This is a genomic window from Streptomyces filipinensis (assembly GCF_014649495.1).
In the GTDB taxonomy this organism is placed as follows: domain Bacteria; phylum Actinomycetota; class Actinomycetes; order Streptomycetales; family Streptomycetaceae; genus Streptomyces; species Streptomyces filipinensis.
In genome coordinates this window covers 457,632-515,302 of the sequence record NZ_BMTD01000003.1, presented here as the reverse complement: position 1 = coordinate 515,302, position 57,671 = coordinate 457,632, and the positions used below count along the sequence as shown (strand labels likewise).

At 72.5% G+C, this 57,671-nt stretch carries 42 protein-coding genes and 1 pseudogene (2 of these 43 cut by a window edge); 26 read left to right on the top strand and 17 right to left on the bottom strand.

Translation table 11 applies throughout. From position 1 onward, the window contains the following. Positions 1-55 carry the end of a nucleotide pyrophosphohydrolase gene (locus IE244_RS10700; protein WP_191872815.1) on the top strand. It extends 314 nt beyond the left edge of the window, so the window shows 55 of its 369 coding nt (coding positions 315-369); the start codon falls outside the window, past its left edge; it ends in the stop codon at positions 53-55. Positions 56-220: 165 nt separating this feature from the next. Next, positions 221-709, top strand: coding sequence for a DUF6099 family protein (locus IE244_RS10695; protein WP_031169086.1), 489 nt, complete (start codon positions 221-223; stop codon positions 707-709). Positions 710-771: 62 nt separating this feature from the next. Here IE244_RS10695 and IE244_RS10690 read toward each other — a convergent pair whose 3' ends face one another. Further along, complete coding sequence (locus tag IE244_RS10690) at positions 772-942, bottom strand: hypothetical protein (protein ID WP_191872813.1); 171 nt, start codon at positions 940-942, stop codon at positions 772-774. Positions 943-1,177: 235 nt separating this feature from the next. Between IE244_RS10690 and IE244_RS10685 the strand changes: the two genes are divergently transcribed. Then, positions 1,178-2,101: an LLM class F420-dependent oxidoreductase gene (locus IE244_RS10685; RefSeq protein WP_191872811.1), complete on the top strand. Its 924-nt coding sequence runs from the start codon at positions 1,178-1,180 to the stop codon at positions 2,099-2,101. 92 nt (positions 2,102-2,193) lie between these two features. Here the strand turns inward: IE244_RS10685 and IE244_RS10680 are convergent, their stop codons facing one another. Continuing rightward, a complete protein-coding gene (locus IE244_RS10680) occupies positions 2,194-3,111 on the bottom strand; it encodes a D-alanyl-D-alanine carboxypeptidase family protein (RefSeq protein WP_191872809.1) in 918 nt (305 codons plus the stop codon). A gap of 173 nt (positions 3,112-3,284) precedes the next feature. On the opposite strand from IE244_RS10680, the gene IE244_RS10675 reads away from it, so the two are divergent. From IE244_RS10675 to IE244_RS10660, 5 genes are all read left to right on the top strand, one after another. Further along, positions 3,285-4,226 carry a hypothetical protein gene (locus tag IE244_RS10675; RefSeq protein WP_191872807.1) on the top strand — a complete coding sequence of 314 codons (942 nt, stop codon included), beginning with the start codon at positions 3,285-3,287 and terminating at the stop codon, positions 4,224-4,226. A gap of 57 nt (positions 4,227-4,283) precedes the next feature. Then, positions 4,284-5,747, top strand: a complete 1,464-nt coding sequence (locus IE244_RS10670; RefSeq protein WP_191872805.1) for a 3' terminal RNA ribose 2'-O-methyltransferase Hen1 — start codon at positions 4,284-4,286, stop codon at positions 5,745-5,747. Further along, a complete protein-coding gene (locus IE244_RS10665; protein ID WP_191872803.1) occupies positions 5,744-8,290 on the top strand; it encodes a polynucleotide kinase-phosphatase in 2,547 nt (848 codons plus the stop codon). The genes IE244_RS10670 and IE244_RS10665 overlap by 4 nt, the downstream gene beginning before the upstream one ends. 373 nt (positions 8,291-8,663) lie before the next feature. Next, positions 8,664-8,807, top strand: coding sequence for a hypothetical protein (locus tag IE244_RS41850; RefSeq protein ID WP_229854040.1), 144 nt, complete (start codon positions 8,664-8,666; stop codon positions 8,805-8,807). After that, on the top strand, positions 8,783-9,064 hold the full coding sequence (locus tag IE244_RS10660) for a hypothetical protein (RefSeq protein WP_229854039.1): 282 nt from the start codon (positions 8,783-8,785) through the stop codon (positions 9,062-9,064). The genes IE244_RS41850 and IE244_RS10660 overlap by 25 nt, the downstream gene beginning before the upstream one ends. On the opposite strand, the gene IE244_RS10655 is transcribed toward IE244_RS10660, so the two are convergent. Beyond that, positions 9,061-9,951: an NAD(+)/NADH kinase gene (locus tag IE244_RS10655; RefSeq protein ID WP_191872801.1), complete on the bottom strand. Its 891-nt coding sequence runs from the start codon at positions 9,949-9,951 to the stop codon at positions 9,061-9,063. The genes IE244_RS10660 and IE244_RS10655 overlap by 4 nt on opposite strands. Further along, on the bottom strand, positions 9,948-11,126 hold the full coding sequence (locus IE244_RS10650; RefSeq protein WP_191872799.1) for an SPFH domain-containing protein: 1,179 nt from the start codon (positions 11,124-11,126) through the stop codon (positions 9,948-9,950). The genes IE244_RS10655 and IE244_RS10650 overlap by 4 nt, the downstream gene beginning before the upstream one ends. A 145-nt stretch (positions 11,127-11,271) precedes the next feature. Here IE244_RS10650 and IE244_RS10645 point away from each other — a divergent pair, with 145 nt between their 5' ends. The 3 genes from IE244_RS10645 (at position 11,272) to IE244_RS10635 (ending at position 15,155) form a co-directional block, all read left to right on the top strand. Then, a complete protein-coding gene (locus IE244_RS10645; RefSeq protein ID WP_191872797.1) occupies positions 11,272-12,495 on the top strand; it encodes an arginine deiminase in 1,224 nt (407 codons plus the stop codon). A gap of 62 nt (positions 12,496-12,557) precedes the next feature. Continuing rightward, positions 12,558-13,568: an ornithine carbamoyltransferase gene (gene argF, locus IE244_RS10640; protein ID WP_191872795.1), complete on the top strand. Its 1,011-nt coding sequence runs from the start codon at positions 12,558-12,560 to the stop codon at positions 13,566-13,568. 120 nt (positions 13,569-13,688) lie between these two features. After that, positions 13,689-15,155 (top strand): amino acid permease, encoded by a 1,467-nt coding sequence (locus IE244_RS10635; protein ID WP_191872793.1) that lies wholly within the window; start codon positions 13,689-13,691, stop codon positions 15,153-15,155. Here IE244_RS10635 and IE244_RS10630 read toward each other — a convergent pair. Then, positions 15,112-15,567 carry an ATP-binding protein gene (locus IE244_RS10630; RefSeq protein WP_031169109.1) on the bottom strand — a complete coding sequence of 152 codons (456 nt, stop codon included), beginning with the start codon at positions 15,565-15,567 and terminating at the stop codon, positions 15,112-15,114. The genes IE244_RS10635 and IE244_RS10630 overlap by 44 nt on opposite strands. A gap of 296 nt (positions 15,568-15,863) precedes the next feature. On the opposite strand from IE244_RS10630, the gene IE244_RS10625 reads away from it, so the two are divergent. After that, positions 15,864-16,691: an enoyl-CoA hydratase family protein gene (locus tag IE244_RS10625; protein ID WP_191872791.1), complete on the top strand. Its 828-nt coding sequence runs from the start codon at positions 15,864-15,866 to the stop codon at positions 16,689-16,691. 6 nt (positions 16,692-16,697) lie between these two features. Further along, positions 16,698-18,965: a bifunctional salicylyl-CoA 5-hydroxylase/oxidoreductase gene (locus IE244_RS10620; RefSeq protein WP_191872789.1), complete on the top strand. Its 2,268-nt coding sequence runs from the start codon at positions 16,698-16,700 to the stop codon at positions 18,963-18,965. Between the two features lie 145 nt (positions 18,966-19,110). On the opposite strand, the gene IE244_RS10615 is transcribed toward IE244_RS10620, so the two are convergent. Continuing rightward, positions 19,111-19,923 (bottom strand): PaaX family transcriptional regulator, encoded by an 813-nt coding sequence (locus IE244_RS10615; RefSeq protein WP_191872787.1) that lies wholly within the window; start codon positions 19,921-19,923, stop codon positions 19,111-19,113. Positions 19,924-19,938: 15 nt separating this feature from the next. Further along, positions 19,939-21,531: an AMP-binding protein gene (locus IE244_RS10610; protein WP_191872784.1), complete on the bottom strand. Its 1,593-nt coding sequence runs from the start codon at positions 21,529-21,531 to the stop codon at positions 19,939-19,941. A 335-nt stretch (positions 21,532-21,866) separates the two neighbouring features. On the opposite strand from IE244_RS10610, the gene IE244_RS10605 reads away from it, so the two are divergent. Then, positions 21,867-23,003 carry an acyl-CoA dehydrogenase family protein gene (locus IE244_RS10605; RefSeq protein WP_191872782.1) on the top strand — a complete coding sequence of 379 codons (1,137 nt, stop codon included), beginning with the start codon at positions 21,867-21,869 and terminating at the stop codon, positions 23,001-23,003. Beyond that, positions 23,000-23,398 carry a RidA family protein gene (locus tag IE244_RS10600; RefSeq protein ID WP_191872780.1) on the top strand — a complete coding sequence of 133 codons (399 nt, stop codon included), beginning with the start codon at positions 23,000-23,002 and terminating at the stop codon, positions 23,396-23,398. Before IE244_RS10605 ends, IE244_RS10600 begins: the two co-directional genes overlap by 4 nt. A gap of 10 nt (positions 23,399-23,408) precedes the next feature. On the opposite strand, the gene IE244_RS10595 is transcribed toward IE244_RS10600, so the two are convergent. Continuing rightward, positions 23,409-23,612 (bottom strand): DUF5999 family protein, encoded by a 204-nt coding sequence (locus IE244_RS10595; protein WP_191872778.1) that lies wholly within the window; start codon positions 23,610-23,612, stop codon positions 23,409-23,411. A 233-nt stretch (positions 23,613-23,845) separates the two neighbouring features. Between IE244_RS10595 and IE244_RS10590 the strand changes: the two genes are divergently transcribed. Beyond that, positions 23,846-24,277 carry a DUF6299 family protein gene (locus IE244_RS10590; protein WP_191872776.1) on the top strand — a complete coding sequence of 144 codons (432 nt, stop codon included), beginning with the start codon at positions 23,846-23,848 and terminating at the stop codon, positions 24,275-24,277. Positions 24,278-24,337: 60 nt separating this feature from the next. Here the strand turns inward: IE244_RS10590 and IE244_RS10585 are convergent, their stop codons facing one another. Then, positions 24,338-25,156 (bottom strand): GntR family transcriptional regulator, encoded by an 819-nt coding sequence (locus IE244_RS10585; protein WP_191872774.1) that lies wholly within the window; start codon positions 25,154-25,156, stop codon positions 24,338-24,340. 324 nt (positions 25,157-25,480) lie between these two features. Between IE244_RS10585 and IE244_RS10580 the strand changes: the two genes are divergently transcribed. The 9 genes and pseudogenes from IE244_RS10580 to IE244_RS10540 form a co-directional block, all read left to right on the top strand. Further along, the gene (locus tag IE244_RS10580; protein WP_191872771.1) at positions 25,481-26,761 is read left to right on the top strand and encodes an extracellular solute-binding protein; all 1,281 of its coding nucleotides are present in this window, start codon (positions 25,481-25,483) and stop codon (positions 26,759-26,761) included. A gap of 98 nt (positions 26,762-26,859) precedes the next feature. After that, on the top strand, positions 26,860-27,858 hold the full coding sequence (locus IE244_RS10575) for a carbohydrate ABC transporter permease (protein ID WP_191872770.1): 999 nt from the start codon (positions 26,860-26,862) through the stop codon (positions 27,856-27,858). Further along, the gene (locus IE244_RS10570) at positions 27,855-28,685 is read left to right on the top strand and encodes a carbohydrate ABC transporter permease (protein WP_191872769.1); all 831 of its coding nucleotides are present in this window, start codon (positions 27,855-27,857) and stop codon (positions 28,683-28,685) included. The genes IE244_RS10575 and IE244_RS10570 overlap by 4 nt, the downstream gene beginning before the upstream one ends. 8 nt (positions 28,686-28,693) lie before the next feature. Next, a complete protein-coding gene (locus IE244_RS10565) occupies positions 28,694-30,205 on the top strand; it encodes a glycoside hydrolase family 3 protein (protein WP_191872768.1) in 1,512 nt (503 codons plus the stop codon). A gap of 98 nt (positions 30,206-30,303) precedes the next feature. Continuing rightward, complete coding sequence (locus IE244_RS10560; protein ID WP_191872767.1) at positions 30,304-31,338, top strand: phytanoyl-CoA dioxygenase family protein; 1,035 nt, start codon at positions 30,304-30,306, stop codon at positions 31,336-31,338. Continuing rightward, positions 31,335-32,627, top strand: a complete 1,293-nt coding sequence (locus IE244_RS10555) for a DUF6271 family protein (protein ID WP_191872766.1) — start codon at positions 31,335-31,337, stop codon at positions 32,625-32,627. The genes IE244_RS10560 and IE244_RS10555 overlap by 4 nt, the downstream gene beginning before the upstream one ends. A 107-nt stretch (positions 32,628-32,734) precedes the next feature. Next, positions 32,735-33,925 (top strand): type III PLP-dependent enzyme, encoded by a 1,191-nt coding sequence (locus IE244_RS10550; protein WP_191872765.1) that lies wholly within the window; start codon positions 32,735-32,737, stop codon positions 33,923-33,925. Next, the gene (locus tag IE244_RS10545) at positions 33,922-34,434 is read left to right on the top strand and encodes a GNAT family N-acetyltransferase (protein WP_191872764.1); all 513 of its coding nucleotides are present in this window, start codon (positions 33,922-33,924) and stop codon (positions 34,432-34,434) included. The genes IE244_RS10550 and IE244_RS10545 overlap by 4 nt, the downstream gene beginning before the upstream one ends. Next, positions 34,392-35,621, top strand: a pseudogene (locus tag IE244_RS10540) (MFS transporter); the annotation flags it as partial. The gene IE244_RS10545 and the pseudogene IE244_RS10540, both read left to right, overlap by 43 nt. On the opposite strand, the gene sbnA reads toward IE244_RS10540, so the two are convergent. From sbnA to IE244_RS10515, 5 genes are read right to left on the bottom strand one after another with little or no spacing between them, the layout of a single operon-like run. Then, positions 35,589-36,623, bottom strand: coding sequence for a 2,3-diaminopropionate biosynthesis protein SbnA (gene sbnA / locus IE244_RS10535; protein ID WP_191872762.1), 1,035 nt, complete (start codon positions 36,621-36,623; stop codon positions 35,589-35,591). The pseudogene IE244_RS10540 and the gene sbnA overlap by 33 nt on opposite strands. 36 nt (positions 36,624-36,659) lie before the next feature. Further along, the gene (gene sbnB, locus IE244_RS10530; protein WP_191872760.1) at positions 36,660-37,730 is read right to left on the bottom strand and encodes a 2,3-diaminopropionate biosynthesis protein SbnB; all 1,071 of its coding nucleotides are present in this window, start codon (positions 37,728-37,730) and stop codon (positions 36,660-36,662) included. Next, positions 37,727-38,731 (bottom strand): TauD/TfdA family dioxygenase, encoded by a 1,005-nt coding sequence (locus IE244_RS10525; protein WP_191872758.1) that lies wholly within the window; start codon positions 38,729-38,731, stop codon positions 37,727-37,729. The genes sbnB and IE244_RS10525 overlap by 4 nt, the downstream gene beginning before the upstream one ends. 42 nt (positions 38,732-38,773) lie before the next feature. After that, a complete protein-coding gene (locus IE244_RS10520) occupies positions 38,774-42,037 on the bottom strand; it encodes a non-ribosomal peptide synthetase (RefSeq protein ID WP_191872756.1) in 3,264 nt (1,087 codons plus the stop codon). Between the two features lie 13 nt (positions 42,038-42,050). Beyond that, positions 42,051-44,627, bottom strand: coding sequence for a Pls/PosA family non-ribosomal peptide synthetase (locus IE244_RS10515; protein ID WP_191872754.1), 2,577 nt, complete (start codon positions 44,625-44,627; stop codon positions 42,051-42,053). 337 nt (positions 44,628-44,964) lie between these two features. On the opposite strand from IE244_RS10515, the gene IE244_RS10510 reads away from it, so the two are divergent. Beyond that, a complete protein-coding gene (locus IE244_RS10510) occupies positions 44,965-46,620 on the top strand; it encodes an N-6 DNA methylase (RefSeq protein WP_191872752.1) in 1,656 nt (551 codons plus the stop codon). Positions 46,621-46,762: 142 nt separating this feature from the next. On the opposite strand, the gene IE244_RS10505 is transcribed toward IE244_RS10510, so the two are convergent. The 3 genes in view from IE244_RS10505 to IE244_RS10495 are tightly spaced (at most 49 nt apart) and all read right to left on the bottom strand, a layout consistent with a single transcriptional unit that may run on beyond the window. Continuing rightward, on the bottom strand, positions 46,763-50,935 hold the full coding sequence (locus IE244_RS10505; protein WP_191872750.1) for an Eco57I restriction-modification methylase domain-containing protein: 4,173 nt from the start codon (positions 50,933-50,935) through the stop codon (positions 46,763-46,765). Continuing rightward, positions 50,935-53,898, bottom strand: a complete 2,964-nt coding sequence (locus IE244_RS10500; RefSeq protein WP_191872748.1) for a DUF8741 domain-containing protein — start codon at positions 53,896-53,898, stop codon at positions 50,935-50,937. Before IE244_RS10500 ends, IE244_RS10505 begins: the two co-directional genes overlap by 1 nt. Before the next feature lie 49 nt (positions 53,899-53,947). After that, positions 53,948-57,671, bottom strand: partial view of a protein kinase domain-containing protein gene (locus tag IE244_RS10495; RefSeq protein WP_191872746.1) — the 3' portion only. 2,624 nt of this gene lie beyond the right edge of the window; the window shows 3,724 of its 6,348 coding nt (coding positions 2,625-6,348); its start codon lies off the right edge, out of view; the stop codon is at positions 53,948-53,950.

Genomic DNA, 57,671 nt, shown 5'->3' with positions numbered 1-57,671 from the left:
CCCGGCACCCGGGGCGCAGGGCGGACCCGAGGAACGTCAACGACCGGAAGACTGAACTCCGTTATTACGCTCCGGAGTCAAATTGCCGGTCGAATCCGAATTGTTGTCCAGAGATTTCCGTTTACCTCTGGCTTTTCGCCCCCGACACCTTCACTCTGGGTAGTGGACAGGGGAGTTCAAGCGGCGTGCGAGGAAGCACGCGGAAGGACGGGGGCGACCCATGGATGCGGTACGGCTCATCCTCACGAGCCGGCGCGCCCTGGCGGGCGGCGCCGACACGGGCGAGATCCTGGCGGAGGTGTGGCAGGCACAGGCCCTGGCGCAGGCGATCGGCAGTCGGCTCGCGGTCTCCGGCCCGCCCGAGCTGCGCGGCGAGGCGCTCGGCCTGACGGAGCTGGCGGGCCGCGGCTGCGGCGTCCTGGACCCGCCCGAACTGGACCTGGGCGACCTGCGCGCCGCGCAGCTCACCGAGCTGGCCGACGCCCGCGAGACGCTGCTCTGCCTCAGCGGTCTGCTCGGCGAGGTCGGCATAGCCCTGGTCGGCGTGGCCAGCGCCGCGGCCGACGAGGCGACCTACTGGCAGTGCATGGAGGCCATCGACGCGGCCGACGAGTCCCGCGACCGCGTCCTGGAGATGCTGCGCAAGCTGGCGGCGCGGGAGGAGGCCTTACAGGAGAACGACAACCGCAACAGCCCGTCCGGCGTGTGAGGGCGAGGGGCCGCAAGGCCCGGCGGCGCGGATCTGGGGGCGGCGGCCGCCCGGACGGCACATCAGCCCCGCCCGGCCTCTCCCACGGAGTCGCGCTCCCCACCCTGCAGATCCGCCAGCTCCGACAGATCCGCGTTCAGTGCCGCCATCAGCTCTTCCATCTGCTCCAGCAGCCCCTTCGGCTGACCGGTGCAGCCGACCCGCTGACCGGCGGAGCCACTCTCTTCGGACATGACGGTCTCCTCACCCCCCGGCCCGGCAGGGCCGACCGTGACGTGCGACGGCGGACACCGTCCGCCGCGGGTGCCGGGCGGTCCGGCTCCGACGGCCCAACGATCACCAGGGGGGCCGGTCACTGGCCCCCAGGGTGCCCGGTGCGCCGGATGGGTGATTTTCACCCGACCGGGGAGGGCCGCGCCCGGTGGTACCGGCCAGGTTGACGCGGTGTGCGGCGTGCAGGATAGATGTATGGACCTTCGAATCTTCACCGAGCCCCAGCAGGGGGCCACCTACGACACGTTGCTCACCGTGGCGAGGGCCGCCGAGGACCTGGGCTTCGACGCCTTCTTCCGTTCCGACCACTATCTCCGCATGGGCGCTGCCGACGGCCTGCCCGGTCCCACGGACGCCTGGATCACGCTGGCCGGCCTGGCCCGCGAGACCAAGCGCATCCGCCTCGGCACGCTGATGACGGCCGGCACCTTCCGGCTGCCCGGCGTGCTCGCCATCCAGGTCGCCCAGGTGGACCAGATGTCCGGCGGCCGGGTGGAGCTGGGCCTCGGCGCGGGCTGGTTCGAGGAGGAGCACCGGGCGTACGGCATCCCGTTCCCGAAGGAGAAGTTCGCGCGGCTGGAGGAGCAGCTGGCGATCGTCACCGGGCTGTGGGGGACCGAGGCCGGCAAGACCTTCGACTTCCACGGCACCTACTACGACCTGACCGACTCGCCCGCGCTGCCCAAGCCGGCCCAGAAGAAGGTCCCCGTGCTCATCGGCGGCCACGGCGCGACCCGTACGCCGCGGCTGGCCGCCCAGTACGCCGACGAGTTCAACATCCCGTTCGCCTCCGTCGAGGACACCGAGCGGCAGTTCGGCCGGGTGCGCGCCGCCGCGGAGGAGGCGGGCCGCGGCGCGGACGCCCTGACGTACTCCAACGCGCTCGTGGTCTGCGTCGGCCGGGACGACCAGGAGGTCGCCCGGCGTGCCGCCGCGATCGGCCGGGAGGTGGACGAACTGAAGGCCAACGGCCTGGCCGGCTCACCGGCGGAGGTCGTCGACAAGATCGGCCGGTACGCCGCGATCGGCTCCCGGCGGATCTATCTGCAGGTGCTGGACCTCGGCGACCTGGACCACCTGGAACTGATCTCGGCGCAGGTCCAGTCCCAGCTGTCGTAACACCACCCGGGCCGCCCCCGCGCCGCTCGTGCCGCCGCACGAGGGGGCGGGGGCCGCCGTCGCCGTCCATCGCGGCGGCGGCCCCGGCCGCCTCAGCCGCGCTGCGCGAAGCCGTAGTCGAGGATCTTCGCCGCGTCCTTGAAACGCTGGTCGGGCGACGTGTCGGCGAGCAGCGTGCCCACGACCGTACGGCCCCCGCGGGTCGCCGCGAACACCAGGCAGAACTTCGCCTCCGGCCCGGAGCCGGTCTTCACGCCGATCGCGCCCCGGTAGGTACCGAGCAGCGTGTTGCTGTTGGTCCACGCCTCCATCGCGTGCGTTCCGCCGCCCGGACGGTAGGACTTCATGTCCTTGTACACCGGGGTGCCGACGACCTTCTTGAACGTCTTGTTCCCCAGGGCGGTCGCGGCCAGCTTGGTCAGGTCGCGCGGCGAGGCGAAGTTGTTGCCGTTGGACACCCCGTCGAAGCCGTCGAAGTGGGTGTTGGCCAGGCCCAGCTCCCGTGCCTTGGCGTTCATCTTGGCGACGAAGGACTTGGTCCGCTGGGCCGTCGTCGATCCCGAGCCGTAGGTGTCCGCGAGCGCGTAGGCCGCGTCGCAGCCCGAGGGCAGCAACAGCCCGTACAGCAGGTCCCCGACGCTCATCGAGTCGCCGAGGATCAGGCGCGCGCTCGAATAGCGCTGGTTCTTGGTGGTGGGGTCGATGACGTAGTCGGTGTACTCCTTCTTGATCAGCACCTTGCGGCCGAGGTCCAGGTGCGGCTGCGACAGCACCACCAGCGCCGTCATGATCTTCGTCGTGGACCCGGTCCGCAGCCGTGCGTCCGGCGCCTTGCCGAACAGCGTCTTGCCCGTGGCCGGGTTCAGCGCGAACGCGCCCTCGGCCGGCACCTGCGGTGCCGGGGCGGCCTGGGCCGGAGCGGCCGCGAGGACCCCCGTGCTCAGGACCGCACCCGCCAGTGCCGCGACGACGGTTCTCCTGCGGGTGCGGACTCCATGGCCGTGGGACATGGTTTCCCCCTTCGGTCAGTGGTCAGTTGACGGGGGCTCACTTCACCAGGTTCGCGCCGCCGGGGCCATGGTGGAGATCACAGGAGTCCTCTGCGAAGTCCCTGTGGACTCCCTGTGCCGGAACTGTGGGCTCCATCATGGCGTCCATGATCCAGATTTGATCGGATGGCCGGGTGCGCAGAGTTCTTCCTCACGCCCTCGTCGGTCTCCTCGCCCTGTCGGCCTGCGGGTTCGCCGACCAGGACGACCCCGCCGACGAGGCCCGCGGCCTCAACAGCATGGCCGCGTTGCCGTTGCACGCCTACCTCCCGGACCCGGCGTCGGACGGCGCGAAGGCCGTCAGCCGGGCGCGGTGGACCCTCGGGAAGAAGTGCATGGTCGAGCTGGGATTCGCCGGCTTCGCCGCGCTCGACACCAGGTCCCTCGACTCGACCTACCCGGTCCGGCAGGGAACGCTCACGGGAGACGACGACATGCCCGGCGACAACACGCCGTACGGCATCACCGACCCCGCCCTGGCCGCCGAGCACGGCTACCACAACCGCGAGCCCGACACCTCCGCCCAGCCCCAGGAATGGCCCGCCGACCAGTACACCGCCCTCACCGGCGGCTTCGAGCCCGGCGACAGCCACCGCACGCACGGCCACCGCATCCCCGAGGGCGGCTGCCTGGGCCGGGCCACCCGGAAGATCTACGGCCCCGCACCCAAGGCGGTGAAGGTCGACGGCGTGCAGCTGTCCGGCTCCTACTCGCTCGCCCTGGAACTGTGGCACGACTCCCGCGACCGGGCGAGCAAGGACCCGGCCTGGAAGAAGGCCGACCGCGCGTGGGCGGCCTGCATGAAGAAGAAGGGGTTCTCCTACTCCGACCCGGACAAGGCCTCCCTCGACACCGACTGGTTCGGACACAAGGAGCCGACGGACAAGGAGAAGAAGACGGCGGCCGCCGACGCCCGCTGCAAGCTCGACACCGGCTACGTCCCCGCCGTGCACGCCCTCGAAGCGCGCGCGCAGGAATCCCTCATCCGCGGGCACAAGCGCGACCTGGAGGCGCAGCGCGCGGCGGAGCGGCGCGCGATACGCAACGCCCGGACGATCAACAGCCAGGCGAAATAACGGACACTACGAGAAAACCGGTGGTCAGCGGGCCTTGCGACCGGAAGACTCGGTCATGTGTTCCTGACGATCTCCACGCGCGGCGACGCCGCCCACCCGGCCACCGACCTCGGGTACCTGCTGCACAAGCACCCCGGCAAGGCACAGAAGTTCTCCACGTCGTACGGCACGGCGCACGTCTTCTACCCCGAGGCCGACGAACTGCGCTGCACGGCAGCGCTGCTGCTGGAGACCGACACGCTCGCGCTGGTCCGGCGGAGCAAGGGGAAGGGCCGTGGCGGCGCGCCCGACGCGGCGCTCGCGCAGTACGTCAACGACCGCCCGTACGCGGCTTCTTCGCTGCTCGCGGTCGCGCTGAGCGGTGTCTTCTCCAGCGCCCTGCGCGGGGTGTGCGCCGCCCGCCCCGAGCGGGCCGCCACGCCGCTGCCGCTCCGGATCGAGGTCCCGGCCCTGCCCGCCCGCGGCGGTCCCGAGCTCGTACGACGCCTGTTCGAACCGCTCGGCTGGAGCGTGAGCGCCGAACCCGTCCCGCTCGACACCGAGTTCCCCGCGTGGGGCGACTCGCGCTATGTCCGCCTCGTCCTGGAGTCGGAGCGGCTGACCCTCGCCGAGGCGCTGCGCCACCTGTACGTCCTCCTCCCCGTCCTCGACGACGCCAAGCACTACTGGGTCTCCTCCGACGAGGTCGACAAGCTGCTGCGGGCCGGTGCGGGCTGGCTGCCCGGTCACCCGGAGCAGAAGCTGATCACCAGCCGGTACCTGTCCCGCCGCTGGTCGCTGACGCGGCAGGCGATGGAGCGGCTGGAGCTCGTACGCCTCGCCGAGGCCGACGACAGCGAGGTCGAGGCGATCGACAACGCGGTCGCCGAGGAGACGGAGACCGAGGAGAAACCGGCCCCGCTGGCCGTCCAGCGCCGGGAGGCGGTCCTCGCCGCCCTGCACTCCCACGGCGCCGCTCGCGTCCTCGACCTCGGCTGCGGCCAGGGCGAACTGGTGCGGGAGCTGCTGAAGGACGTGCGGTTCACCGAGATCGTCGGTCTCGACGTGTCCGTGCGGGCGCTCACCATCGCCTCCCGGCGGCTGAAACTGGACCGCATGGGGGAGCGGCAGGCGTCCCGCGTCCAGCTCGTCCAGGGCTCGCTCGCCTACACCGACAACCGGCTCAAGGGCTACGACGCCGCCGTGCTGAGCGAGGTCGTCGAGCACCTCGACCTGCCCCGGCTGCCCGCCCTGGAGTACGCCGTGTTCGGGCATGCCCGCCCCCGCACGGTCCTCGTGACCACCCCGAACGTCGAGTACAACGTCCGCTGGGAGACCCTCCCCGCCGGACACGTCCGGCACGGCGACCACCGCTTCGAGTGGACCCGCGAGGAGTTCCGCACCTGGGCGGCGACGGTCGGCTCACGGCACGGCTACGACGTGGAGTTCCGGCCCGTCGGCCCCGAGGACCCCGAGGTGGGTCCCCCCACCCAGATGGCAGTGTTCACGCTCACGACCGAGAAGGAGGCGAAGGCGGCATGACCGAGGCACGGAAGAACCACGGACGGGTCCTCCCCGTCACCGACCTCTCCCTCGTGGTCCTGGTCGGCGCCTCCGGCTCCGGCAAGTCCACCTTCGCCCGGCGGCACTTCAAGCCCACCGAGGTGATCTCCTCCGACTTCTGCCGCGGTCTCGTCAGCGACGACGAGAACGACCAGAGCGCGAGCCGGGACGCCTTCGACGTCCTGCACTACATCGCCGGCAAGCGGCTGGCCGCCGGCCGCCGCACCGTCGTGGACGCCACCAGCGTGCAGCAGGACGCCCGGCGCCAGCTGATCGAGCTGGCCAAGAAGTACGACGTGCTGCCCATCGCCATCGTGCTGGACGTGCCCGAGGAGGTGTGCGCCGAGCGCAACGCGGCCCGCACCGACCGCGCCGACATGCCCCGCCGGGTGATCCAGCGGCACATCCGCGAACTGCGCCGCTCCCTGCGCGGGCTGGAGCGCGAGGGCTTCCGCAAGGTGCACGTCCTGCGTGGTGCCGAGGAGGCCGAGCAGGCCACCGTCGTCACCGAGAAGCGCTTCAACGACCTGACCCACCTCACCGGCCCCTTCGACATCATCGGCGACATCCACGGCTGCTCCGCCGAACTGGAGGCCCTGCTCGCCAAACTGGGCTACGTCGACGGCGTGCACCCCGAGGGCCGTACCGCCGTCTTCGTCGGCGACCTGGTCGACCGCGGCCCCGACACCCCGGGCGTGCTGCGCCGCGTGATGGCGATGGTGAAGTCGGGCGACGCGCTGTGCGTGCCCGGCAACCACGAGAACAAGTACGGCCGTTACCTCAAGGGCCGCAACGTCCAGCACACCCACGGGCTCGCCGAGACCATCGCGCAGATGGAGGGCGAGAGCGAGGAGTTCAAGGCCGAGGTCCGGCAGTTCCTGGCGGGACTGGTCAGCCACTACGTCCTGGACGGCGGCAGGCTGGTCGTCTGCCACGCCGGGCTGCCCGAGAAGTACCACGGCCGCACCTCCGGCCGGGTCCGCAGCCACGCCCTGTACGGCGACACCACCGGCGAGACCGACGAGTTCGGCCTGCCGGTGCGCTACCCCTGGGCGGAGGACTACCGCGGCCGCGCGGCCGTGGTCTACGGCCACACCCCGGTCCCGGAGGCGACCTGGCTCAACAACACCATCTGCCTGGACACCGGTGCCGTCTTCGGCGGCAAGCTGACCGCGCTGCGCTGGCCGGAGCGCCGGCTGGTCGACGTGCCGGCCGAGCGGGTCTGGTACGAGCCGACCCGCCCGCTGCGCTCCGAGGCGCCCGGCGGACAGGACGGACGTCCGCTGGACCTGGCGGACGTGTACGGCCGCCGGGCCGTGGAGACCCGGCACGCGGGCAGGGTGGCGGTCCGCGAGGAGAACGCGGCGGCGGCCCTGGAGGTCATGAGCCGGTTCGCGACCGACCCGCGCCTGTTGCCGTACCTGCCGCCGACCATGGCACCGACGGCGACCTCGCAGGTCCAGGGCTACCTGGAGCACCCGGTCGAGGCCTTCGCGCAGTACGCGGCGGACGGTGTGGAGCGGGTCGTGTGCGAGGAGAAGCACATGGGCTCGCGGGCCGTCGCCCTGGTGTGCCGGGACGCGGAGGCGGCGAAGAGGCGGTTCGGCGTCGACGGGCCCACCGGGTCCCTGTACACCCGTACCGGACGCCCGTTCTTCGACGACGAGCAGGTGACCGAGGAGATCCTCGGCCGGCTGCGCTCGGCGGTCACGGCCGCCGGGCTGTGGGACGAGCTGGCCACCGACTGGCTCGTGCTGGACGCCGAGCTGATGCCGTGGTCGCTGAAGGCCTCGGGCCTGCTGCGCAGCCAGTACGCGGCCGTCGGCGCCGCGTCCGGCGCGGTGTTCCCGGGCGCGCTGGCCGCCCTGGAGGCCGCCGCCGCACGGGGCGCGGACGTGGGCGGTCTGCTGGACCGGCAGCGGGAACGCGCCGCCGACGCGACCGCGTTCACCGCCGCCTACCGCCGCTACTGCTGGACCACCGACGGCCTGGACGGCGTACGCCTCGCGCCCTTCCAGCTGCTGGCCGTGCAGGGCCGCAGCCTCGCGGCACTGCCGCACGATGAGCAACTGGCCCTGCTCGACCGGCTGGTGGAGCACGACGGCACCGGACTGCTGCAGACCACCCGGCGGCTGTACGTCGACACCGGTGACCCGGAGTCGGTGCGCGCGGGCGTCGACTGGTGGCTGGAAATGACCGGCCGCGGCGGCGAGGGCATGGTCGTCAAGCCCGTCGGGGCCCTGGTCCGCAACGGGGACGGCCGGCTGGTGCAGCCCGGCATCAAGTGCCGTGGCCGGGAGTACCTGCGGATCATCTACGGTCCCGAGTACACCCGCCCGGACAACCTCGCCAAGCTGCGACAGCGCTTCCTGAACCACAAGCGGTCCCTCGCCCTGCGCGAGTACGCCCTCGGCCTGGAGGCCCTGGACCGGCTCGCGGACGGAGAGCCGCTGTGGCGGGTGCACGAGGCGGTGTTCGGGGTGCTGGCCCTGGAGTCGGAGCCGGTGGACCCGCGGCTGTAGGCGTGATCCGGCCGTTCGTCACAGAACACCCTTGTGCCCCTCACACCGCTGTCCCTACGGTGGACGGCCGTGCGGCGCAAGGGTGTTCGCGCGCCGAGGGGAGCGGTGACGTGGAGACCAAGAAGGTCGTGGGCCGCGACGGGGAGCGCGGCACCGGCCGCCGGCCGGCGGTCCCGGAGAAGCGGCCGACCCGCTGAGCACGCGCGCCGGCGCTGCACCGGCTGCTGACCGCCGACGGCCGCGGGCCGGACGCGGACGCCCTGGCCGAATGGGTCCGACACGCCTTCGGGCTCGGCCTGTCGTTCCGCGACGGGGCCACCTATGTGTCCCTGCCGACCTGGGGCGAGCCGGTCCGCCTGCCCGAGGGGGCCGCATGAGCGCGCTGTCCGCCGCCGTGCCGTACCGGATCAGCGGGCGGGTGGGGGCGGCCGAGCCGCCGGGCCTCGGCGGCGCGGGCCGGGGGACGGCGGAGGCGGTGTGCTTCCTGCGCGAGTGCCAGGGCCTCGCCTGGCGGTGACCTGGCGGGCGGCGGGCGGTCCGCCGTACGGCACCGGCGTTCTGCGCCACCTGCCGCCGCCCGCCGAACTGCCTCGTGTCGAGGACGAGTTGGCCGACCGGCGGGCCGGCTACCGCTACGGCACCCTCTATCACGCGACCGACCCGGAGGCGGTGGCTGTCCTGGTCGCCGAGCGGCTGGTGCCGGCCGCCGCAGGCTGGGCGGCGGCCCTGCCCCCGCGCGTCCGGCGCTGGCCCGTCCCGTGCACCGCGATCTAACCGACGAGCCGCAGCCGTTGCGCGCACACCCCGACCCGGACCCTCTGCCCCCAGGTGAGCTGGAGCGCGTCCGTCTCGATGCCGTCACCGAAGGCGATGAGCCGGTCCGACTCCACGGTCACCGTCAGCGCCGCCGAGGCGGCCAGTTCCCCCGCCACCAGGGCCGTACCGGTGGCGGGTGACGGCCAGGCCTCCCGGACGAACCACACCAGCCGTTCCTCGGTGGGGGAGGGCAGCGCGATCCGGCTGCCCCGCTCCTGCCACACCGAGCGCAGCCAGCCGGTCGCGCCGGTGCCGGTGCCGACCAGCACCCCGGAGGATGCCTGGGCCTCGACGACACCCCCGTCGTCGTCGAGGCCCAGCCGGTACCGGGCGGTCTGGTGGCCGGGCGTGCCCAGGTAGATCTCGTTGAGCGCCCGCAGCCGCTGGCTGTCGTCGGCGACGGCCTCCACCATGGTGAGTTCGTCCACCGACGTGCCCGATGCCGCCAGCAGCTTCGCCGCGTCGCCGGGGCGGTGCCGTACCAGCACGCCCGGGTTGCGGCCGGGGTCGGTGTCGATGCCGATCACCGGCTGGCCCGTGAGGTACTTGGCGGCGTTCGCGACCAGCCCGTCCTGGCCGATCACCACGACGACGTCCTCGGGCGCGAACAGGAACCGGTCCAGGTCGCCCCGCTCCAGCCGCGCCTGCCGCCAGGCCAGCGGCACCGCCGCAGTCACCTCGGCCAGCGCGCGGCGGGCACGCCGGTGGCGGTCGGCGACCTCCTCGATGTCGCGGCCCCGGGAGGCGAGGAAGAAGGCGGCCTGGCCGTGCGTGCCGTGCCGGGCCACCAGCTCCTCGTACTCCGTGGTGCGGTGGACCAGCACGGCGCGCGGGGCGAGGCTCACTCGGCCGCCCCCGGGGCGAGCCGGGCGAGCAGCCCGGTCAGCACGTCGGGCGAGACGGTCACGCTGTCGATGCGGGGGAGGTTCTCCGCCAGCCGGGTGGCGGTGAGCGCGTGCAGGGTCGTGGCGCCGTCGACGCCGGCCTCGGTGTGCACCCGCAGCCAGGCGGCCTGGGCCTCGGCCCGCGCCTCGCCCAGTTCGCGCGCGCCCTCGGCCTCGGCCCGGGCTACCCGTACCGCCCGGGCCGCCTCGGCGTCGGCCAGCAGAGCCGTGCGAGCGGCCTCGGCCTCGGCGAGCTGCCGCGACCTGACCGTCTCGGCCTCCGTGAGCCGCAGCGACCGGGCGGCCTCGGCCTCCGCGAGCTTCACCGAACGCTCGGCCTCCGCCTCGGCGAGCCGCACCGAGCGGGCCGCCTCCGCCCGGGCGCGCACCGCGTCCGCCGCCGCCTCCTCCTCGGCCTCGCGGCGGGCGTTGGTGCCCCGCTGTTCCACCAACTGCTCTTCGCGGCGGGCGAGTTCGATGCGGCTGGCCAGCTCGTTCTCGGCGATGGTCCGTTCCCGTTCGACGGCCACGGCCCGCCGCTCGTAGGTCGCCCGGTCGGCCTCCTGTTGGATCTGCTCCCGGGCCGGTGTGCGCAGCGCCCGCTCCACCTCCGGCTCCGGCCGCAGCGCCATCACCCGTACGGCGACCACCTCGATCCCGGTGGCCGGCAGCCGCGGCTCGGCGCCCAGGCCGGAGGCGACGCGCTCGCGGACCGCCGTCACGCCGTCCACCAGGGCCGCCGCGAGCGGGGTGCGCGCCAGGACGTCCAGCGCGTGCTGCTGGGCCGTCTCGGTGAGGAGCGTGCCCAGCTGCTCCAGCGGCGTGCCGCGCCAGGCGCCGGTGTCCGGGTCGACGGAGAAGTCCAGCCTTGCGGCCGCCACGGCGGGGTCGGCGATCCGGTAGGTGACCGTGGCCTGCACGGACACGTCCTGGAAGTCGGACGTCCGGGCGTGGAAGGTCATGGCCAGCTCGCGGTCGTCGACCGGCACCTCGGACAGTGCCGCGGACAGCGGCCGGAACCAGAAGCTGAGCCCGGGGCCGTCGTGCACCAGCGTGCCCGACCGGTGGTGCCGGATGTGCGCGGTCGGCGCGCCCCGCAGATGGCGCCAGCCCAGGCGCCGGGTGATGTCGGCCATGGAACCCCCTCGTTGTCCCGCCCCCGTTTTTCGTCATGGAGACGATAAGACGGAGAGGCATTTCTCGTCAAGACGACGAAAACAGGAAGTGGCAGAAACGGTCGACAAGGGCGTGAAGGCGGGCGGCGACGGCCAGGATGGAGGCATGGCATACCACGTCGACTCCGAGGCCGGACGGCTGCGCCGGGTGATCCTGCACCGGCCCGACCTGGAGCTCAAAAGGCTCACCCCCAGCAACAAGGACGCCCTCCTCTTCGACGACGTGCTGTGGGTGCGCCGGGCGCGCGCCGAGCACGACGGGTTCGCCGACGTGCTGCGTGACCGCGGGGTCGCCGTGCACCTCTTCGGCGATCTGCTCGCCGAGACCCTGGCGGTCCCCCAGGCCCGCACGCTCGTCCTGGACCGGGTCTTCGACGAGAAGGAGTACGGCCCGCTCGCGACGGACCATCTGCGCGCGGTCTTCGACGGCCTGCCCGCGCCGGAGCTGGCCGAGGCGCTGGTCGGCGGCATGACCAAGCGGGAGTTCCTGGAGGCGCACACGGAGCCGACCTCCGTCCGCTTCCATGTGATGGACCTCGACGACTTCCTCCTCGGCCCGCTGCCGAACCACCTCTTCACCCGCGACACCTCCGCCTGGATCTACGACGGGGTCGCCATCAACGCCATGCGCCTGCCCGCCCGGCAGCGGGAGACCGTCCACTTCGAGGCGATCTACCGGCACCATCCGCTGTTCCGTGACGAGACGTTCCATGTCTGGTCCCGCGGGCAGGCCGACCACCCGTCCACCATCGAGGGCGGCGACGTCCTGGTGATCGGCAACGGGACCGTGCTCATCGGCATGAGCGAGCGCACCACTCCGCAGGCCGTGGAGATGCTGGCGCACAAGCTGTTCGCGGCCGGCTCGGCACGCACGATCGTCGCGCTCGACATGCCCAAGCGGCGCGCCTTCATGCATCTGGACACCGTGATGACCATGATCGACGGCGACACCTTCACCCAGTACGCCGGCCTCGGCATGCTGCGCTCGTACACCATCGAGCCGGGGGTCGCGGACAAGGAGCTGAAGGTCACCGACCATCCGCCGGAGCACATGCACCGCGCGATCGCCGCCGCCCTCGGCCTCGGCGAGATCCGGGTGCTGACCGCCACCCAGGACGTGCACGCGGCCGAGCGCGAGCAGTGGGACGACGGCTGCAACGTCCTCGCCGTCGAGCCCGGGGTCGTCGTCGCCTACGAGCGCAACTCGACCACCAACACGCACCTGCGCAAGCAGGGCATCGAGGTGATCGAGATCCCGGGCAGCGAGCTGGGGCGGGGCCGGGGAGGTCCCCGGTGCATGAGCTGTCCCGTGGAGCGGGACGCTGTATAGAAATGTGAATGCTCGTATAGACTTCCAGAGTCATCTGTAGTCGTACCTCTGGAGCGCCCCCCATGGCGACAGTCCCGACCGCCCTCGCCGGCCGCCACTTCCTCAAGGAGGTGGACTTCACCGAGGAGGAGTTCCGCGGCCTGGTCGAGCTGGCCGCCGAGCTGAAGGCCGCCAAGAAGGCCGGGACCGAGACGCGGCACCTGCGGGGCCGGAACATCGCCCTGGTCTTCGAGAAGACCTCGACGCGCACCCGCTGCGCGTTCGAGGTCGCCGCCGCCGACCAGGGCGCCCACACCACCTACCTCGACCCGGCCGGCTCGCAGATCGGGCACAAGGAGTCGGTGGAGGACACCGCCCGCGTCCTCGGCCGGATGTTCGACGCCATCGAGTACCGCGGGGACAGCCAGGCCAAGGTCGAGGAGCTGGCCGCCCACGCCGGGGTGCCCGTCTACAACGGCCTCACCGACGACTGGCACCCCACCCAGATGCTCGCCGACGTGCTCACCATGACCGAGCACAGCGCCAAGCCGCTGCGGCAGATCGCCTTCGCCTACCTCGGCGACGCCCGCTTCAACATGGGCAACTCCTACCTGGTCACCGGCGCGCTGCTCGGCATGGACGTGCGGATCGCCGCTCCCGAGGCCTACTGGCCCGCCGCGGAGATCGTCGACCGCGCCCGGCGGCTGGCCGCGGCGAGCGGTGCCCGGATCACCCTCACCGAGGACGTCGTGGAGGGCGTCGCGGGCGCCGACTTCGTCGCCACGGACGTGTGGGTCTCGATGGGCGAGCCGAAGGAGGTCTGGGCCGAGCGGATCAAGGCGCTCGCGCCGTACGCCGTGACCATGGACGTCCTGCGCGCCACGGGCAACCCGGACGTGAAGTTCCTGCACTGCCTGCCGGCCTTCCACGACCTCGGCACGAAGGTGGGCCGCGAGATCCACGAGACCTACGGTCTCGACTCGCTGGAGGTCACCGACGAGGTCTTCGAGTCCGCGCACTCGGTCGTCTTCGACGAGGCCGAGAACCGCCTGCACACCATCAAGGCGGTGCTGGTCGCCACACTCGGCCGGTAACCCCTGGTCCACCGCCCCGACCTCGCCTTATCCTGACCGACGGCCCGGAACCACCCATTTCCGGCGTCATCGCCGCGGCCCACCGGTCGCCCGCACCACCAGAAACGAGCACCACCCGCAATGCCCGCTCCCCGCATCAAGTCCCCGCACCTGCTGGTCGCCGAATCCGGCGCCGACCGCGAGGGACACGGCCTGAAGCGCACGATGGGCCTCTTCCAGCTCATCTGCTTCGGCGTCGGCGCCATCGTCGGCACCGGCATCTTCGTCGGCCTCTCCGACTCCGTCGCCCAGGCCGGCCCGGCCGTCGTCGTCTCCTTCGTCCTCGCCGCGATCACCTGCGTCTTCACCGCCTTCTCCTTCGCGGAGCTGGGCGGCGCGATCCCGGTCTCCGGCTCCTCGTACTCCTTCGCCTACGCCGGCCTCGGCGAGTCCACCGCCTTCCTGGTCGGCTGGTGCCTGCTGCTGGAGTACGGCATCTCCATCTCGGCCGTCGCCGTCGGCTGGAGCCAGTACGTCAACGAACTGCTGCACAGCCTCACCGGCGTGCAGCTCCCGGCCGCGCTGTCCGCGGGCCCGGGCGACGGCGGGATCGTCAACCTCCCCGCCGTGATCGTCATCGCCATGGCCTCGGTGCTGCTGGTGCGCGGCGTGCGCGAGAGCGCCCGGGCGACGGCCGCCATGGCCGCGGTCAAGCTGGTCATCCTGCTGGCCTTCTGCGCCATCGGCTACAGCGCCTTCAAGCACGGCAACCTCACCCCGTTCTCGCCGGCCGGCCTCGGCGGCATCGGCGCGGGCACCACGGCCGCGTTCTTCTCCTACATCGGCTTCGACGCGATCACCACCGCCGGCGAGGAGGCCAAGAACCCGCGCCGGGACATCCCGATCGCGATCATGGTCTGCATGGGCATCGTGACCCTGCTGTACTGCGCGGTCGCGCTCGCCGCGATCGGCGCCATCGGCGGCAAGCAGGTCGCAGGCCGCCCCGCGGCCCTCTCCTACGTCGTCAACGAGGTCACCGGCTCCGCCGTCGGCGGCGGCGTGATCGCCTTCGGCGCGGTCGTCGCCATCGCCTCGGTCGTCCTCGCGGTGATGTACGGCCAGACCCGCATCCTGATGTCGATGTCCCGGGACGGGCTGATCCCGCGCGTCTTCGAGAAGGTGAACCCGAAGACCTCCACGCCGGTCGCCGGCACACTGATCGTCGCGGGCGTCTTCGCGCTCCCCGCGGCCTTCGCCTCCCTGGACGCCGTGATGAACCTGTGCACCATCGGCACGCTCGCCATCATGGCCGTCGTCAACATCGTGGTGATCGCCCTGCGCCGCCGCGAACCGGGCCTCAGCCGCAGCTTCCGCGTCCCGTTCTACCCCGTGGGCCCGCTGCTCGGCGTCGCCTTCTGCCTCTACCTGATGTACGAGACCGGCTGGCAGACCTGGCTGCAGTTCGCCGTGTTCCTCGTGGTGGGGCTGCTGATCTACGCCGGCTACGGCCGCCGGCACTCCACGCTGGCCCAGGCGGCCGCCGGGGCCGAGGCTGCCCCCGAGGTCACGCCGAGCGTCGCCGCTGAGCGGGAATCACAGGCAGTCTGAACCACACCGCCTTGCCCGACGGGGTGGGGCGGTGACCGCAGGACGAGCTGAGGGCGCGGATCAGCAGCAGGCCGCGCCCGCCCTCCTGCCAGGGGTCGGGCTCCTCGATCACGGGCCGGGTCAGATGGCCGGGCGGCGCCGGGTCCGGGTCGTGCACCTCGACCTGGCAGCCGGTCGGCAACAGCTCCACCACCAGCTCGATCGGGCCGCGCCCGGCGGTGTGCTCCACCGCGTTGGCCACCAGCTCCGCCGTCAGCAGTTCCGCGGTGTCGCAGTCGGCGGGGTGCTCCACCTCGGCGAGGGCCGTGCGCACCAGGGCGCGTGCCACGGGCACCGCGGCGGCGGTGTGCGGCAGCGCGATGCGCCAGGAGGCCGGTTCGGTGGGGCGTTCGTGCAAGGCGAGTCCGTTCATGGAGCAGGCTGTCCTGCTTTCGACTGTAGGAATGGTACGGGCCCGGCCACCACAGACCGTCGTCGGGCTTCGCCCGGGACCCTCGTCCCCGGTACCGGCGGCTTACCCCGGTGAACGTCCCGCCTCGCACGGCCGCGCCCACTGTTACGGCGCTGTCGCCGACCGGTGACGCGCGTGACCGGACTCGGCCAATCGGACGGTGGTCTGTCGCGTACTCGTGACGACAGTCACAAACAAGTGATAGCTTCGAAGGACCGCGCAACGTACGGCACCGCCCCCCTAGGAGGCCGCACGTCATGAGTCCCTTCACCGGCTCCGCCGCCCGCACCTCCGACTGGGAGCACCTGCGCCTCCAGCTCGCCGACGGGGTCGCCACCGTCACCCTCAGCCGTCCCGAGAAACTCAACGCGCTCACCTTCGGCGCCTACGCCGACCTGCGCGACCTGCTGGCCGAGCTGTCCCGGGAGCGGGCCGTACGCGCCCTGGTGCTGGCCGGCGAGGGACGGGGCTTCTGCTCGGGCGGCGACGTCGACGAGATCATCGGCGCCACCCTCGCCATGGACACCGCCCAGCTGCTCGACTTCAACCGGATGACCGGCCAGGTGGTGCGGGCGATCCGGGAGTGCCCGTTCCCGGTGATCGCCGTGGTGCACGGGGTCGCGGCGGGCGCGGGCGCGGTCCTGGCGCTGGCGGCCGACTTCCGGGTGGCGGACCCGACCGCCCGCTTCGCCTTCCTCTTCACCCGCGTCGGTCTGTCCGGCGGCGACATGGGCGCGGCCTATCTGCTGCCCCGGGTCGTCGGCCTGGGCCACGCCACCCGGCTGCTCATGCTGGGCGAACCCGTGCGGGCGGCCGAGGCCGAGCGCATCGGCCTGATCAGCGAACTGACGCAGGAGGGCCGAGCCGGCGAGGCGGCCGGCGAACTGGCCCGCCGCCTCGCCGACGGCCCGGCCCTGGCCCACGCCCAGACGAAGGCGCTCCTGACGGCCGAGCTGGACATGCCCCTGGCGGCGTCCGTCGAGCTGGACGCCTCGACCCAGGCCCTGCTGATGAACGGCGAGGACTACGCCGAGTTCCACGCGGCCTTCACGGAGAAGCGCCAGCCGAAGTGGCGGGGGAGGTGACCTTTCATGCGTGTGGCGGTCATCGGCGGTGGCCCCGGCGGCCTGTACGCGGCGGCGCTGCTGAAGCGGCTCGACCCGAGTCGTGAGATCACGGTCTGGGAGCGCAACGCCCCGGACGAGACCTTCGGCTTCGGCGTGGTCCTCTCGGACGAGACCCTCGGCGGCATCGAACACGCCGACCCCGTGGTCTACGAGGCGCTGCAACGGGACTTCGTCCGCTGGGACGACATCGACATCGTGCACCGGGGTGTCACACACCGCTCGGGCGGCCACGGCTTCGCCGCGCTCGGCCGGCGCCGTCTCCTCGGGATCCTGCACGACCGCTGCCGATCCCTCGGCGTGGACCTGAGGTTCTCCGCCGAGGCCCCCGCCCCCGACACCCTCTCCGCCGGGTACGACCTCGTCATCGCCGCGGACGGCGTCCACAGCACCACCCGCGCCGCGTACGCCGACGCGTTCCGCCCCCGGGTGAGCGAACACCGCTGCCGCTACATCTGGCTCGCCGCCGACTTCCCCTTCGACGCCTTCCGCTTCGAGATCGCCGAGACCGAACACGGCGTGATGCAGCTGCACGGCTATCCCTACGCGGCCGACGCCTCCACCGTCATCGTCGAGATGCGGGAGGAGGTCTGGCGAGCGGCCGGGTTCGACGAACTCGGTGCACACGAATCCGTCGAGCGCTGCGCCAAGATCTTCGCCGACGCGCTCCGCGGCCGGCCCCTGCACTCCAACAACTCGGCGTGGACGACGTTCCGCACGGTCGTCAACGACCACTGGTCGCACGGCAACGTCGTCCTGCTCGGCGACGCCGCGCACACCGCCCACTTCTCCATCGGCTCCGGCACCAAGCTCGCCGTGGAGGACGCGCTGGCCCTGGCCGCGTGCCTGGCGGAACGCCCCGACGTGCCGAGCGCCCTGGCGGCCTACGAGGAGGAGCGCAAACCCGTCGTCGCCTCCACCCAGCGGGCCGCGCGGGCGAGCCTGGAGTGGTTCGAGAACCTGGGCCTGTACCTCGGCCGGCCGCCCCGCCAGTTCGCCTTCAACCTGCTCACCCGCAGCCGCCGCGTCACCCACGACAACCTCCGGCTGCGCGACGCCCGCTTCACCGAGGCCGTCGAGCGCGAGTTCGGCTGCCCGCCCGGAACACCGCCGATGTTCACCCCGTTCCGGCTGCGCGGCCTGACCCTGCGCAACCGGGTCGTCGTGTCACCCATGGACATGTACTCCGCCCACGAGGGCGTCCCCGGCGACCTCCATCTCGTCCACCTCGGCGCCCGCGCCCTCGGCGGGGCCGGACTCGTCATGACCGAGATGGTCTGCGTCAGCGAGGAGGGCCGGATCACGCCGGGCTGCACCGGGCTCTACACCGGCCGGCAGGCCGAGGCGTGGCGGCGCGTCACCGACTTCGTGCACACCCAGGCGCCCGGCACCGCCATCGGAGTCCAGCTCGGCCACTCCGGCCGCAAGGGCTCCACGAAGCTGATGTGGGAGGGCATGGACGAGCCGCTGCCGCGCGGCAACTGGCCGCTCGTCGCCGCCTCCCCGCTGCCGTACAAACCGGGCAGCCAGACCCCCAGGCAGCTCTCGCGGGCCCAACTGACCGACATCCGAGAGCAGTTCACCGCCGCCGCCTGGCGGGCCGCCCGCGCCGGATTCGACCTGCTGGAACTGCACTGCGCCCACGGCTATCTGCTCTCCGGTTTCCTCTCCCCGCTGACCAACCACCGCGGCGACGCCTACGGCGGCTCGCCGGAGCGGCGGCTGCGGTTCCCGCTGGAGGTCTTCGACGCCGTACGCGCGGTGTGGCCGGCGGAGCGGCCGATGACGGTCCGCATCTCGGCCACGGACTGGGCCGAGGGCGGCACGAGCGCCGAGAGCGCGGTCGGGATCGCCCGCGCCTTCGCCGCACACGGCGCCGACGCGATCGACGTCTCCACCGGGCAGGTCGTGGCCGAGGAGCAGCCGGAGTTCGGGCGGTCGTACCAGACGCCGTTCGCCGACCGCATCCGGCACGAGGTGGGCGTCCCGGTGATCGCGGTCGGCGCGATCTCCTCCTGGGACGACGTCAACTCGCTCCTCCTCGCCGGGCGGACGGACCTGTGCGCACTGGGCCGCCCGCATCTGTACGACCCGCACTGGACCCTGCACGCGGCGGCCGAGCAGGGCTACGACGGCCCCGGCGCCGTCTGGCCCGCGCCCTACCGCGCCGGCCGCAGGCCTCCCCAGACGGGCCGCACGGACGCCCCCAGGCCCCGGCTGTCACTGGGCGGCTGAGATGGGGTACGGCAGCTCGTCCGGGTCGGGCGCGACGCCGGGGAGATGAGCTGGGACCACGGGGAAGCCGGGGCATGCGCGCGCAGGTTCGCCGTCCTGGCGCGCCGGGCCAGGCCGGCCGGGGCCCGGTTCCGCACCTGCCCCCTCACACCCCCGCGAAGCGCGCCCCCGCGTCCCGCAGGCGGGCGTGCAGTCCCCGGAAGACCTCCGCCGAGCGCACACCCGGCCAGCCCGCGGGCAGCAGCGGGGTGGGCAGGCCGGGATCGGTGTAGGGCAGGTGGCGCCAGGAGTCCAGGGCGAGGAGGTAGTCGCGGTAGGCCTCCGCGGGCGGGGTGTCCGGACGGTGCTCCCAGGCGTACAGGACCGGGGCGTGCGCGTCCAGGAAGCGTTCGTGCTCCTTGGCGATCGCGGCCAGGTCCCACCAGCGGGCGACCGCCTCGGCCGTGGGCGCGAAGCCCAGGTGCTCGCCCCGGAAGAAGTCCACGTACGGATCCAGCTGCAGCCGGCGCAGGGTGTGCCGGGTCTCCTCGTACAGCCGGGCCGGGGCGATCCACACGCCGGGGGCCGCCGTGCCGAAGCCCAGGCCCGCCAGCCGGGAGCGCAGCACATGCCGCTTCTGCCGTTCCGACTCGGGAACGGAGAACACCGCGAGCACCCAGCCCGCGTCCTCAACGGGTGTGGTGGCGTAGATCCGCCGGTCGCCGTCGTCCAGCAACTGGCGTGCCTCGGGGGAGAGCTCGTAGCCGGCCGCGCCCTGTTCCGTGCGGGCCGGCAGCAGCAGGCCGCGCCGTTTGAGCCGGGACACGGAGGAGCGGACGGAGGGCGCGTCCACGCCGACCGCGGCCAGGAGCCGGATCAGCTCGGCGACGGGCACCGGGCCGGGCATGAAGCGGCCGTACGCGCCGTAGAGCGTGACGATGAGGGACCTGGGGGCGTGCTGGTCGGACACGTTGATCATTTTAGGTCGTCGGCATCACTGCCGGTCACCTTCGGTGCGCAGCCGGAACCGCTGGAGCTTCCCGGTGGCCGTGCGGGGCAGGGCGTCCAGGAAGACGAACTCGCGCGGGCACTTGTACGGCGCCAGCTCGGACTTGAGGAAGGCGCGCAGGGGCTCGGGGTCGCGTGCGGCCCCGTCGCGCAGCACCGTGTAGGCGACGACCACGTGTCCGCGGGCCTCGTCGGGCCGGCCCACGACCGCCGTCTCCACCACGTCCGGGTGCCGCAGCAGCGCGTCCTCCACCTCCGGTCCGGCGATGTTGTACCCGGCGGAGATGATCATGTCGTCGGCGCGGGCCACATAGCGGAAGTAGCCGTCGGGCTCGCGGACATAGGTGTCACCGGTGACGTTCCAGCCGCCCCGCACGTACTCCCGCTGCCGCGGGTCGGCGAGGTAGCGGCAGCCGACCGGGCCGCGCACGGCGAGCAGGCCGGGCTCGCCGTCGGGCACCGGTGTGCCCTGCGCGTCCTGCACGCGCGCCTGCCAGCCCGGCACGGGAATACCCGTGGTGCCCGGCCGGATGTGCTCGTCCGCGGCGGAGACGAAGATGTGCAGCAGCTCGGTCGCGCCGATGCCGTTGATGACGCGCAGGCCGGTGCGTTCGTGCCAGGCCCGCCAGGTGGCCGCGGGCAGGTTCTCACCGGCCGACACGCAGCGCCGCAGCGGCGAGAGGTCGTACCCGTCGAGCAGCTCCAGCATGGCGCGGTAGGCGGTCGGGGCGGTGAAGAGGACCGAGACACCGTGCTCGGCGATCGCGGGCAGCAGCCGGCGCGGGCCCGCGTCCTCCAGGAGCAGGGAGCTGGCGCCGGCCCGCATCGGGAAGACCACCAGGCCGCCCAGGCCGAACGTGAAGCCGAGCGGGGGGCTGCCGGTGAAGACGTCGTCCGCCCGGGGGCGCAGCACATGTTCCGAGAAGGTGTCCGCGATCGCCAGCACGTCGCGGTGGAAGTGCATGCACCCTTTCGGGTGACCGGTGGTGCCCGAGGTGAACGCGATCAGGGCCACGTCGTCGGCCGCGGTGTCGACCGCCGGGTACGGCGTGCCGGGCCCGGGGCGGTTGAGGAGGTCGTCGGGGCCGTCACCGCCGTACGTGGTGATCCGCAGCCCGGGTATGTCGGCCTTCGCCAGGTCGTCCACCGACCTGATGTCGCACAGCGCGTGCCGCACCAGGGCGATGTCGCACAGCGTGGCCAGCTCGTGCGCGCGTTGCTGGGCCAGCACGGTGACCGCTATCGCGCCCGCCTTGAGGACGGCGAGCCAGCAGGCGGCGAGCCAGGGCGTGGTGGGGCCGCGCAGCAGGACCCGGTTGCCGGGGACCACCCCCAGGTCGCCGGTGAGCACGTGCGCGATCCGGTCGACGCGCTCGCGCAGGTCACCGTAGGCCCAGCTGGGGCCGTCCGGGGTGTGGAAGACCGGGCGGGCCGGGTCGGCGTGGCCCAGGAGTTCGGCGGCGCAGTTGAGCCGGTCGGGGTAGCGCAGCTCCGGCAGGTCGAACCGCAGCTCGGGCCACTCGTCCGGCGGCGGCAGATGGTCGCGCGCGAAGGTGTCGACGTGGGCCGAGCGATGCATGGCGGTTCGCCCCCTTGCCGTGGCTGGCGTCGAGACGGGCGTCGTGATGGGCTCGCGATTCGAGCGTATCGTGTTGGTGACGGCAGTCAAGCTTGCGCGATACCGTGGGAAGTGGGAGGGGGCCGCGACGGCCCGCCCCGGAAGGTGAGGGTGAAGAGGGCCCGGGCCCGCTTCGGGTGGTAGTGGTGAGGGGGCGCGACGGCCCGCCGCGGACGGTGGCGGGGTGGGGGGCCGGTGGCCGGTCCCCCGGACAGGACGGGAGGCGCCGTGGTGGCGTCGGCCCGGACGGCGACGGGGTACGGTCCTGGCGGCCCGCCCCGGAGGGAGGACCGGCAGTGCCCGCATTCTCACTCGGACCGGAGCAGACCGCCTGGTGTGCCGAGCTGCGCACACTGGCCGCCGAACGGCTGCGCCCGCTCGCGGACAAGGGCGAACCGGGACACGTCAACCGGCCGCTCCTCGCGGAACTCGCCCGACTCGGGCTCCTGGCACGCCTGTTCGCCTCCGGCGCCCTCGACCTGTGCCTGATGCGCGAGTCCCTCGCCCAGGCCTGCACCGAGGCCGAGACCGCCCTCGCCCTGCAAGGACTCGGCGCCCATCCCGTGCACGCCCACGGCAGCCCCGCGCAGCGTGAGCGCTGGCTGCCCCGGGTCGCCGACGGCAGCGCGGTCGCCGCCTTCGCGCTGAGCGAGCCCGGGGCCGGCTCGGACGCGGCCGCGCTCTCCCTGGCGGCCGAGCCCGACGGCGGCGAGGGCTGGCGGCTCACCGGCGTCAAGTGCTGGATCTCCAACGCCCCCGAAGCCGACTTCTACACCGTCTTCGCCCGCACCACACCCGGTGCCGGAGCCCGCGGCGTGACCGCTTTCCTCGTCCCGGCCGACCGGCCCGGCCTCACCGGCAGCGCGCTGGAGATGCTCTCGCCGCACCCCATCGGCGCCCTGGACTTCGACGCCGTCCCCGTCGGCGCCGACGACGTGCTCGGCGAGAGGGACCGTGGCTTCGCCGTCGCCATGGGGACCCTCAATCTCTTCCGGCCCAGCGTCGGCGCCTTCGCGGTCGGCATGGCCCAGGCCGCCCTGGACGCGACCGTCGCGCACACCCGGCGGCGCGAGGCGTTCCACGGGACCCTGCGGGACCTGCAGACCGTCTCCCACCAGGTCGCCGAGATGGCGCTGCGCACCGAGGCGGCCCGGCTGATGGTGTACGCGGCGGCGACCGCGTACGACGAGGGCGCCGCCGACGTCCCGAAGCGCGCCGCGATGGCCAAACTACTGGCGACCGAGACCGCGCAGTTCGTGGTCGACACCGCCGTCCAGCTGCACGGCGCCCGCGCCCTGCGCCGCGGCCACCTCCTCGAACACCTCTACCGCGAGGTGCGCGCCCCGCGCATCTACGAGGGGGCGAGCGAGGTCCAACGGGGCATCATCGCCAAGGAGCTGTACGCCACGGCACGACCGGAGGAGGCCCGGTGAGCACCGAGCGCGTCAACCCGCCCGAGCTGTCCCCGCCCACGGGCTTCTCGCACGTCGTCGTCGCGGCCGGCTCGCGCGTGGTGTTCCTCGCCGGCCAGACCGCCCTCGACCCCGACGGCAAGATCACCGGGGGGACCCTCCCCGAGCAGTTCGAGCGGGCCCTCACCAACCTCCTCACCGCCCTGCGCGCGGCCGGCGGCACCCCTGCCGACCTCGCCCGCGTCACCGTGTACGCCACGGACGTGGCCGCCTATCGCGACCAGGTCCGCGAACTGGGCCGCATCTGGCGGAAGTCGGCGGGCCGGGACTATCCCGCGATGGCCGTCGTGGAGGTCGTACGGCTGTGGGACGAGCAGGCGCTGGTGGAGCTGGACGGGTTCGCCGTGCTGCCGTAGGGAGCCCGGGTCAGGCGGCCACCGCGAGCCGCTCGGCCGGGACCCGGCGCGGCGGCACCACGCTGCCGTCCGGGTGCAGTTCCCCGCCGTCGTCGAAGACGATGGAGCCGTCGCACAGCAGGGTCCAGCCCTGCTCGGGGTGGGCGGCCACCGGGTGCGGCGTGCCGGTGCGGGACACGGGGCACCCGGAGGGGGAGGACGGACAGGAGCACATGGCGCACCTCCACATCTGCGGTGAGGGGGCCGGCGCGTTCGGCCGGCACCCGCATACCCAGACCATGCTCCCGCCGTGAACGCCCCGGAACCGCCTGTCGTGAAGCGTGACAACACGCGGACAACTCCCGGACGGTTCCAAGACGCGCCACCGAAGGAGTGACTATCACGCCTGCCGGCCCGGCCGCCCGGTACGAGTGAAGCCCTGAGCTCACGAACACCGGGAGGTACCCCATGCCGGCTCGCCCCGCCCTCGCCGCGGCCCTCGGCGCCGCGGCCCTGCTGTGCGCGGCCGTCGCCCCGGCCGCCGCCGGCGCGTCCGAGACCGTGACCGTCGACAAGACCGGCCACATCACCGAGGACGGCACCGTCACCCTCTCCGGCACCTACCGGTGCACCGGGGCGACGGGCGCCGCCTTCGTCAGCTCCGCGGTCAGCCAGGGCGACAAGGACAGCAAGACCGTGTACGGCATCGGCGGCAGTGTCGCCCGGTGCGACGGCGCCGAGCACCGGTGGGAGAACACCGGGAAGGTCTCGCCGGACTCCCTCAAGGCCGGCAAGGCCCACGTCCAGGCCACGGTGACGGAGCTGCGCTCCAGCGGCCTGCTGTTGCTGCCGTCCTTCCACGCCGTCCAGGCGAAGGACATCACGCTCACCCGGAAGTGACCGGGCTCGCGCCACGCCGCCGGCCGCGGACCCCGGGTACGCGCGGGCCGCGCCGCCGGATCAGGCGCGGCCGCTCACGTCCCGGTCCGCTGCGGCCGGTCCGCGGCGGACCACCCGGCCGTCGGGTCTGCGCAGGGCGGCCACGAACTTGTAGCGGGACCCCCGGTAGACCGAGCGCACCCACTCCACCGGCCGGCCCTCCGCGTCCCGCGAGTGGCGGGACAGCAGCAGCATCGGCAGGCCCACGTCGGTGGCGAGCAACTGCGCCTCGCGCGGGGTCGACAGCGAGGTCTCGATGGTCTCGTCGGCCTCCGCGAGATGGACGCCGTACACCTCGGCGAGCGCCGTGTACAGCGACGGGTAGGTGGCCAGGGACGCGCGCAGGCCGGGGAAGCGGCGCGCGGACAGATGGGTCGTCTCGATCGCCATCGGGTCGCCGCCGGCCAGCCGCAGCCGCTCGATGCGCAGCACCCGTTCGCCGATTCCGATGCCGAGCAGTGCGCAGAGCCTCTCGTCCGCCGGCACCTCCCCGATGTCCAGCACCTGCGAGGCGGGCGTCAGGCCCTGGGCGCGCATGTCCTCGGTGTGCGAGGTGAGCTGGAGCGTCCGGGACAGCTTGGGCTGGGCGACGAAGGTGCCCTTGCCCTGGATCCGGTCCAGGCGTCCCTCGCCCACGAGTTCGGTGAGCGCCAGCCGGATGGTGGTCCGTGAGGTGTCGAACCGCACGGCGAGCAGCCGCTCGGCCGGCATCGCCGAGCCGGGCTGCAACTCCTCGGCCATGGCGAGCAGCCGCTGTTTGATCCGGTAGTACTTCGGCACGCGCGCGGTGCGGCCGGACGCCCCTGAGTACGGCTGGGCGCTGCTGACGTCGGTGGTCATGCCTGCCTTCCCGGCTGTGTCGACGGTCTCCCGTTATAGCGACCAACTGCCCTATGGTCTAGTCCAACTCGCCTCCACCGGGCCAGGTCCAGCCGGACGCCGGGCGAAAGGGGCGGATGTGGACGGACGCGCTCCGGTGACGTTCTCGTAACGGCCGGAATCGGCTTTCCTGGCCACCCTTGACACCCCGAAAGGTCTAGGCCAAGCTCCACCGTACTGGTCTACACCATTAGCGGCCAGGTCCCGAGCCCTACGTGCAACAGCGTCGTACGCAGGTCACCGCCGAGGGCGTGGGGGGTTAGTGGCATCCCTGAGGAGGGTGGCGTGAAGCGCAAGCTCGCTGCCGCGATCGTGATCGCGGGCATGATGGTCTCCGTTGCGGCGTGTGGCGGAAACGACGGCAAGGACAGCGGCAAGGACGCGGGACCGGACAGCTGGAAGGGCCAGACGCTCACGGTCTGGACCATGGACGGCTCCGCGCCGCCGCAGTGGACCAAGGACGTCCAGGCCGCGTTCGAGAAGAAGACCGGCGCGAAGCTGAAGTTCGAGATCCAGAAGTGGGACGGGATCCAGCAGAAGATCACCACGGCCCTCTCCGAGAACAACCCGCCGGACGTCCTGGAGGTCGGCAACACCCAGACCCCCGCCTACGCGGCCACCGGCGGTCTCGCCGACCTCGCCGACCTCAAGAAGGAGACCGGCGCCGACTGGACACCTTCGGTCTCCCAGTCCTCGGTGTACGAGGGCAAGCAGTACGCCGCCCCCTGGTACTTCGCCAACCGCGTCGTCATCTACAACAAGAAGATCTGGGCGAAGGCCGGCATCAAGGACACCCCGAAGACCCGCGACGAGTTCTTCAAGGACCTGGACACCATCGGCAAGAAGACCGACGCCGAGCCCCTCTACCTGCCGGGCCAGAACTGGTACTTCCTCGACGGCCTGATCATCGGCCAGGGCGGCGACCTGGTGAAGAAGCAGGGCGACACGTACGTCTCCAACCTCGCCGACCCCAAGGTCGCCGCGGCCATGGACCTCTACAAGAAGTACGCCTCCTACTCCAAGGCCCCCAAGGACAAGGACGAGGCCACCCCGCAGCAGGCCACCATCTTCGCCAAGGGCAAGACCGGCGCGTTCATCGGCATGGGCTGGGAGGCCGGCACCGCCATCCAGGCCAACAAGGCCATCGAGAAGGACCTCGGCTACTTCACCATCCCCGGCGCGAGCGCCGACAAGCCCGAGGGCGTCTTCCTCGGCGGCTCCAACCTGGCCGTCGCCCAGAACAGCAAGAAGCAGTCGCTGGCCAAGGAGTTCCTGAAGATCGCCCTGTCCGACCAGTACGAGGGAGAACTGGCCAAGCTCAACGGCGTCATCCCGAACAAGACGTCCCTGCAGGGCAACCTCAAGGGCAACGGCGCCGCCGAGGCCGCCGCGCCCGCCGCCGCGGGCGGCGGCACCACCCCGCTGATCCCGGAGTGGGCCGCGGTGGAGAACACCCCGAACCCGATCAAGTCATACATGACCGCAGTGCTCAACGGTAAGGCTCCCGCGGCGGCCGCCAAGGACGTCGAGGGCGAGATCAACAAGCGCCTGGCCCAGCAGAACTGATGTCCCGCCGGGGGCGCCGCACAGGGCGCCCCCGGCTCCTTGTGCCGTTCCCACCGCGGCGCAGGGAGTTCGTACGGCCACGGAAGAGATGGCAACTCATGTCAGTGCAGACCGAAGGCACGGACACGGCCGGGGAGCCCGCTGTCCGCAAGACCCGGATACCGGGACCGCCCAGGGGTGAGGACCGCGGCTCCCGGCCCCCGGCCCGCCGCGGGACCGCCGCCCCCTACCTCCTCCTGCTGCCCGCGCTGCTGGCCACGGTGGTCCTGCTCGGCTGGCCCCTGGTGAAGAACGGCATGCTGTCGTTCCAGAACCTCAACCCGCGCCAGCTCATCCAGCACCTCACCGAGTGGAACGGGACCGACAACTACCAAGAGGTCCTGACGGGTTCGGACTTCTGGAACGTCGTCGAGCGCTCGGTGGTCTTCACCGCGGTCAACGTCGTCCTGATCATGGTCACCGGCACCCTGATCGGGCTGCTCCTCGCCCGCCTCGGCAAGAGGATGCGGCTGCTGCTCATGATCGGTCTCGTCCTCGCCTGGGCCATGCCGGTCATCGCGGCCACCACCGTCTACCAGTGGCTGTTCGCCCAGCGCTTCGGCGTCGTCAACTGGGTCCTGGACAAGCTGGGCTGGCACTCCATGGCCGACTACAACTGGTTCGGCACCCAGACCTCCACGTTCACCGTGATCATCCTGCTGCTCGTCTGGGGGTCGGTCCCCTTCGTGGCGATCAACCTCTACGCCGCCACCACCACGATCCCCAAGGAGCTCTACGAGGCCGCGTCCCTGGACGGCGCCGGCGCCTGGAAGAGCTTCACCTCGGTGACCTTCCCCATCCTGCGGCCCTTCCTGTACTCCACGACCTTCCTTGAGGTCATCTGGATCTTCAAGGCGTTCGCCCAGATCTTCGCGATCAACGAGGGCGGCCCCGACCACCTCACCGAGACCCTGCCGATCTACGCCTTCGTCCAGGGCGTCGGCAACCAGCACTTCGGCGTCGGCGCGGCCATCTCGTTCCTGACCATCGCGGTGCTGCTCGTCATGACCTCGTACTACCTGCGCATGGTGCTCAAGCAAGAGGAGGACGAACTGTGAAGCGCTCGCTCTTCGGCCGTCTGTGGCCCAACGCCACCGCCGTCGTCCTCTTCGCCGGCTTCGTGTTCCCCGTCTACTGGATGTTCGCGACGGCCTTCAAGCCGACCGGTGACATCATCTCCGAGAACCCGGTGTGGTTCCCGGCGAACGTCACGTTCAGCCACTTCGAGAAGGCCGTCCACGCGGACAACTTCTGGACGCTGGTCGGCAACTCCGTGACCGTGACGCTCTGTTCGGTGCTGTTGTCCCTCGTCATCGCCCTGTTCGCCGCCTTCGCGCTCGCCCGGATGCGGTTCAGGGGCCGGCGCGGACTCATCGTGACCTTCATGCTGGCGCAGATGGCCCCCTGGGAGGTCATGATCATCGCCATCTACATGATCGTCCGCGACAACGACATGCTCGACAGCCTGGTCCCGCTCACCGTCTTCTACACGATGATGGTGCTGCCCCTGACCATCCTGACGCTGCGCGGCTACGTCGCCGCCGTGCCCAAGGAGCTGGAGGAGTCCGCGATGGTCGACGGCTGCACCCGCGTCCAGGCCTTCCGCAGGGTGATCTTCCCGCTGCTCGCGCCCGGCCTCATGGCCACCTCGCTGTTCGGCTTCATCACCGCCTGGAACGAGTTCCCGCTCGTCCTGATCCTCAACAAGGACAACGAGAAGCAGACCCTGCCGCTGTGGCTGTCGCAGTTCCAGACCGCCTTCGGCGACGACTGGGGCGCCACGATGGCCGCCTCGTCCCTGTTCGCGCTGCCCATCCTGATCCTCTTCATCTTCCTGCAACGCAAGGCTGTCAGCGGTCTCACCGACGGCGCCGTGAAGGGATGACCCCGCCGATGACCACACTCGCCACCACGGGGTCCGACAGCGGCTCCGCCGCGGGTCTCACCCTCACCCGCGACGCCCTCGCCGTCCTCCAGCCGGGGTTCGACGGCACCACCGCCCCCGACTGGGTGCGCCGCCGCCTCGGCGAGGGCCTCGCCTCCGTCGCCCTGTTCGGCCGCAACGTCGTCAGCGAGGAGCAGGTCACCGCCCTCACCGCCCAGTTGCGTGCCGAGCGGGACGACCTGCTGGTCGCCATCGACGAGGAGAGCGGCGACGTCACCCGCCTCGACGTGCGCACCGGCTCCGCCTTCCCCGGCAACCACGCCCTCGGCGCGGTCGACGACCCCGGCCTCACCCGGGCCGTCTCCCGCGAGCTCGGCCGGCGCCTGGCCGCCTGTGGCGTCACCTTCGACTGGGCGCCCTCCGCCGACGTCAACGCCAACCCCGGCAACCCCGTCATCGGTGTCCGGTCCTTCGGCGCGAGCACCGACCTGGTCGCCCGGCACACCGCGGCCTGGGTCGAGGGCCTGCAGTCCACCGGCGTCGCCGCCTGCACCAAGCACTTCCCCGGCCACGGCGACACCAACGTCGACTCCCACCACGCCGTCCCCCGCATCGACGTCGACGCCGACACCCTCTACGCCCGCGAACTGCCGCCGTTCCGCGCCGCCATCGCCGCCGGCACACGGGCGATCATGAGCGCGCACATCCTCGTCCCCGCCCTCGACCCCGACCGCCCCGGCACCCTCTCCCGCCGCATCCTCACCGAGCTGCTGCGCGGCGAACTCGGCTACCAGGGCCTGATCGTCACCGACGGCATGGAGATGCGCGCCATCTCCGGCACCTACGGCCTGGAACACGGCGTGGTCCTCGCCATCGCGGCCGGCGCCGACGCCATCTGTGTCGGCGGCGGGCTGTGCGACGAGGGCACCGTGCTGAAGCTGCGGGACGCGCTCGTGGCCGCCGTACGCTCCGGGGAACTGCCCGAGGAGCGGCTGGCCGACGCCGCCGCCCGGGTGCGCGCCCTGGCCCGGTGGACGGCCACGGCCCGCGGCGGCGCGGCGGACACCGAACCCCACCCGGAGATCGGACTGGTCGCGGCCCGCCGCGCCCTGACCGTGACCCGCGGCGCGACCGCCGCGCCGGTCACCGGTGCGGTGTACGTGGCCCGGCTCAACCCGGCCCCGAACATCGCCGTCGGCGACCAGACCCCCTGGGGCGTGGCCGCCGAGCTGGAGCGGCTGCTGCCCGGCACCGCCGCCGGCACCTTCACCGGCGACGGCGCGGGCACCGCGGCCCTCGCCGCCGCCGACGGCCGCCGGATCGTCGCCGTGGTCCGCGACGAGCACCGGCACCCCTGGATGGGCGCCGCCCTCGACGCCCTGCTCGCCGCCCGCCCCGACACCGTCGTCGTGGAGATGGGCCTGCCGCAGGCCGCCCCGCGCGGCGCCCTGCACATCGCCACCTACGGCGCCGCCCGGGTCTGCGGCGTGGCGGCGGCGGAGGCCGTCGTCGCCGGCTGACCCACGGACCCGAGGCCGCCCGCGGGCGCGGGCGGCCGCTTCATCGTTTCTTGCTCTTTCCCGGATCCCAACCGCACCTTGTGTTCCAGAGGAATCGCATGCAGACGCCCCACCCCCACCTCCACCGCGCGGCCTCCGGCCGCCCCTACTTCAGTGCCGACGGCGAGACCTACCTCGCCCCGACCCCGCTGCGCCACATCGAGAAGTCCCAGCCGCTCCGGGTGCTGTCCGAGCAGGACTTCGCCTTCTGGCAGACATACGGCTACGTCGTCGTCCGCGAGGCCGTCACACCCGGCGAGGCCAAGGAACTCCTCGACTTCGCCTGGCGGTTCCAGGGCCTCGACCCCGACCGCCCCGACACCTGGTACGCCGAGCCCGAGTTCCGCTCCGAACTCGACCGGCACCTGTACATCTACGGGTTCGTCGAGGCCTACCACCACCAGCTCCTCTGGGACAGCCGCCAGACCCGGCGCGTCTACGACGCCTTCGTGGACGTGTGGGACTGCGCGGAACTGTGGGTGACCCTGGACCGTCTGAACCTCAACCCGCCCAACATCCGCACCCGTTCCCGCTCCCTGATCGAGCCCACCGACGAGGGCTTCGACATCGAGCTGCACTGGGACGTCGACACCACGCTCGCCGTGCTCCCGCAGCGCGTCCAGGGCATCCTCGCCCTGAGCGACACCCGGCCCGAACTCGGCGGCTTCCAGTGCGCCCCGGAGCTCTTCCGCCGCTTCGAGGAGTGGCGCGTGGCCCAGCCGGCCGGCCGCGACCCGGTCCGGCCCGGCACCGACCGCGCCCGGTTCCCGGTGGTCCGCCCCGACCTCCAGGCCGGCGACCTGCTGATCTTCAACGGGCTGCTGGCGCACGGCGTGGCACCGAACCTCTCTGACAACGCTGTCCGAGCCGTCCAGTACCTGTCGATGATGCCCGCCCTGGAGGAGCACACCGCCCTGCGCGACTCCCGCGTGGAGTCCTGGCGCACCCTCGCGACCCCCGACTGGAACGCCACCCTCCTCGGTGACGCCCGCGAGCCGGAGGCCCGCCGCTACGGCCCCGCCACGCTCACCCCGCTCGGCAGAAGACTGCTCGGCCTGGACTCCTGGGCCACCGCCGCGGAAGAGGCCCGGTGAACCAGCGCATCTGCCTCTGCCTGCCCACCAACCGGGCCTGCCCCGCCACCCTCACCGCCCTCAACGACGAGGCCGCCTACGCCGCGCGCCACCAGGGCGCCGACGTGCAGCTCCTGATCCTCGACTCCTCCGACGCCCGCACCCGCGCCGAGCACGCCCGCGTCGTCGCCGGACTCCACCCGGCGCCCGGCGTCACCGTCCACCACCTCGACGAGGACGCCCAGCGCACCTTCCTGTGTCGCACCCTCGCACGGGCCGGCCTGCCGGGCCCCGGCCGCCTGCTGCGTCTCCTGCTCCCGCCGGCCGTCTCCTACGGCGCCTGCACCAACCGAGCCTTCCTGCTGGCCGCGGCCCTCGGCTGCCACTCGCTGCACCGCCGGGACTCCGACAGCGCCTACCAACTCCACGCCGGGCAACCGGTGTTCCCCGTCCACCACGAGCTGCCCTGGCTCGGCCGCCCCGCCGCCGAGGCCACCGCCGCGGGCCTGCGCACCGACCTCGGCGCGACGCCGGGGGACCGACCGGTGTCACTCGCCGGCGCCTCCTTCATCGGCGAACTCTCCGTGGACATAGGGGAGATACGCCGGAGGGACGAGGGCGTGTACCACGACGTCGTCAGCCTGTGGGCCCCCGGCCACTGGCCGGAGGAACGCACCCGGCGCCTGGTCGAGGAGTCCTTCACCGGCGCGGGGACGGCACCGTTCACGCACGACCGGGCGGTACTCACCCGGGTCGACCCCATGCGTGTCGACATGTGCAACGTCGCCTTCGACCGGGCGGTCTACGAACGGATCCCGCTGCCGCCCGCCACCGACACCATCGGCAGCGACTACTTCCTCCTCCACCTGGTCCACGACGCCGGTCTCCCCGGCATCCTGCACAACCGCCACATCGAGAACTTCCACACCCCCGAACGCCGTACCGGCACCGGCTTCCCGGCCTACCAGCGCCGCTTCGTGAAGTTCCTGCTGTCGATGCTGTACTTCCACCACGTCTACGACCGCATGGCCGCCGAAGGCGCCGGGCTGCTGGACGAGCGGCACCGGGTGCGGCCCGACCGGATCGTGGGATTCCTGCGGGAGAGCACCACCCTGGACCGCGCCGAGAACGTCTGGCGCCTGGACCGCGTCGACACGGCGTACCGCAAACTGGGCGGCCGGTACGAGGCGTTCGCCGGTCAACTCCTCGCAGAGCGCGCCCGGTTACTGGAAGAGGCCGAGTCGGACATCGAGGACTACGCACACCTGGCCGAAGCCTGGCCGGCACTGATGGAAGCGGCCCGCACATGAGCGCCCCGAAGGAGCGCGGGACCCCGTCCGGCCCGCGGATACCGCCGCGTGAGCGCGATCGGCCACACCACACCCACGGCCGCCCGACAGCACCGCGCGGCACGTCCATGGACGCACTCGCCGGGCCCCTCGCCGCGGCCGAGACGGACCGCATCGTCTACGACCTCACGGGCATAGCGCACCAATACGACGCCCTGCTGGGCGAGTTGCCAGGAACCCGTGTCCGCTTCGCCCTCAAGGCCTGCCCGGTCGACGAAGTCCTCCGGTGCCTCGCGGAGCGCGGCGCGGGCTTCGACGCCGCCGGCCCCGCCGAGATCACCCAAGCCCTCGACGCCGGCGCGCAGCCGGACCACATCCACTACGGCAACACCATCAAGTCCGACCACGACATCGCCGAAGCCCACCGCCTGGGGGTCCGCACCTTCGCCACCGACAGCATCGAGGACGTCACCGCCATCGCCGCGCACGCGCCCCGCGCCCGCGTCTTCTGCCGCCTGGCCACCCGTGGTGAAGGCGCCCTGTGGGGCCTGAGCCGCAAGTTCGGCTGCGCCCCCGACGACGCCGTGCGCGTACTCGAGACGGCCCGCGCGGCCGGCCTCACCCCGGCCGGGCTGTCCGTGCACGTCGGCTCCCAGCAGATGACCGGCGAGGCCTGGCAGCAGGCCGTCGACACGCTCGCCGGGACCCTGACGGCGCTGGCCGGGCGGGGGATCGTACCCGACCACGTCAACCTCGGCGGGGGCCTGCCCGCTCTCGGCTACCGGGACCGCCACGGCAACCCGCTCGAACCGCCCCTGGACAAGATCTTCACCGTGCTCCGCGAGGGCATGGACCACCTGCGCGCCCTCAGTCCCGCCCCGCTCGGCTTCGTCATGGAGCCCGGCCGCCATCTGGTCGCCGACCACGGGGCCGTCCGCGCCCATGTCTCCCGGCTGACACGCCGCCGGCAGCCGGACGGAACCGACGTCCACTGGCTCTACCTCAGCTGCGGCAAGTTCAACGGCCTGTACGAGATGGACCAGTTGACGCACCACATGGTGTTCCCCGGGCACAGCGGGGACGAGGAGCACGTCCTCGCGGTCGTCGCCGGCCCCACCTGCGACAGCGACGACGCCTACGGCGGCGGCCGGCACCCGGTGCCCGTGCCCCGGTCCGTCACCTCCGGCGACCCGGTGTGGATCCTCTCCGCCGGCGCCTACGCCACCAGCTACATGACCCAGGGCTTCAACGGCATCAGCCCGCTGCCGTGCGTGTGCACACGCGGCGCCGACGTACAGCGAAGGACACCACCGACATGACAGGCCTCATACGGGGCATCACCGAGGCCGACTGGCCCCTGGTCGCGGACCTGGAGGCCGGGGCGTACGCCGGCACCTCGCTGACGGAGGGCGAGGCCGTGCTGCGGACCCGCGCCTCGGCGGGTACCAGCTTCGTCCTGGACCTCGACGGCCGGATAGCGGGCTACGTGCTCGCCCTGCCCTGCCCGATGTTCCGCTGCCCCGACCCGACCCGGGCCGAGCGGCCCCGCCCCCGCTCCCTTCACGACTCCAACCTCCACCTGCACGACCTCGTCGTCAGCGCGCCCCTGCGGCGCAGCGGGCTCGGCAGCCGCCTGGTCCGCCACCTGACGGACGCGGCCCGCACGCACGGCTACACGACCATGTCGCTGATCGCCCTCGCCGGCCGGGAGCCCTTCTGGCGGGCCCACGGCTACCGCGCCCACCACCGGGCGCGCGTGCCGGCCGGGTACGGCAGCGGCGCGGTGTACATGTCGGCGCGGCTCGCCGCCCTGCGGAAGGCGAGCTGATGCCCGCGCCCTCCTTCGCGCGCGCCAAGTGGTCCGTCGCGGCGCTGTTCTGCTTCCTCGGCTTCCAGTACGGCACCTGGGTCTCCCGCCTGCCCGCACTCAGGACCCGGCTGGACCTGGGCGCCGGGGAGGTGGGGCTGCTGCTGATGGCCTGCGGCGCCGGCGCGGCGGCCTCCTTCCCGCTGGTCGCCGTCCTGATGCGCCGTCTCGGCTCCCGCCGTCTTGCGCTCGCCTCCGCCCTCGGCCTGCTCGCCGTACTGGCCGCCCTCTCCGTCGTACCGGACTATCCGCTCGCGGTCCTCGCCGTGTGCGCCGACGGCGTCGCGGTCGGCTGTCTGAACGTCGCGATGAACGCCCAGGGCGCCGCCCTGGAGACGGTGTACGGCCGCGCCGTCATGTCCCAGCTGCATGCCACCTTCAGCGCCGGTCTGCTCGCCGCCGCCCTGCTGGCCTCCGGCGTCACCACCCTCACCGGTTCCGTTCCGGGCCACTTCGCGCCGGCCGGTGCCCTGTTGCTGCTCCTGCTGGTCTGCTCCCGCCCGGGCCTGCTCACCCACGCGGAACCCGCGCCGCCGGACGAGCCGAGGCGACGGGGCAGCCGGACCCTCCCCTCCGGCACGACCCTGCTGATGGGCTGCGCGATGGCCTTCGGCACCGTCACCGAGGGCGCGATGAACGACTGGTCGACGCTCTACCTGAGGGACGTCGTCCGGGCCTCGGCGACGGTCGCGCCGCTGGGCATCGCGGTCGTCTCGGTGATGATGCTGCTGGCCCGGGTGTGCGCTGACCGCTGGCGCACCCGCTGGGGCGACGGCCGCGTGGTCCGCACCGGCAGCGCGGTGGCCGCCGGCGGCCTGGCCCTCGCCCTGCTCACGGGCGGGGTCGTGCCCACGCTCCTCGGCTTCGCGTGCGTCGGCCTCGGCGCGGCGGCCGTGACCCCGTGCGTGTACGTCGCCGCCGCCGGCCGCGGCGCGCCGGCGCTCGCCCTGGTCGCCGCGATGGGCACGACGGGCCTGCTGGCCGGGCCCGCCCTGATCGGCTTCGTGGCGGGCGCGGCGGGCCTCGGCCCGGGTATGGCCACGGTCGCCGCGTCCGTCCTGGTCGTCACGCTGACGGCGACCTGGATCCCGTGGCGGCCCCGCGCCGCCGCTCCGCTACGGTCTTCGCCTGCGGCCCGTCGCCCGTGACGCGGACTTGGGTTCCCGGGGGGCGCTCGGTACCTCCTCGGCGCCCAGTCCGTCCAGCAGCTGATCGCCGTACAGGTCCTGCAGCCAGTTGGTCTGGTAGACGGTGTCGAGGTAGCGCTCGCCGAGGTCCGGCGCGACGGCCACCGCGGTGAGGCCACGGGTGTCGTGCCGGGCCAGCCAGTCCGTCGCGCCGCTGACCACCGTCCCGGTGGAGCCGCCGAACAGGAAACCGCGTCTGGCCATGCGGTGACACATGCGGATGGTGTCCGTCTCCTCCACGCGGAGCACCTCGTCCACATAGGACTCGTCGAGCAGCGGCGGGCGCATGCTCATACCGAGGCCCGGGATCATCCGGCGGCCGGGCTCGCCGCCGAACGCCACCGAACCCACGGCGTCCACGGCGACGATCCGCACCGGCCGGTGCCACTGCCGGAACCAGCGGGCGCAGCCCATCAGGGTGCCGGTGGTGCCCGCCCCGACGAAGAGGACATCCAGTTCCGGGAACTGGGTGGCGATCTCCGGGGCGGTGGTGCGGTAGTGCGCCACCCAGTTGCCGGCGTTGGTGTACTGACTGAGCCAGACGTACCGGTCGTCGGACGCGCACAGGGCACGGACGTACTCGATGCGCACCCCCAGGAAACCGCCGTTGGAGTCCTGGTCGGCCACGACGTGCACGTCGCTGCCGAGCGCCTCCATCAGCAGTCTGGTCGACAGGTTGCACCGGGAGTCCGTCACACACAGGAACCGGTAGCCCTTGCTGGCGGCGATCATGCTGAGCGCGACACCGAGGTTCCCGGACGAGGACTCGACGAGGATGGAATCCGGCGTCAGGAGTCCGTCACGCTCGGCGTTCTCCACCATCTCGTTCGCGGCTTTCAGCTTGATGGAGCCGGCGAAGTTGAAACCCTCGCACTTCAGATAGAGGGGTCGTCCGCAGATCGACTCCAGGTCGACGAAGAGATGGCCCTCGTTGAAGGCGTAGGGAGCGGAAATGACAGGCACGGCGGGCCTCCTGGTGCCCGGCCGAGGACAGAGGCCTCAGCCATGTCGGCGCAGGTCGTGGAAGAAGTCGTCGATGAGGCGGAGGTCCCCCGCCCGGGCTACCTCGTCGTACACGTACTTGCCGACGACGAGGTCGAGGACGCCGAGCCCGAAGGGCGAGAAGACCACCGGCCGGTCGGTCGGCGGTGCGGCCCGTCCGAGCATCACGTCGTTGAGCGTCCCGTTCAGGAAGTCCCGGTTCCCGGTGCGCTGTTCGACCAGATGGGGGGAGGTGTCGGCCTTCAGGCAGTGCTCGACGTCGTCGACGAAGTTGGCCGAGCCGAGCAGGATCTCCGGGGCGAGGTCGCGCAGGGACACGTGCAGGACCAGCGGGTTGTGCGTGAACCACGCCGGGTCGGTGACGTGCGGCTCACCGGCGACGGTGGCGAAGACCACGAGGTCGCTCTCCCGGACGAGGTCCTCGGCGCGGTCGTGGACGGTGACCTGTGCGGTGGTGCCGGACTGCCGCAGGTAGCCGCGGAAGCCGTCGGCGCTGTCCCGGGACACGTCGTGCACACCGACCGTGTCGAAGGACCAGCCGGTGCCCGTCAGGAAGGTGTGGATGTAACGGGCGATCAGTCCCGTGCCGAAGAACCCCACCCGGCGGGGGCGGGTCCGGTGCCGGCTGAGCCAGTCGGCCGCCAGCGCCGCGGACGCCGCCGTCCGGGTGGCACTGATGATCGAGCTCTCCAGGCAGGCGAACGGGTAGCCCGTGTCGTGGTCGTTGAGGATGAGCACCGCGGAGGCCCGCGGCAGCCCGTGGCTCACGTTCTCCGGAAAGCTGGAGATCCACTTCAGGCCGTCCACCCGGACCGGCCCGCCGATGGAGGCGGGCAGCGCGATGATCCGCGCGCTGGGGCGGTCGGGGAAGCGCAGGAAGTACGACGGCGGGTTCACCGAGTCCCCGGCGCCATGCAGCCGGTAGGCGGTCTCGACCAGCTCCACGAGCTGCTTCTCGCGCCCGCTCAGCGCACGCTGCACCTGCTCGCCGGAGATCACCGCGAACGCCGGCACCGAGGGCCGGCCGGGCACGGCCGGCTGGGCGGTGGTCGACAGCACATCGGTCATCGCTCGCTCGCCTCCGGGGTCGGGAGGGCGTCGGCCAGGCGCACGGGCTCGCCCATGCCGACCAGGACCTGCCGCTCTCCGGTGAAGGGCTCCCTGCTGTGCGCGGTGCGGATGTTGTCCACGAGCAGCAGATCACCGGCCTGCCAGGGCGCGCGCCGGGTGTGCGCCTCGTAGGTGCTGTTGAGCAGCTGGACGACGTCCTCGCCGATCGGACTGCCGTCGCCGTAGCGGGTGTTGAACGGCAGGCCGTCCGGGCCGTAGAGGTCCACCAGGTACTCGCGCACCTCCGGGGCCAGCGTCCACTCGTTGAGGAACGCGATCTGGTTGAACCAGCAGCGCCGGCCCGTGACCGGATGCCGTACGACGGCGCTGCGGCGCTGTTCGGTGCGCAGCGATCCGTCGGCCAGCCAGGTGAAGTCGATGGCGTTGGCCCGGCAGTAGCGCTCGATCCCGGCGCGGTCGGCGGTGCCGAACGACTCCGCCAGCGACGCCCCGATCTCGTCGTTGTAGGAGCGGGTCAGCAGCCAGCCCTCCCGCTCGAACCGTTCGGTGAGCCCGGTGGGCAGCGCCCGCAGGACCTCCTCGGCGTCGGCCACCGCGGTCGCCCCGTCCTGCTCGGGTGCGGTCAGGCACGCGAACAGCATCAGACCGGGCACCTGCAGCGGGTAACTCAGCTCGTGGTGCATGCACATCGGCTGGTTGGCAGGCCAGGGTGTCGAGGAGTACAGCCCCGGGCCGTGCGCCTCGCGCGGGGCGAACGCCTCCCGCTCCGTCATGAGCTCACCGGCCAGACGCGCGAAGACGGCACCGACGGTGTCCGGGTCCCGCAGCCCGAGGCCGCGGACGACCAGCGCCCCGTGCTCGGTGACCAGCGCGCGCAGCGCCTCGCGGTGCTCGGCTGCCCAGCTCGGGGTATCGCCCGGGGCGTCGACGCGCAGCAGTGCCGGCCGGTCGGGCCGCAACTCCACGTCGGGGGGTGAGGCCAGGGATGAGGACGGCATCTCGGTTTCCTTTCGGTCGACCGCCTGTTCGGTGGACGGGATTCAGGAGGAGGCAAGGGGGACGGCCGCGCTCAGGACGGCCTGTGCCGCCTGGGCCGGACGGGTGCGCGGGAAGTAGTGGCCCCCGTCGGCCAGTTCGTACAGATCGACGTGTTCGGCCAGGAGCAGCCAGTCCCGGTGCCGGTGCGGGTAGCCGTCCGTGTACGGGTCGTCGGCGGCGACGACCGCCAGGACGGGGGCGGCCAGCTTCACCGGCGGCGGGTTCTCCAGGGCGGCGCGGAAATAGGCGTGCGCGGACAGGCAGTCGTGCCGGTAGGCGGCGCCGATGTGCCGGGCGTGCTGCTCGTTCAGTTCCGCGAGTTCGGTGTAGCCGCCGTCCGCGGTCAGCCGCGCCGCGATCTCGGCGTCGCTCCGGCTCGCCAGGTCGGCGATGGCGGCGGTGCGGTCGGCGGCGTTGCCGAGCAGGTGCGCGGCGAGGAACAGCCGCGTCACCCGTACACCGCGCTCCTGGAGCCGCCTGGCCGTCTCGACGGCCGGCGCGGCGCCCGAGGAGTGGCCCCACAGCATGACCCGGCCGGGGCCGCGCGCCGTGATCTCGGCGGCGACCTGCTCGGCGACCTGCTCGATCGGCGCGAACGGCTCGGGGTGCGCGGCCAGGTGGTGGCCGGGCAGCTCCACCGCGAGGACGGCGATGCCGCTGCCCGCCAACGCGCTCGCCACCGGCTGGAAGTTGACCGCGTTGCCACCCGCGTAGGGGAAGCACACCAGGGCGCACTCCGGCGTACCGCCCGCCGTCGTCAGCGGCTGCAGCAGCTCCGGGCGCCGCCGGGCCGTGCCGTCCAGAAGGGCGGCCAGGTCGGCGAGCACGGGGTGCCGGGTGATGTCCTTCAGGGAGACCGCCCGGTCGAGCGCGATGCTGAGTTTGACCGCGGTCAGGGAGGTGCCGCCGGAGTCGAAGAAGTGGTCCCTGCGGCCGATCCGCCGCTCGGGCACCCCCAGCAGCTCGGCCCAGGCCGCCGCCAGCCTCCGCTCGGTGGGGCTGAGCAGGTCCCCGCCCGCCCCGTCCTCCTCGGCGGCCGGCATCGTCTGTTCCGCCAGCCGGGTCAACGCCTTGCGGTCGGTCTTGCCGTTGGCGGTCAGCGGAAGCCCGTCCCGCCAGTGGAAGGCCGACGGGACCATGTAGCCGGGCAGCGCCGCCCCGAGCGCCTCGCGCAGCGCCTGCGGCGGCTGTCGGGTGCCGGTGTAGAAGGCGATCAGCTGCTTGCTCCCGCCGGCCCGCTCGGCGACGACCACCGCGGCGTCCCGGACGCCGTCCACCCGCAGCAGGGAGTTCTCGATCTCGCCGATCTCGATCCGGAAGCCCCGGATCTTGACCTGGTTGTCCCGCCGGCCGAGGAACTCCAGCTTGCCGCCGGGGTGCCAGCGCCCCCAGTCACCGCCCAGGTAGAGCCGTTCACCGGGCCGGTAGGGGTCCGTCCGGTACGCCTCGCGGGTCCGCTCGGGATCGTTGACGTACCCCCGGCCCACACAGACACCGGAGAACGCGATCAGCCCCGGGGCGCCCAGCGGTACCAGGGACAGCTGCTCGTCCACGACGTAGACGCGCACGTTGCCCACCGCGCGTCCCAGCAGCACCCGGTCGGGTACGGCGTCCAGGACCTCGTGGTTGGTGTCGTCCGAGGTCTCCGTCAGGCCGTAGGCGTTGAGCAGCCGGATGCCCGGCTGGACCGCGAACCAGCGCTGCACCAGCTCCCGCTTCAGCGCCTCCCCGGTCACCGACACGCACCGCAGGTCCGGGAGTGCGCGTGGGTGCTGTTCCAGGTAGGAGACCACGACCTCCAGGTAGGAGGGCACCACCTGGGCCACGCCGACCCGGCCGCGTTCGAGCGTGTCCACGAAGCGCTCCACGTCCGTGATCACGTCCTGCTCGACCAGCAGGGTCCGGCCGCCGACCAGCAGCGCCGAGATCAGCTGCCACAGCGAGATGTCGAAGCACTGCGGCGCCGTCTGCGCCACGACCCCGCCCTCGCCGATGCCCAGGTCGTCGATCTTGGCGTGGAGATGGTTGAGCATGCCCGCGTGCTCGCACATCGCCCCCTTGGGCTCGCCGGTGGAGCCGGAGGTGAAGTAGATGTAGGCGAGCCGGCCGGCGTCGATCGGGGTGCCGAGGTCGCCGTCGTCGTGCGGTTCCGCGTACGCCGCGTCGACCAGCAGCTTCTGGCAACCGGGCAGGGTGTCCAGCGCCTGCTCGAGGGTGTGGGTGCTGCCGGATTCGGTCAGGACCAGCCGGCACCCCGCGCGCGACAACGTTGCCGTGATGCGGCCGGCCGGGAAGTGCGGCTCGATCGGCAGATACGCGCCCCCCGCCTTGAACACCGCCAGCGTCGCCGCCAGCCAGTCGAGGTTGCGTTCGGTGACGACGGCGACCACGTCCTCCGGGCCCAGCCCCCGTGCCAGCAGCGCCCGCGCCAGCCGGTTCGCGCGCCGGTTGAGCTCTCCGTACGTCCACTCCTGCTCGCCGTGCACGGCCGCCACCGCCTGCGGATGCGCCCGTACCCGCTGCTCGAACAGTTCGTGCGCCCGTGCGTCCGGCAATGGCCTGCGGGGGCCGGCCAGCCCCTCCAGCTGCTCCTGCCTCTCGTCCGCCGACAGCAGACTCTGCCGCGTGTGGTCGGCGTGCACGTCCGCCGCCATCGACCGCAGCGCCGCCAGGTGGTAGCCGCCGATCCGGGCCGCGGCCGCGGTGTCCAGCACGTCCGTGCGGAACCTCAGGCGCAGCATCAGCCGTCCACCCCGGTCGCACCAGCGCACGTGCAGCACACCGTCGTCGACGTGGGCCTCGTCGTCGCCCATGGGCCCGAACACGACCTCGTACGACGGCTCCGTCAGCCCCAGCTCCCGGCGCAGCTCCGCCACCGGGAACTCCCGGGCCGCGAGGAGCTCCGCCTCGGTGTGCTCGGTGGCCGCCACCAGGTCCCGCCAGGATCCCGGGGAGACGGTCAGCCGGCAGGGCAGCGGCTCGCCGTGCACGCCGGCGGTGTACCCCGTCACGACCTCCTGCTCCCCGGACAGCGCGGACAACACCTTGGCGTGCGCCGCCAGCAGCAGCGCGCTGATCGGCACGCCCGACCGCCGTACCAGTGAGCGGACCGCGTCCGCCACGTCGTCCGGGACCGCCGTCTCCTGCTCGGCCGTTCCGGCCACCGGCTCCCGTGTCCACCGGGGCACGGCGGTGGCACCGCCGGCGGTCAGCACCCGGCTCCAGAACTCCCGCTCCGGCCGGTCCGTCTCCACGCGCGTTCCCATCGCACGTCCTTCCTCAGCTCACGGTCGCCGCACGGGCGTTTACTGTCGGCGTGGCCCGGCCGGTACCGGGGAGCCGCTGGTCGGCCTCGGGCATGTCCACGGCGGGATTGCCACCCCACTGGGCGTTCGGGGGGACTTCCTCGCCCTTCATGAGGAAGGAATCGGGTGCCAGTACCGCACCGTCGCCCATGGTCACGCCGTAGTGCACATGGGCGGCGACGCCCAGCGTGCAGCCGGCGCCGAGCGTGGAACGGTCGGACTTGAAGGTGCCGTCCTCCTGCGAGTGGCACTGGATCTTGCTCCCCGCGTTGAGGGTGCAGTCGTCGCCGATGGTGGTGAGCGTGCGCTCGGTCAGGTAGCAGCCGTCGTCGAACACCCTGCGGCCGATGCGTACGCCGAGCAGCCGCCACACCAGGGCCTTGTAGGGCGTTCCGTTGAAGAGGTTGAGGTAGTGGTCCGGCACCTTCCACAGGCGCTCGTGCCACCAGAAGTACGGGTCGTAGATGGAGCACAACCGGGGGCGCAGGCCACGGAACCACGCGATGCAGCGCTCCACCAGGACGAAGTACAGGGTGCTGAAGGCGAGCGTGAAGGCCAGGTATCCGCCGATCACCACATGGCCGAGCACTCCGTACAGGTCCACCGACGCGAGCCCGAAGAGGGTGAGGGCGAAGGTGTGCAGCCAGCGCGCGAACAGCATGACGGCCATCGAGCGGAGGTTGTAGCGGTTCTTCGCGGCGAGGCTGCGGCGCAGCGCGTCGCCGGTCCTGAGGTCGTCGAACCGTGCGTCACGTTCCACCGACCGGGGGATCTCGAAGCACGGCGAGCCGAGGAGCCCCACGTTCTCCCGGACCTCGCCGTCGAGGGGAACCATCACCTTCGTCGCCAGCAGACAGTTGGCCCCTGTTCTGCCCCCCGCGGGGTAGGCGATGTTGTTGCCGAGGAAGTTGCGCGGCCCGATCGTCGCGGTGGACACCCGGAACGACGTGCCGGAGTAGTCCGCGTTGACGACGGACAGTCCGTCGGCCACCATCGTGCCGCTGCCGACGGAGACGTGGAACGGGGTCTCGTGCTGCACCTCGGTGCCGAAGTTCGAGCCGGTCTGCTCGACCCGTGACAGATCGTATCCGAGCCCTTGCAGATAGTGGACGATGTAGGAGCTGTCACCGAACAGCCACGCGAAGAACTTGATGTTCGTCATGCGGGCCGACGCCCGGTGGACCGCGTAGTGGAATCCGTAGAGCGGATAGACCCGGTCGGGTTCGACGGCCAGGCTCAGCAGCCGCGGAACCGTGTACAGGGCGACCAGGCCGAGGACGACGAAGCCGAAGAACAGGACGAGCGAGAGTTCCAGCGCGTCGGGGATCAGCTCGGACCGCTTCAGCGGGGCCGTCTGCGGGTCGAGCCGGTTGCCGATGGCCGGTACCTCCAGGAACAGCATGTACACCCCGCCGACGGCCAGCGGAATGTACAGGAGGAACAGCTGCGCCAGCGTCCCGCAGCCGAACCAGGCCCGGCGCGCGGTGCCGCACCTGGCCGGCGCGACCCGCACGTAGTCGATCTGTGTGGGTTCCGCCGGCGAGCCGTGCCAGTGCTCACCGTCCGGGACCGCCTGGCCGCGGTGCAGGGCGGAGGCATGACCGAGCTGAGCGCCGTCGCCCATCGAGGTGTCGATGTCCAGGACGGTCTTCTCGCCGATGTACACGTCCCGGCCGAGCGTGATCCGGCCGGTCTGGATGCGTCCCTCGTGTGCCCGGTATCCGAGGAGGAACGAGTCCTTGCGGATCACCGTGCCGGCGCCGATCGTGAGCAGGTCGGTGCAGACCGGTACCGAGTGGGAGAGGATCGTGACTCCCTTGCCGATCCGCGCGCCGAGGGCCCGCAGATACAGCACGTACAGCGGGGTTCCGGTGAGGAAAACCATCGGATTCGCGTGGAGCAGCACCTTGACGAGCCAGAAGCGCAGATACGCCAGGCCCCACACGGGGAACTCGCCCGTTTTCCAGCGGCCGACGAGGAGCCATTTCGCGGCGACCGGGAAGGCGCACAGAACGATGAACCCGATGCCTCCGAACAGAAGCGACCGCAGGTAGGTGTCGGCGATGCCCGAGCCGGTGGCGATCCACTCGTATCCGGCGGCGGTGACGAACCCGGAGACAAGGGAGTAGCCGAGGAAGAACAGCAACTGGAAGGTGCCGCAGAGAACATGACTCCGCCGCTTTCCGTGCTCCCGGGGAGCCGGCGCCGCCACGGCCTGCGACGGTGCCGCCGCGTCGGGCGCCGGGGCGGCCGGTGCGAGGGCCGCCGCCAGGCTGCGGACGGTGGGGTACCGGTAGATGTCCTTCATGGACGGCGAGGGCAGATCCGGCCTTTTCCTTATCCGCGCGCAGAACTGGGCCATGACCAGGGAATTGGCGCCGAGGTCGGTGAAGAAATGGCCGTCGACCGGAACCTGCGCGGCGCCTGTCACGTCGGCCAGTGCCTCCGCGAGTCTCCGTTCGGTCTCCCTGGTGTCCGGTCCGCTGTCGCGCAAGGTGACGGCAGGTTTGTCCGGACCGGATATATGGACCTCGGAGGACTGCTCCACCATGCGAACTCCTGGAGGACGTGTGAAACGCCGGTGGCCGGCTCTTTCCTGGTGCGAACCGGCATATTCAGTGTGGGCAGACAGCCGTGAGGCTGCCACTCCTCGTCGATCGCCCCGGGCGCGGAGAATTGCGCCAGGCGTCCGTATTCCTTGGTCACGTGCCCGAATGGGGCGCGGCGTGAATCACCCGAACAGCAGTCCCCGCGACCGCCGCACCCGGCGCCCGGCCGCGGCCGCCCCAGGCGGTCTCCACGAAATGTTCACACGGCGGAACCGGTCTGTGTACGTTGTCAACGGGCGGCTCCCCGGGAGATGGTGACGGCGCGTGTACGCTGGGCCCATGACGGACACTGGCGCCTCCCCGGCCGGCCCTCTTGTCACCGGTGCCGAGATCGCACGGCTGGCCGGAGTCACCCGGGCCGCCGTCTCCAACTGGCGCCGGCGCCACGACGACTTCCCCGCGCCGGCGGGAGGAGCCGCGAACAGTCCGCTCTACGCGCTCACCGAGGTCCAGGAATGGCTGGACCGGCAGCGCAAGGGCCAGGAGGTGTCCCCCGAGGCCGAGTTGTGGCAGGCGCTGCGGGCCGCCTACGGGGAGCAGATGGCCGCGGGCCTGGCGGGGGTGGCCGCGGTGCTGGCCGGGGAGGACGCGCCGGGACTGCCGGACGACGTGGCCGCCCGGGTGCGCGAGCTCGCCCGCACCGCGGCGCCCGTCGACCTGGTGAACGGGCTGACGGAACGTTTCATGGACTCCGCCCGGCGGGCGGGATCGGACCAGGTGACTTCCGAGCGGGTGGTGCGCGCCGTGTGCCACTTCGCTCCCGAACTGCCCGCCGGCGCCACCGTCCTCGATCCGGCCTGCGGCATCGGGGTGTTGCTCCTGTCCGTCGCCCCCGGTGCGGGGACGCGTTGCCACGGCCAGGAGGCGGACGCCGACAACGCCCGCTTCGCGCAGCTCCGCGCCGGCCTCCTGGGCCGGCCGCGGGCGAGCATCGTGGCAGGCGACTCCCTGCGTGCGGACACCTGGACGGAGCTCAGGGCGGACCTGGTCGTCTGCGACCCGCCGGCCGGCGTGACGGAGTGGGGACGGGAGGAACTGCTGCTCGACGCCCGCTGGGAGCTCGGGACCCCGTCCAAGGCCGAGGGGGAACTCGCCTGGCTCCAGCACGCCTACGCGCGCACCGGGCGCGGCGGCCACGTCCTCATGGTCATGCCGGCCTCGGTCGCCTACCGCAGGGCGGGCCGCCGCATCCGGGCCGAGCTCGTGCGCCGGGGCATCGTGCGCCAAGTGGTCGCTCTGCCACCGGGGACGGCGACCTCGCACGCCCTGCCGGTCCATCTGTGGTGTCTGCGGCGCCCCGAGAACGGGGCAGGCGCGGACACGCACCACACCGTGCGCATGGTCGACCTCACCGGCAACGCTCCCGACGGGCCCCTTGAACCACGTCCCGACCAGGTCGCCGACGTGCCGCTGATCGAGCTCCTCGACGACACCGTCGACCTCACCCCGGGCAGCCATCTGCGGGCCCGGCACCGCGACTTCCCCGACGAGTACGCCGCCCTGCGCAGGGAACTGGGGGACGAGCTGCGCCGGCTCGCCGCCCTCCTGCCCGAGCTCGGGCCGGGCGACGGAGCGGGCTCACTGGACGGCGCGACCACCAGCGTCGCGGACCTCGCCCGCGCCGGACTCGTCGCCTACGACGGTCCGGAGCCGGTCTCGGCCAGCGACCAGCTCGACACGGACTACCTGCGGGGGTTCCTGCGCAACTCCGCCCACGCGCGCCGGTCCACGAGCACCGGCGGGACCCACCGCCCCGACGCCAGGGGCTCACGCATCCCCCGCATGGGCATCGACGATCAGCGTCGGTACGGGTCCGCCTTCCGGGCCCTGTCGGCGTTCGAGGACGGTGTGCGCAAGGTGGACGAGCTCAGCCGGCGGCTCGCCGAAGTCGCCCGTGAGGGCCTCGCCACGGGGGGCCTGACGCCGCGGGAGTGAGGGCCTCGGCCCGCCGGCGTCTCACGGCCCCTGCGGCGGGGCGGTCACGGCGAGCCGCAGCGCGGGCTCCTTGGGCAGCTTGAGTCGGAACTCGGGCGTGCCGGGAAGGCGCTCGGGCTGCGGCATGGGTGACCTTCCGGGATCAGCTGTGACGGGGGCCCCGGCCGGGCGGTGGGGTGAGGGGGGAGCGGTACGTGCCGGACCCGGCCTCGGTGAGCGGGGTCTTCAGGGACAGGCCGGCGCCGGCCATGCGGTCGTACTCGGTGAGGACCAGACGCTTGGTGCGGTACTCGCCGAACGCGGCGATCTCGTTGTTCCTCAGCCCGCCCGACTCCGTCCGGAAGGACTCCAGGACGTAGTCGGTGTCCTCGCGGGAGATGCCGTACAGATGGAAGAAGTACGCGTCCAGCTCGCCGCGCAGCTGCGCGCGGCGGTCCTCGTCCCACCGGAACGGTCCCCCCTCGTCACCCAGGTCCCGGGCGAGCGGCGTCATGTCGTGGGCGGTGTGGACGAGTTCCACGACACGGGGGAGAAGGAACGGCAGATGGGGTGCGAGGGCGTCGGGTGTGGGCACGGGGAGCTGCTTCCAGATGAAGAGCCCCATGCTCGTGCCGCCGATCTTCTGGCGGCTGATGAAGTCGAAGACCAGGGAGGACTGAGCGGCGACCAGCGCCGCGACCAGGGAAGGGGCCACGCGCGGCATCATCAGGGGGAACTTGTGACCGACGGCCGTGCGCGGGAGGAAGGCGGGGATGGCGGTGCGCTCGTTCGTCGAGGCGGTGACGTCGCACCAGCCGCAGAGCCAGTCGCGGTCCCAGCCCTCCTCGGCGAGACGCGGCTCGATCCCCTTGACGTGGACGTCCCTGGAGTTGCGGCGGGCGGGCACCGTGCCGTCGCGCTGGATCCAGTGGAGCGGCAGCGCCCGCCGCCCGGGATCCCGCAGCTCCTCGGCGGACAGGTACCTGGGCTGGTTCTGACGGGTGACGGCGGTCGGGCTCTTGACCACGTCGGCGGCCCGGTGGTTGAAGAAGTCCACCATCTTCGCCTCGTACAGCGGCAGCATCCGCTCCCCGCCCCGCTCGAAGACGTTGCCCCGCAGCTCCCAGCCCTCGCCTTCGAGCCGCTCGCGGCCGCGGAAGAGGTCGGAGTCGTCGGTCATGTCGAACAGGCGCTTGAAGGCCATGCCCCACGGGTTGCCGTCCCGGCGTCCCTCGTGCCACAGCACCGGCAGCCGCCGGTACACGGCGGCCGTGATGTCCGCGTCGCGCTGCGTGCGGAACACCGGGAGCGTGCCCGTGTTCGGGTTGATCCGGGCCAGGTCCTCCGGGTCCAGGGCGAACAGCCGCCGCGGGTCTTCCAGATCCGTGATGTCGGACAGGAAGAAGCCGACGCGGCTGGCGTCCGCGCGCGCGGCGCGGCCGGTCAGGGAGAGCAGACAGAACTTGTAGCGGGAGTCCACGCCCTCGAACCACTTGCCGCCCCTGGGCAGCGCGGGCGACTTCGGGCGGCGGTTCTCGAAGTCGTACAGCGACGCCAGGACCCCCCGCCGGGTGAAGTCGCCGAACAGGTACTGGGAGCCCGCGCCGGTCGCGACCGCCGTCGGCAGGATCAGACCGAACCGCCCCTCGGGGGCGGCCACGCTCGCCATCCGCTCGGCGAACAGCGTGTCCGTCTGCAGGGAGTTGACCCCCTTGACCGTCAGCCCCTTCGCGCACAGCGGGAACACCCCCGAGTCCCCCGCGAAGTGGAACGTCCCCTTGACCGCGCGCCGCGCCTCCCGGTACCGCCTGCCGGCCTCCGGATGCTCCCGCTCCCACTCGGCGATGCGGGTACGGCGGGCAGTGCCGGAGATCTCCGCGATCTCGGGGGCGACCACGCTGAAGTACTTCTTGTCCTCGAAGTCGACCTTGTCCCAGGGCGGGTTGCCCACCACGCACGAGAACCCGCCGGCCCACCCCGTCACCGGGTCGACCGCGCCCGGGCCGGCCGACGCGTCGCCGTCCTCCGGGACCCGGAAGATCTCGGGGAACTCCAGGTGCCAGTGGAAGAAGGCGTACTGGTCGCGCAGACGCACGATCTCGTCGTGCGTCGAGCGTGGCGCCGCGTCGGCCCCGGGGTCCTCCAGCCCCCGGAACACCTTGTGGGTGACGGCCGGCGGCGCGTCCTCGCGCTTGACCCACACGAACGCCGCGCACCAGGCGTCCGCCAGGTGCAGGGCGTGCAGGTACTCGGCCGAGGTCGACCAGTCGCGGTAGGCGGCCTCCTTGCGGCGGACGTCGGTGAGGCTGTCGGCCGGGGACGCGGTGATCCGGCGCAGCCCGCGGGCGAAGGAGGCGTTGGCGACCTTCGTCTCCGTCTCGACGTCGAACAGGCCGCCCTGACCCCCGCGTTCGAGGGCGTTGCGGTGCAGCAGCGACCGCGCCCAGGCCTCGTCGTCGCCCTCGGCCTTCTTGAACGCCCGGTCCGGGATGCCGTCCCGCAGCAGGGCCGGGGTCGCCCCGACGAGGCCGTTGCCGTGCCTGATGCGGGAGTCGAGGAAGCCGAGGGGGCGGCCGGGCTCCATGGCCTCCAGCCAGAGGGAGACCTTGGCCAGCTCGACGGCCATGGGGTTGAGGTCCACGCCGTACACGCAGCGCGCGACGACCTCGTGCAGGGCGTGCCGCACGGCCCCGGCCGTGGGCTCGGGGTTGCGCTCACGGACGGCCGCCACGCGTTTGGCGATACGGCGGGCCGCCGCCACGAGGAAGTGGCCCGACCCGCAGGCGGGGTCGCAGACCGTGAGGGACAGCAGCTCCTCGACGATCGTGTCGGCCTCGGGGCGCCCCTCGGCGCTCGCCCGCCGCTGCCCGCGCCGGACGGCGTCGTCCATCACCGGGTTCAGCGTCGAGTCGAGCAGGGTCTCGGTGAGCGCGCTCGGGGTGTAGTAACTGCCGGTCCTCTTACGGTCGTTGCCGATGCGGTCGACCAGTTCGAAGGTGCGGTCGGCGGCGCTGTGCTTCGGCACCAGCTCCAGCAGCGCCTCGTACACCGAGCCGAGTTCCTCGGCGCCCATGTGCAGGTAGTCGACGGGACGCCAGCGGGCGGAGCCCGCGTCGCGCACCCGCGCCAGCTGCTTGACGGCCTCGAAGAGATGACGGTTGGCCAGCCGCGCACCGCGCAGCGGCCCGTCGGCGGGGGCGCTGTCGAAGAGGCCGCCGAGGCCCCGCAGACCCAGCTCGGGGCGGCCATCCTCGGAGCCCAGCGCTTCGATCAGCAGCTCCAGGGCGCGGTACTCGTCGTCGTGGTTCGTGCCCAGGCGGCGCAGGGCACGGCGGCGCAGCCGGGCCGTGGAGAAGTAGCGGGCGAAACGCTCGCGGGTCCGTTCGTCCGCCCCGGGATCCAGCAGGGCGTCCCGGTCCTCGGCGACGAAGAGGAAGATCATGCGGTACACGAGCCGCAGCAGCGCCGTCTGGAAGGCGTGGACGTCCAGGCGCTCGCGGAGCGCGGTGTTGTGCGGGTGGCTCAGGAACCCGGTGCCGAGGACGGTGAGGGCCGCCTGGACGCCGTCGCGGAAGTGGTCGAGCGCCCGGCTGCCGGACTCGATGGCGACCGTACGCCACTTCTCCAGCCGGCACGCGGAAGCCGCCGCCCCCTGCGGCACCGTGAACCGGGAGGCGTGCAGCACGCAGTACAGCAGCACGAACTCGCTGAACAGCTCACCGTCGAAGAGGGCCTCCAGGTCGAACTCGACGTAGGCGGCGGTGGCGAAGGACGAGGAGTCGCGCAGCAGGCGCAGCCGACGGCCGTTGGAGAGGACCGCCCACAGATGGGCCTCGGTGCGGTTGAGGCAGTCCTGGAGCATCGACTGCGCCGGGACCTGGCCGGAGGCCGGGCGCTTGTCCAGCTCCTGGTTCCAGGGGATCAGGTGGACCAGCGCCGGGCCGTGGCGGTGCGAGACAGGGAACCGCTTGTCCGGATCCGAGTCGGCCGGGATGCCGTCCGTACCGACCTCCGTGAGCGCGCCGAAGTCCAGTTTGCGGAAGAGCTGGGCGAGCCAGTCGCTGCCGGCCCGGCCGGTGGGGTCGGCGGCGGGCGCTCCGGTGACCGGGTCGGAGGGCAGGGCGGCGCGCAGGTCGCGCCAGAGCGGCTTGAGGTACTCCCAGGCGCGCTCGGCCTCCTCGCGCACGGGCACCGAGGCGGGCAGGCCGTAGTCGGCGGGCTGGGTGCCCGGCAGGTTCCGTGCCTCGGCGATGCGCAGCAGGATGTCGGCCGGGAGCAGGCCGCCGACCGTGGTGACGGCGGTGAAGGCCAGGGCGGTGCGAGGGGCGGCGGGCATCAGGCTTGGGCTCCGGACACGGTGGCGGCGGGGGAGACGGGCGCGGCGGGCGGCTGCGGGAGGTAGAGGTAGACGCCGAGGACGTCGGCGGGCTCCTGCGGGACGACCTTCAGGCCACGGACGATCTCCTCGTTGGCCCTGCGGACCCGGCGGTGCGAGGCGTCGAGTTCGGCGGCCAGACGGGTGCCGTACCCGGTGAGGTGCGCGGTCAGGTCCGGCAGACCGTCCAGGGCGCGGGTGATGTGGTTGCGGGCCAGCTGCTCGTGGGTGTTGGCGGTGGCACGGGCCGCGAGGAGCGCGGTGGCCGCGTCGTCGTCCAGCCAGCGGGCACGCGACGGCATCCCCTCGAAGGCCAGCAGCCGGGCGTCCTCGGCGACCAGCTGCCGTTCCCCGGTGCGGGACGGGAGGGTGAGGTGGAAGCGGTACCGGACCAGCAGGAGCGTGGTGCGGGTGGCGACCGCGTCCGTGGTGACCACACCGCAGCGGCGGGCCGGACGGGGCCCGGGGGTGCGCGCGTCCAGCGCGGAGTCCAGGACGTACGAGGCGAGGGCGCCGACCGCCGGATCGGTGCGGACCAGAGCCGCCTCGCCGCGGGCGATCGCCGCGGTGGTGCGGAACGGGATCTCGCGGTCCTCCTCGACGAGCCGGCCGCCGACGGCGGCGGCGAGCGCGTCCCGCAGCCCGGCCGGGGCGCCGCCGACCTGTGCGGTGAAGTCCCCGGTGCCGTCACGCGCCTCGCGCACCAGCGCGTCCAGCTCCCGCAGCGCCTCCAGGGCGAAGCCGCGGACCTCCGCGGCGCCACCGAGCGCGGCCCGTACGGCGGCGACCTCACGGGCCACCTCCTCCGGGTGGATGGCACGCTGGGCGTACTTGGAGCGGGACGTCCGCTCGCGCTCGGCGGCCGAGGTCCACTCGCGCTCGATCCGGTCGAACGACTCCTGGTGCCCGGGCAGTTCGAACAGGCTCTCCTGGCTGCCCTGCCGGCCGTGCAGCAGCAGCCATTCCACGACGGCGTCGGTGACGCCGGAGGCGGTCTCGTCGGGGACGGAGACGGAGATGCCCAGGTCCTTCTTGATCTGCCGGTGCTTGGTGAACAGCACGTCCAGGACCTTGCCGTCGATGCCGTTGTCCTCGCCGTACATGGTGATGACACGGACCTCGTCGCGCCGTTGCCCGTACCGGTCGACGCGGCCCTCGCGCTGGTCGTGGCGGGTCGGGTTCCAGGCCAGGTCGTAGTGGACGACGGCGTCGAAGCGGTGCTGGAGGTTGACGCCCTCGGAGAGGCAGTCGGTGGCGATGAGCACGCGGCGGACGGCCTCCTCGGCGGCCTCCTCGGCGGACTCGGCGGCGAGCTGCTCGATGCGTTCCAGGCGCTGCTGCGGGGAGAGGGTGCCGGTCACGGCGGCGATCTTCGTCTTCTTGCCGAGCTTTCCGTCGAGCTGCTCGGCGAGGTAGTCGGCGGTGGGGATGTAGCGGCAGAAGACGATCGGGTGGTAGCCGTCGGCGATCAGGTTCTTCAGATGCCGGGTGAGCGCCTTCAGCTTCGCGTCCTCGGCCGGCCCGACGAGCCCTTCGGCCCGCTCGGCCAGTGCCCGCAGCCGGGCGCCCCCGTCCTCCGTCTCGGCGGCACCCGGCGCGACGTCCATGCCCTCCAGCCGGTCGTTGTCCGCGGAGTCGGCGGCCACCGGGGCGCCGAGCACGTCCGCCTCGCGCGCGGTGCGGGCGGCGGCGGACTCCGAGCGGGTCCTCAGCGTCTGCGCGGCGGCCGCCGGCGAGGAGACCATCGAGCGCAGCAGCGCGATCACCGACCACCAGGCGATGCGGGCCTCCCGCTCGCCCTGCTCCCCGGCCGCCTCGACGCGGTCCCTGGCGTAGCCGATGGCGTCGTCGAGCAGCGCCCGGTAGGCGGGGGTCAGCTTGTACGGCTCGTCCTTCGTCCAGCGCACGGCCGGGAAGGCGGTCCGCTCGGCCAGGGAGTCGTCGGCGAGGCCGTTCTCCTTGGTGAGGTAGTCGCGGACGTCGGCGCGCTTGCGGGCCACGAAGTGCTCGGCGAGCCGGGCACGCCCCGCCGTGGACTCCAGGTCCACGTTCGCCAGTTCGGGCCGCACCAGGCCGAGCAGGTTGCGGAACGCGGACTCCTTGCCGGAGTGCGGGGTCGCGGTCAGCAGCAGCAGATGACGGTCGGTGTCGGCGGAGATCCTCCGCAGCAGGGCGTGGCGGAGCTGGTTCGAGGAGGACGCGCCGCCCGGCCCGGCCTCGTCGGCCGCCACACACGTGTGGGCTTCGTCGACGATCACCAGGTCGGGGCAGTGCCGTACGAAGTCCTCGCGGTGCCGGGCCGACTTGATGAAGTCAGTCGAGATGACCGTGAACGGATGCTTGTCGAACAGGGACTGGCCCAGTTCCAGGCCCCGCTCCAGACGCGACACGGTGGACGCCAGGACCAGTTCGGCGTCGATGCCGAACTTCTCCCGCAGCTCGCTCTGCCACTGCTCGGCCAGTGCCGGGGAGCACAGCACGGCCAGCCCGGTCGCCTCGCCCTGCGCGAGCAGCTCCTTGGCGATCAGCCCCGCCTCGACCGTCTTGCCGATGCCGACGTCGTCCGAGACCAGCAGCCGCACGGTGCGCTGCCGCAGCGCCATCAGCAGCGGGACCAGCTGGTAGGCGCGGGGTTCCACGGCGATCGACGCCAGGGAGCGGAACGGCCCCGCACCCGACCGGAACCCGATGCGCAGCGCCGTGCGCAGCAGACCGGCGGCCCGCTGGTCACCCAGGTCGGCCGGGCTCGGCGCGGCGAACTCGGCGGCACGCACGTCCTCGAACGCGGGGAAGACGGCCGCGATGTCGTCCTCGCTCCCGCCCAGCGGGCGCAGCACCAGCATGTCGGGGGCGCTCTCGGGCAGCACCACCCATTCCCGGCCGCGGGCGGCGACCAGCGAGCCGGCTGTGTACGTGAGGCTCATGAGATCTCGGTTCCTGGTGGTCGGCGGTGGTCGGCGGTGGTCGGGGCGGTCAGCGGAGGCGGAAGTAGGCGGCGTTGCGGTCGGCGATGGCGTCCCAGTCCGCGTCCGTCGAAAAGCGCAGCACGTCCCAGCCGGCGTCCTCCAGGCGGTACCCGGCCTCGATGTCACGGCCGACGGCGGCCGCACGCCCGGGTACGTCGACGAACACGGCGAGGCGGGCACCGTCGAGCCGGAACACGAGGTCCGGGCACGCCTCCTCCTCCGGGACGAGGGTGTGGACCTCGTCCGGCAGCCGGTAGCCCTTCGCCCTGAGCCAGCCGAGCAGGTCGCCGGCCGCGACGAGAGCGGCCAGGTCCGTCTCCACCGGGGTCGGCGAGGTGCTCCGGGACGCGGTCTTCCCGGGACCTGCCGCCGGGGCCAGCCTGCGGAAGCGCTCGCTGCGGGACTCGCCGCGGTCCTCCCGCTCGGTACGGGCGCCGGCCAGCCGCAGCAGCAGCGGGCGGGCCGCGTGCCGGCTCAGCCGGCGGTGGTGCGTCTGGTTGGCGTACGTCAGCAGGCAGGCGTAACAGCCGCGGGCGCACTTCTCGTCGTCCGCCGGCCCGCCGCGGTCCTCGCCGGTGTCCGGGTCGAAGTGGCAGAGCTCCAGGGCCGTCCGGGCGGCCCGGGCGAGGGCGTCCCTGTCGTGCTGGATCCGGCGCAGCACCCCGGCTCCGCCCTCGGCGGCCTCCGTGAACAGCATGCGGCCGCGCGGACCGTCGTCCGGGGGCAGCAGCTCCCCGGTCAGTTCGGAGTCCTCCAGCTCGAACGCCGCCTCGATGCCCCGCTCCAGCGCGTACAGGAACGACAGGGCCACCGGCTCGGGCTGCGGCTCGTCCAGGGTGACCACGAGGATGTTGCGGCGGTCCTCCACATAGGGCAGGACCCGCTTCTTGCGGCGCTTGTCGTTGCCGTCCTCGTCGACCACCGGCATGCCGGCGTCCTCGATGGCGTCGGCGGCGGCCCGGTCGTTGAGCCAGCGGCCGTCGCCCAGGTCCAGCCAGTAGCCGTCCGGCTCGCCCTCCTTGGCGCGGACGCGGCCGAGACTGGTGATGCGGACGGTGGCCGAGTCGCCGTAGTCCAGGTCGAGGACGGGCGCACCGCCGGCGTCGGTGACGTGAGAGGTGAGGCGTCCCCTGCGGGAGCCGTGGTCCTGGAAGGCGTACGACGTCTCCAGGCGGAAGCCGGCCCGGCGGCGCTCCTCCTCGTCGGAGGAGATCCGCTCGCGCGGCGTGGTGTACACGGTGTGCAGGTGGAGCAGGCCCGTGCGCTTGCCCCGCAGTTCCGCCCCGCACATCGTGCAGGTGTCGGTGCCGGGCTTGACGGCGTGGTGGTAGCCGCAGCCGGCGCAGCGCCTGGCCTCGGTCGTCGCCAGGTCGCCCGAGGCGTCCGGCGGCAGCTGCACCCGGGTGACCTGGTAGCGGGCGCCCTCGTGGTAGATCAGCGCACCCGGGCCGAACTCGCGGATCGCGAGGAACCGGGGACGCTGCAGATAGTCGCCGTCGGCGCTGCGGCGGTTGCCGGATCGCGGGATGTACGCGGCCAGCGGCAGCCGCGGGAAGCTGTAGCCCGGCAGGAACCCCTCGGACGCCAGATAGCGGTACGGATTGAAGTCGCTCATCACCGACTTGCTGTCGACGGAGCGGTTCAGCAGCAGGTTCGTCCGGGTCTCGGCCTCCCGGCGCCGGGTGCGCGCCCGGCTCTGCTCCCCCTGGGACAGGGTGTGGTCGACCACGCGCCTGTTCTGCTCGTACTGGTCGATGACGGCCGCCCGGAACAGGTCCCGCCACCGGTCGAAGGAGGCGTCGAACTCCTCCGGGGCCCGCTCGATCCGGTCCTCGATCCACTCGTCGTACCACCAGGTGGTGCAGCGGAAGTCCGCGATCAGCGGGGCGAGGACGGTGCGCGCGGCGGCGACCGCCCGCCCGCGGGCGTCCTCGTCCAGGGACAGGTCACGGATGTGGGGGAGGAGCGGCAGCGGCATCCGCGGATCGGGGCGGTCGCCGCCGTCGGGGTCGTAGGCGACGTCGATGACGTCCGGGACCGCGGTACCGAGCTTCACGCCGGTCTCCGCGAGCCAGATGCCCTGCAGGTGGGAGCGGACCAGATCCTCGTTGGCGAGGTCCAGACGCGGCGGCGCCACCTGTCCCGACACCATGTCCTGGGAGTGGCGGAAGTAGTACTGGTCGTGGCTGTTGCCCGTGGCGCAGTACGTGGTCACCAGGGCCGGCTGGCCGGAGCGGCCCGCCCGGCCCGAGCGCTGGGCGTAGTTCGCCGGGGTCGGCGGCACATTGCGCATCAGCACCGCGTTGAGCGAGGAGATGTCCACGCCCAGCTCCATCGTCGGCGAGCAGTACAGCAGGGGCAGTTCGGCGTCGCGGAACTGCCGCTCGCGCTCCAGCCGGTCCTCCGGAGTGACCTGCGCGGTGTGCTCCCGCGCGACCAGACCGGCCAGTTCGGCGGCCGCGGTCCGGTACAGGTCCCGGAAGAACGGGTTGACGCGCGGGCCCTCGCCGCTGGTGTAGGTGCGCGCCAGCGGGTCGACCGCGCCGCGCTCGCCGTCGCCGGCCCGCCAGATCAGGGCGGCCGCCGACACCCGGTAGCCGGTGCGCTTCGCCGCCGTACGACGGCGGTGGGCCGGGCCGGAGCGTTCGGGGGCCGCCTCCACCTCGCGCACCAGGTCGGCGTCCCGCAGCACCTTCAGCAGGTCCTCGATGACCCGCTGGACGTCCTCCAGGGCGAGGCGGCGCAGTCCGGGCAGGTTCCGCTGGAGGTACCTGCCGAACTTGCCGCGGGCCGACAGGAACAGCGCGGAGCGCTCCATCCCCGGCCGTGAGCCGTACGGATAGGCGGTGCCGACGGCCGGCCGGTCGCTCTCGCCGAGCACCCACGGCCCGGTCAGGCGCTCTTCGCTCGCCCGCTGCAAGGTGTCGAAGTCGTCGCGGAAGTACTGCACATCGATGGCGAGGGCGCGCCGCATGAAGTCGAGCAAGGTCCGGGTGACCTCCTCGCGCAGTGCTGGATCGGCGTCGCGCAGTGCGGCGTGCGCGGGCTGCCAGCGTTCGGGGTGGGCGGCGATCCAGCCCAGATCCTCGTAGCCGATCCGCAGCAGCCCCGTCTGCTCCAGGTTCGGCATGGTGATGCGCCAACCGCGCTCCAGATCGCGGTAGAGGCGGTACCCCACGACGTCCCGGAACGCCTTCGTGGCCCGGCGCTCCATGGACGGAGCCAGGTCGGTGCCGGCCGCGTACTCGCGGGGCGTCAGGCCCATCACCTCGGTGACGGCCTCGGCGAGATCGTCGTGGCGCAGCCCCTCCTCACCGGCGCGCACCGCTGCCTGGTAGAGGGCGCCGCGCAACTGCGTCACCTGGGCGAAGTCGTTGAAGTGCCCGGCCTGCAGCGAGGCGTCCTGCCGGTTGTCGACGAAGGTGAGGAGCTTGCGCGCCTCCTTGCCGAGGCTCTCCTCGGGCACCGCCCGCAGGGACCGCACGATCGACGCGGAGATCAGCGAGGTGGCGGAGGAACGCCCCTCCTGGTCCAGGGTGGCCAGTTTGGCGAAGTCCCGGCCGCGCGTCTGCTCGTAGGAGACCTGGCAGTGCACGCAGAACAGGAACGGCGCCGGGACGAACGCCGCCACCAGCCCCTCGCCCGACTCGTTCCCGTGGGCGTCCACGACGACGCGCTGGGGCACCCGCGGGCGGTAGGACTTCCTGACGGCCGTCACACCCTGCCCGTCC

Coding starts and splice junctions, on each gene's coding strand:
- IE244_RS10695 (WP_031169086.1), top strand. CDS start 221: ATGGATGCGGTACGGCTCATCCTCACGAGCCGGCGCGCCCTGGCGGGC.
- IE244_RS10690 (WP_191872813.1), bottom strand. CDS start 942: ATGTCCGAAGAGAGTGGCTCCGCCGGTCAGCGGGTCGGCTGCACCGGT.
- IE244_RS10685 (WP_191872811.1), top strand. CDS start 1,178: ATGGACCTTCGAATCTTCACCGAGCCCCAGCAGGGGGCCACCTACGAC.
- IE244_RS10680 (WP_191872809.1), bottom strand. CDS start 3,111: ATGTCCCACGGCCATGGAGTCCGCACCCGCAGGAGAACCGTCGTCGCG.
- IE244_RS10665 (WP_191872803.1), top strand. CDS start 5,744: ATGACCGAGGCACGGAAGAACCACGGACGGGTCCTCCCCGTCACCGAC.
- IE244_RS41850 (WP_229854040.1), top strand. CDS start 8,664: ATGAGCGCGCTGTCCGCCGCCGTGCCGTACCGGATCAGCGGGCGGGTG.
- IE244_RS10650 (WP_191872799.1), bottom strand. CDS start 11,126: ATGGCCGACATCACCCGGCGCCTGGGCTGGCGCCATCTGCGGGGCGCG.
- IE244_RS10645 (WP_191872797.1), top strand. CDS start 11,272: ATGGCATACCACGTCGACTCCGAGGCCGGACGGCTGCGCCGGGTGATC.
- argF (WP_191872795.1), top strand. CDS start 12,558: ATGGCGACAGTCCCGACCGCCCTCGCCGGCCGCCACTTCCTCAAGGAG.
- IE244_RS10635 (WP_191872793.1), top strand. CDS start 13,689: ATGCCCGCTCCCCGCATCAAGTCCCCGCACCTGCTGGTCGCCGAATCC.
- IE244_RS10630 (WP_031169109.1), bottom strand. CDS start 15,567: ATGAACGGACTCGCCTTGCACGAACGCCCCACCGAACCGGCCTCCTGG.
- IE244_RS10625 (WP_191872791.1), top strand. CDS start 15,864: ATGAGTCCCTTCACCGGCTCCGCCGCCCGCACCTCCGACTGGGAGCAC.
- IE244_RS10620 (WP_191872789.1), top strand. CDS start 16,698: ATGCGTGTGGCGGTCATCGGCGGTGGCCCCGGCGGCCTGTACGCGGCG.
- IE244_RS10615 (WP_191872787.1), bottom strand. CDS start 19,923: ATGATCAACGTGTCCGACCAGCACGCCCCCAGGTCCCTCATCGTCACG.
- IE244_RS10610 (WP_191872784.1), bottom strand. CDS start 21,531: ATGCATCGCTCGGCCCACGTCGACACCTTCGCGCGCGACCATCTGCCG.
- IE244_RS10595 (WP_191872778.1), bottom strand. CDS start 23,612: ATGTGCTCCTGTCCGTCCTCCCCCTCCGGGTGCCCCGTGTCCCGCACC.
- IE244_RS10590 (WP_191872776.1), top strand. CDS start 23,846: ATGCCGGCTCGCCCCGCCCTCGCCGCGGCCCTCGGCGCCGCGGCCCTG.
- IE244_RS10585 (WP_191872774.1), bottom strand. CDS start 25,156: ATGACCACCGACGTCAGCAGCGCCCAGCCGTACTCAGGGGCGTCCGGC.
- IE244_RS10575 (WP_191872770.1), top strand. CDS start 26,860: ATGTCAGTGCAGACCGAAGGCACGGACACGGCCGGGGAGCCCGCTGTC.
- IE244_RS10565 (WP_191872768.1), top strand. CDS start 28,694: ATGACCACACTCGCCACCACGGGGTCCGACAGCGGCTCCGCCGCGGGT.
- IE244_RS10560 (WP_191872767.1), top strand. CDS start 30,304: ATGCAGACGCCCCACCCCCACCTCCACCGCGCGGCCTCCGGCCGCCCC.
- IE244_RS10550 (WP_191872765.1), top strand. CDS start 32,735: ATGGACGCACTCGCCGGGCCCCTCGCCGCGGCCGAGACGGACCGCATC.
- IE244_RS10545 (WP_191872764.1), top strand. CDS start 33,922: ATGACAGGCCTCATACGGGGCATCACCGAGGCCGACTGGCCCCTGGTC.
- sbnB (WP_191872760.1), bottom strand. CDS start 37,730: ATGACCGATGTGCTGTCGACCACCGCCCAGCCGGCCGTGCCCGGCCGG.
- IE244_RS10525 (WP_191872758.1), bottom strand. CDS start 38,731: ATGCCGTCCTCATCCCTGGCCTCACCCCCCGACGTGGAGTTGCGGCCC.
- IE244_RS10520 (WP_191872756.1), bottom strand. CDS start 42,037: ATGGGAACGCGCGTGGAGACGGACCGGCCGGAGCGGGAGTTCTGGAGC.
- IE244_RS10515 (WP_191872754.1), bottom strand. CDS start 44,627: ATGGTGGAGCAGTCCTCCGAGGTCCATATATCCGGTCCGGACAAACCT.
- IE244_RS10510 (WP_191872752.1), top strand. CDS start 44,965: ATGACGGACACTGGCGCCTCCCCGGCCGGCCCTCTTGTCACCGGTGCC.
- IE244_RS10505 (WP_191872750.1), bottom strand. CDS start 50,935: ATGCCCGCCGCCCCTCGCACCGCCCTGGCCTTCACCGCCGTCACCACG.
- IE244_RS10500 (WP_191872748.1), bottom strand. CDS start 53,898: ATGAGCCTCACGTACACAGCCGGCTCGCTGGTCGCCGCCCGCGGCCGG.